General features: G+C 64.5%; 53 protein-coding genes and 1 pseudogene (1 of these 54 only partly in view). 25 read left to right on the forward strand and 29 right to left on the reverse strand.

The features are described from left to right. Positions 1-147: 147 nt before the first annotated feature. The 4 genes from ACI2KK_RS02580 to aspA all read right to left on the reverse strand — a co-directional run bounded on the left by ACI2KK_RS02580 (position 148) and on the right by aspA (position 5,167). Entirely contained in the window at positions 148-1,251 is a 1,104-nt protein-coding gene (locus tag ACI2KK_RS02580) for a polyamine ABC transporter substrate-binding protein (protein ID WP_404667767.1), read from the reverse strand. A 2-nt stretch (positions 1,252-1,253) separates the two neighbouring features. Next, on the reverse strand, positions 1,254-2,294 hold the full coding sequence (locus tag ACI2KK_RS02585; protein ID WP_404667768.1) for a histone deacetylase family protein: 1,041 nt from the start codon (positions 2,292-2,294) through the stop codon (positions 1,254-1,256). A 215-nt stretch (positions 2,295-2,509) separates the two neighbouring features. Beyond that, positions 2,510-3,502: an AraC family transcriptional regulator gene (locus tag ACI2KK_RS02590; protein WP_404667769.1), complete on the reverse strand. Its 993-nt coding sequence runs from the start codon at positions 3,500-3,502 to the stop codon at positions 2,510-2,512. Between the two features lie 240 nt (positions 3,503-3,742). After that, positions 3,743-5,167, reverse strand: coding sequence for an aspartate ammonia-lyase (aspA, locus tag ACI2KK_RS02595; RefSeq protein WP_369988795.1), 1,425 nt, complete (start codon positions 5,165-5,167; stop codon positions 3,743-3,745). A 182-nt stretch (positions 5,168-5,349) separates the two neighbouring features. Here aspA and ACI2KK_RS02600 point away from each other — a divergent pair, with 182 nt between their 5' ends. The 5 genes from ACI2KK_RS02600 (at position 5,350) to ACI2KK_RS02620 (ending at position 8,968) form a co-directional block, all read left to right on the forward strand. Continuing rightward, positions 5,350-6,285, forward strand: a complete 936-nt coding sequence (locus ACI2KK_RS02600) for a LysR substrate-binding domain-containing protein (protein WP_404667770.1) — start codon at positions 5,350-5,352, stop codon at positions 6,283-6,285. Between the two features lie 171 nt (positions 6,286-6,456). Next, positions 6,457-6,948, forward strand: coding sequence for a 5-(carboxyamino)imidazole ribonucleotide mutase (gene purE, locus ACI2KK_RS02605; protein ID WP_016489856.1), 492 nt, complete (start codon positions 6,457-6,459; stop codon positions 6,946-6,948). Between the two features lie 10 nt (positions 6,949-6,958). Continuing rightward, on the forward strand, positions 6,959-8,041 hold the full coding sequence (locus ACI2KK_RS02610) for a 5-(carboxyamino)imidazole ribonucleotide synthase (protein WP_404667771.1): 1,083 nt from the start codon (positions 6,959-6,961) through the stop codon (positions 8,039-8,041). A gap of 97 nt (positions 8,042-8,138) precedes the next feature. Continuing rightward, positions 8,139-8,384, forward strand: coding sequence for a GlsB/YeaQ/YmgE family stress response membrane protein (locus tag ACI2KK_RS02615; protein WP_217886993.1), 246 nt, complete (start codon positions 8,139-8,141; stop codon positions 8,382-8,384). A 50-nt stretch (positions 8,385-8,434) separates the two neighbouring features. After that, on the forward strand, positions 8,435-8,968 hold the full coding sequence (locus tag ACI2KK_RS02620) for a DUF3299 domain-containing protein (protein ID WP_217841007.1): 534 nt from the start codon (positions 8,435-8,437) through the stop codon (positions 8,966-8,968). Between the two features lie 312 nt (positions 8,969-9,280). Here ACI2KK_RS02620 and ACI2KK_RS02625 read toward each other — a convergent pair whose 3' ends face one another. Together ACI2KK_RS02625 and ACI2KK_RS02630 are read right to left on the reverse strand one after the other, a co-directional pair. Further along, positions 9,281-10,177: a D-hexose-6-phosphate mutarotase gene (locus ACI2KK_RS02625; protein ID WP_404667772.1), complete on the reverse strand. Its 897-nt coding sequence runs from the start codon at positions 10,175-10,177 to the stop codon at positions 9,281-9,283. A gap of 70 nt (positions 10,178-10,247) precedes the next feature. Beyond that, entirely contained in the window at positions 10,248-10,646 is a 399-nt protein-coding gene (locus ACI2KK_RS02630; protein WP_003253317.1) for an acyl-CoA thioesterase, read from the reverse strand. A gap of 347 nt (positions 10,647-10,993) precedes the next feature. Between ACI2KK_RS02630 and ACI2KK_RS02635 the strand changes: the two genes are divergently transcribed. Then, positions 10,994-12,283, forward strand: a complete 1,290-nt coding sequence (locus ACI2KK_RS02635) for an MFS transporter (RefSeq protein WP_369988791.1) — start codon at positions 10,994-10,996, stop codon at positions 12,281-12,283. A 253-nt stretch (positions 12,284-12,536) separates the two neighbouring features. Here the strand turns inward: ACI2KK_RS02635 and ACI2KK_RS02640 are convergent, their stop codons facing one another. Continuing rightward, positions 12,537-12,953, reverse strand: coding sequence for a hypothetical protein (locus ACI2KK_RS02640; RefSeq protein WP_404667773.1), 417 nt, complete (start codon positions 12,951-12,953; stop codon positions 12,537-12,539). Between the two features lie 450 nt (positions 12,954-13,403). On the opposite strand from ACI2KK_RS02640, the gene ACI2KK_RS02645 reads away from it, so the two are divergent. The 7 genes from ACI2KK_RS02645 to ACI2KK_RS02675 all read left to right on the forward strand — a co-directional run bounded on the left by ACI2KK_RS02645 (position 13,404) and on the right by ACI2KK_RS02675 (position 22,573). Beyond that, positions 13,404-14,402 (forward strand): phosphate ABC transporter substrate-binding protein PstS, encoded by a 999-nt coding sequence (locus tag ACI2KK_RS02645; RefSeq protein ID WP_217841004.1) that lies wholly within the window; start codon positions 13,404-13,406, stop codon positions 14,400-14,402. A gap of 148 nt (positions 14,403-14,550) precedes the next feature. Next, the gene (locus tag ACI2KK_RS02650; RefSeq protein WP_404667774.1) at positions 14,551-16,839 is read left to right on the forward strand and encodes an ABC transporter permease subunit; all 2,289 of its coding nucleotides are present in this window, start codon (positions 14,551-14,553) and stop codon (positions 16,837-16,839) included. 17 nt (positions 16,840-16,856) lie between these two features. After that, entirely contained in the window at positions 16,857-18,527 is a 1,671-nt protein-coding gene (pstA, locus tag ACI2KK_RS02655) for a phosphate ABC transporter permease PstA (protein ID WP_404667775.1), read from the forward strand. Between the two features lie 104 nt (positions 18,528-18,631). Next, positions 18,632-19,465 carry a phosphate ABC transporter ATP-binding protein PstB gene (pstB, locus tag ACI2KK_RS02660; protein WP_404667776.1) on the forward strand — a complete coding sequence of 278 codons (834 nt, stop codon included), beginning with the start codon at positions 18,632-18,634 and terminating at the stop codon, positions 19,463-19,465. 189 nt (positions 19,466-19,654) lie between these two features. After that, the gene (gene phoU / locus ACI2KK_RS02665) at positions 19,655-20,425 is read left to right on the forward strand and encodes a phosphate signaling complex protein PhoU (protein WP_217841000.1); all 771 of its coding nucleotides are present in this window, start codon (positions 19,655-19,657) and stop codon (positions 20,423-20,425) included. Between the two features lie 162 nt (positions 20,426-20,587). Further along, a complete protein-coding gene (locus ACI2KK_RS02670) occupies positions 20,588-21,496 on the forward strand; it encodes a response regulator (RefSeq protein ID WP_404667777.1) in 909 nt (302 codons plus the stop codon). A gap of 177 nt (positions 21,497-21,673) precedes the next feature. After that, the gene (locus ACI2KK_RS02675; RefSeq protein WP_404667778.1) at positions 21,674-22,573 is read left to right on the forward strand and encodes a peptidoglycan DD-metalloendopeptidase family protein; all 900 of its coding nucleotides are present in this window, start codon (positions 21,674-21,676) and stop codon (positions 22,571-22,573) included. 243 nt (positions 22,574-22,816) lie between these two features. On the opposite strand, the gene ACI2KK_RS02680 is transcribed toward ACI2KK_RS02675, so the two are convergent. From ACI2KK_RS02680 to phoB, 3 genes are all read right to left on the reverse strand, one after another. Continuing rightward, positions 22,817-24,157, reverse strand: a complete 1,341-nt coding sequence (locus tag ACI2KK_RS02680; RefSeq protein WP_404667779.1) for a hemolysin family protein — start codon at positions 24,155-24,157, stop codon at positions 22,817-22,819. Positions 24,158-24,295: 138 nt separating this feature from the next. Continuing rightward, positions 24,296-25,567, reverse strand: a complete 1,272-nt coding sequence (gene phoR, locus ACI2KK_RS02685; protein ID WP_404667925.1) for a phosphate regulon sensor histidine kinase PhoR — start codon at positions 25,565-25,567, stop codon at positions 24,296-24,298. Positions 25,568-25,640: 73 nt separating this feature from the next. Then, the gene (phoB, locus tag ACI2KK_RS02690; RefSeq protein ID WP_003253341.1) at positions 25,641-26,330 is read right to left on the reverse strand and encodes a phosphate regulon transcriptional regulator PhoB; all 690 of its coding nucleotides are present in this window, start codon (positions 26,328-26,330) and stop codon (positions 25,641-25,643) included. A gap of 175 nt (positions 26,331-26,505) precedes the next feature. Here phoB and ACI2KK_RS02695 point away from each other — a divergent pair, with 175 nt between their 5' ends. Beyond that, positions 26,506-26,874: a hypothetical protein gene (locus ACI2KK_RS02695; protein WP_217840995.1), complete on the forward strand. Its 369-nt coding sequence runs from the start codon at positions 26,506-26,508 to the stop codon at positions 26,872-26,874. A gap of 210 nt (positions 26,875-27,084) precedes the next feature. On the opposite strand, the gene ubiA is transcribed toward ACI2KK_RS02695, so the two are convergent. Continuing rightward, complete coding sequence (ubiA, locus tag ACI2KK_RS02700; RefSeq protein ID WP_404667780.1) at positions 27,085-27,975, reverse strand: 4-hydroxybenzoate octaprenyltransferase; 891 nt, start codon at positions 27,973-27,975, stop codon at positions 27,085-27,087. After that, a complete protein-coding gene (locus ACI2KK_RS02705; protein ID WP_404667781.1) occupies positions 27,975-28,532 on the reverse strand; it encodes a chorismate--pyruvate lyase family protein in 558 nt (185 codons plus the stop codon). The genes ubiA and ACI2KK_RS02705 overlap by 1 nt, the downstream gene beginning before the upstream one ends. Positions 28,533-28,773: 241 nt before the next feature. Here ACI2KK_RS02705 and ACI2KK_RS02710 point away from each other — a divergent pair, with 241 nt between their 5' ends. The 4 genes from ACI2KK_RS02710 to ACI2KK_RS02725 all read left to right on the forward strand — a co-directional run bounded on the left by ACI2KK_RS02710 (position 28,774) and on the right by ACI2KK_RS02725 (position 31,123). After that, positions 28,774-28,941 carry a rubredoxin gene (locus ACI2KK_RS02710; RefSeq protein WP_023532601.1) on the forward strand — a complete coding sequence of 56 codons (168 nt, stop codon included), beginning with the start codon at positions 28,774-28,776 and terminating at the stop codon, positions 28,939-28,941. Between the two features lie 33 nt (positions 28,942-28,974). Then, the gene (locus ACI2KK_RS02715; protein WP_404667782.1) at positions 28,975-30,123 is read left to right on the forward strand and encodes an NAD(P)/FAD-dependent oxidoreductase; all 1,149 of its coding nucleotides are present in this window, start codon (positions 28,975-28,977) and stop codon (positions 30,121-30,123) included. 185 nt (positions 30,124-30,308) lie between these two features. Then, positions 30,309-30,605, forward strand: coding sequence for an HU family DNA-binding protein (locus ACI2KK_RS02720; protein ID WP_054884748.1), 297 nt, complete (start codon positions 30,309-30,311; stop codon positions 30,603-30,605). 143 nt (positions 30,606-30,748) lie between these two features. Next, the gene (locus tag ACI2KK_RS02725; RefSeq protein WP_404667783.1) at positions 30,749-31,123 is read left to right on the forward strand and encodes a helicase; all 375 of its coding nucleotides are present in this window, start codon (positions 30,749-30,751) and stop codon (positions 31,121-31,123) included. Between the two features lie 53 nt (positions 31,124-31,176). On the opposite strand, the gene ACI2KK_RS02730 is transcribed toward ACI2KK_RS02725, so the two are convergent. From ACI2KK_RS02730 to exbB, 6 genes are all read right to left on the reverse strand, one after another. Further along, positions 31,177-32,580 carry an aminoacyl-tRNA deacylase and HDOD domain-containing protein gene (locus ACI2KK_RS02730; RefSeq protein ID WP_217840990.1) on the reverse strand — a complete coding sequence of 468 codons (1,404 nt, stop codon included), beginning with the start codon at positions 32,578-32,580 and terminating at the stop codon, positions 31,177-31,179. A 78-nt stretch (positions 32,581-32,658) separates the two neighbouring features. Beyond that, entirely contained in the window at positions 32,659-34,737 is a 2,079-nt protein-coding gene (gene recG, locus ACI2KK_RS02735) for an ATP-dependent DNA helicase RecG (RefSeq protein ID WP_217840989.1), read from the reverse strand. Between the two features lie 3 nt (positions 34,738-34,740). Further along, a complete protein-coding gene (locus ACI2KK_RS02740) occupies positions 34,741-35,667 on the reverse strand; it encodes a hydrogen peroxide-inducible genes activator (protein WP_217840988.1) in 927 nt (308 codons plus the stop codon). A gap of 95 nt (positions 35,668-35,762) precedes the next feature. Next, positions 35,763-36,497: an energy transducer TonB gene (locus ACI2KK_RS02745; RefSeq protein ID WP_369988773.1), complete on the reverse strand. Its 735-nt coding sequence runs from the start codon at positions 36,495-36,497 to the stop codon at positions 35,763-35,765. Next, positions 36,494-36,922, reverse strand: coding sequence for a TonB system transport protein ExbD (gene exbD / locus ACI2KK_RS02750; RefSeq protein ID WP_404667784.1), 429 nt, complete (start codon positions 36,920-36,922; stop codon positions 36,494-36,496). Before exbD ends, ACI2KK_RS02745 begins: the two co-directional genes overlap by 4 nt. 3 nt (positions 36,923-36,925) lie before the next feature. Beyond that, the gene (exbB, locus tag ACI2KK_RS02755; RefSeq protein ID WP_404667785.1) at positions 36,926-37,897 is read right to left on the reverse strand and encodes a tonB-system energizer ExbB; all 972 of its coding nucleotides are present in this window, start codon (positions 37,895-37,897) and stop codon (positions 36,926-36,928) included. Between the two features lie 192 nt (positions 37,898-38,089). Here exbB and ACI2KK_RS02760 point away from each other — a divergent pair, with 192 nt between their 5' ends. Beyond that, the gene (locus ACI2KK_RS02760; protein ID WP_404667786.1) at positions 38,090-38,947 is read left to right on the forward strand and encodes an NAD-dependent epimerase/dehydratase family protein; all 858 of its coding nucleotides are present in this window, start codon (positions 38,090-38,092) and stop codon (positions 38,945-38,947) included. Positions 38,948-39,020: 73 nt separating this feature from the next. On the opposite strand, the gene ACI2KK_RS02765 is transcribed toward ACI2KK_RS02760, so the two are convergent. The 5 genes from ACI2KK_RS02765 to ACI2KK_RS02785 all read right to left on the reverse strand — a co-directional run bounded on the left by ACI2KK_RS02765 (position 39,021) and on the right by ACI2KK_RS02785 (position 43,801). Next, positions 39,021-39,746 (reverse strand): hypothetical protein, encoded by a 726-nt coding sequence (locus ACI2KK_RS02765; RefSeq protein WP_404667787.1) that lies wholly within the window; start codon positions 39,744-39,746, stop codon positions 39,021-39,023. Positions 39,747-39,807: 61 nt separating this feature from the next. Continuing rightward, a complete protein-coding gene (locus tag ACI2KK_RS02770; RefSeq protein ID WP_110991989.1) occupies positions 39,808-40,188 on the reverse strand; it encodes a RidA family protein in 381 nt (126 codons plus the stop codon). A gap of 24 nt (positions 40,189-40,212) precedes the next feature. Further along, entirely contained in the window at positions 40,213-42,321 is a 2,109-nt protein-coding gene (gene spoT / locus ACI2KK_RS02775) for a bifunctional GTP diphosphokinase/guanosine-3',5'-bis pyrophosphate 3'-pyrophosphohydrolase (RefSeq protein WP_217840982.1), read from the reverse strand. A 59-nt stretch (positions 42,322-42,380) separates the two neighbouring features. Beyond that, positions 42,381-42,644: a DNA-directed RNA polymerase subunit omega gene (rpoZ, locus tag ACI2KK_RS02780; RefSeq protein ID WP_008091595.1), complete on the reverse strand. Its 264-nt coding sequence runs from the start codon at positions 42,642-42,644 to the stop codon at positions 42,381-42,383. A 284-nt stretch (positions 42,645-42,928) separates the two neighbouring features. Continuing rightward, positions 42,929-43,801 carry a LysR family transcriptional regulator gene (locus ACI2KK_RS02785; protein ID WP_404667788.1) on the reverse strand — a complete coding sequence of 291 codons (873 nt, stop codon included), beginning with the start codon at positions 43,799-43,801 and terminating at the stop codon, positions 42,929-42,931. A 207-nt stretch (positions 43,802-44,008) separates the two neighbouring features. Between ACI2KK_RS02785 and ACI2KK_RS02790 the strand changes: the two genes are divergently transcribed. The 3 genes from ACI2KK_RS02790 to ACI2KK_RS02800 all read left to right on the forward strand — a co-directional run bounded on the left by ACI2KK_RS02790 (position 44,009) and on the right by ACI2KK_RS02800 (position 47,818). Continuing rightward, on the forward strand, positions 44,009-45,391 hold the full coding sequence (locus ACI2KK_RS02790) for a glutamine synthetase family protein (RefSeq protein ID WP_404667789.1): 1,383 nt from the start codon (positions 44,009-44,011) through the stop codon (positions 45,389-45,391). 4 nt (positions 45,392-45,395) lie between these two features. Next, positions 45,396-46,172: a gamma-glutamyl-gamma-aminobutyrate hydrolase family protein gene (locus ACI2KK_RS02795; protein ID WP_404667790.1), complete on the forward strand. Its 777-nt coding sequence runs from the start codon at positions 45,396-45,398 to the stop codon at positions 46,170-46,172. Positions 46,173-46,279: 107 nt separating this feature from the next. Continuing rightward, entirely contained in the window at positions 46,280-47,818 is a 1,539-nt protein-coding gene (locus ACI2KK_RS02800) for an APC family permease (protein WP_404667791.1), read from the forward strand. A 92-nt stretch (positions 47,819-47,910) separates the two neighbouring features. Here ACI2KK_RS02800 and gmk read toward each other — a convergent pair whose 3' ends face one another. Together gmk and ACI2KK_RS02810 are read right to left on the reverse strand one after the other, a co-directional pair. Next, positions 47,911-48,531: a guanylate kinase gene (gene gmk, locus ACI2KK_RS02805; RefSeq protein WP_404667792.1), complete on the reverse strand. Its 621-nt coding sequence runs from the start codon at positions 48,529-48,531 to the stop codon at positions 47,911-47,913. A gap of 12 nt (positions 48,532-48,543) precedes the next feature. Then, positions 48,544-49,407: a YicC/YloC family endoribonuclease gene (locus ACI2KK_RS02810; RefSeq protein ID WP_217887016.1), complete on the reverse strand. Its 864-nt coding sequence runs from the start codon at positions 49,405-49,407 to the stop codon at positions 48,544-48,546. 225 nt (positions 49,408-49,632) lie between these two features. Between ACI2KK_RS02810 and rph the strand changes: the two genes are divergently transcribed. Together rph and ACI2KK_RS02820 are read left to right on the forward strand one after the other, a co-directional pair. Then, a complete protein-coding gene (gene rph, locus ACI2KK_RS02815; RefSeq protein WP_404667793.1) occupies positions 49,633-50,355 on the forward strand; it encodes a ribonuclease PH in 723 nt (240 codons plus the stop codon). A 26-nt stretch (positions 50,356-50,381) separates the two neighbouring features. Further along, positions 50,382-50,747 carry a DUF4870 domain-containing protein gene (locus ACI2KK_RS02820; RefSeq protein ID WP_217840975.1) on the forward strand — a complete coding sequence of 122 codons (366 nt, stop codon included), beginning with the start codon at positions 50,382-50,384 and terminating at the stop codon, positions 50,745-50,747. A gap of 93 nt (positions 50,748-50,840) precedes the next feature. Here the strand turns inward: ACI2KK_RS02820 and ACI2KK_RS02825 are convergent, their stop codons facing one another. Further along, positions 50,841-51,620 carry an exodeoxyribonuclease III gene (locus ACI2KK_RS02825; protein ID WP_194788736.1) on the reverse strand — a complete coding sequence of 260 codons (780 nt, stop codon included), beginning with the start codon at positions 51,618-51,620 and terminating at the stop codon, positions 50,841-50,843. An 80-nt stretch (positions 51,621-51,700) separates the two neighbouring features. On the opposite strand from ACI2KK_RS02825, the gene pyrE reads away from it, so the two are divergent. Then, positions 51,701-52,342, forward strand: a complete 642-nt coding sequence (pyrE, locus tag ACI2KK_RS02830; RefSeq protein ID WP_217887019.1) for an orotate phosphoribosyltransferase — start codon at positions 51,701-51,703, stop codon at positions 52,340-52,342. 53 nt (positions 52,343-52,395) lie between these two features. On the opposite strand, the gene ACI2KK_RS02835 is transcribed toward pyrE, so the two are convergent. The 3 genes and pseudogenes from ACI2KK_RS02835 to ACI2KK_RS02845 all read right to left on the reverse strand — a co-directional run. Then, positions 52,396-52,602, reverse strand: coding sequence for a hypothetical protein (locus ACI2KK_RS02835; RefSeq protein WP_369988756.1), 207 nt, complete (start codon positions 52,600-52,602; stop codon positions 52,396-52,398). A 152-nt stretch (positions 52,603-52,754) separates the two neighbouring features. Next, on the reverse strand, positions 52,755-53,660 hold the full coding sequence (argB, locus tag ACI2KK_RS02840; protein WP_217840968.1) for an acetylglutamate kinase: 906 nt from the start codon (positions 53,658-53,660) through the stop codon (positions 52,755-52,757). A 30-nt stretch (positions 53,661-53,690) separates the two neighbouring features. Next, positions 53,691-54,624: pseudogene (locus ACI2KK_RS02845) on the reverse strand (phosphomannomutase/phosphoglucomutase); its annotated part runs 440 nt beyond the window's last position; the annotation flags it as partial.

Here is a 54,624-nt window from a genome sequence, read left to right on the forward strand (position 1 = left end):
TAAGCTGTGATCGCTGTGAGCTTGAATTGCTCGGTGTACTTTTCCATCGATCCCCCAAGGGTTGGATTGGTGTCCAACTTTTGGGGGGCAGTCCAATCCTGTGGGAGCGGGCTTGCCGGAGTGCCGGACCACCGCGAAGAAGGCGCCTCAGGTCCCGGACTTGATCTTGGTCCAGGCCCTTGTCCTTGCCCGCTCGGCATCACGCGGCAGTGGCTTGAGGGTGTACAGCTTGGCCATCGCCTCAGGCGTCGGGTACAGGTTGGGGTTGTTGCGGATCGCCGGGCTGACCTTGTCGGTGGCGTCCTTGTTCGGGTTGGGGTAGCCGACGAAGTCGCTGATCGGCGCAATCACTTCAGGGCGCAGCAGGTAGTTGATGAAGGTATGCGCATCCTCGGGGTTGGCGGCGTTTTTCGGGATCGCCAGCATGTCGAACCAGATCGGCGCGCCTTCCTTGGGCAGGCGCATGTCCACCACCACGCCGTTGTTCGCCTCTTTGGCCCGGTTGGCGGCCTGGGAGAAGCTGCCCGAGTAGCCCACCGCCACGCAGATATCGCCGTTGGCGATGTCGGCCATGTACTTGGAGGAGTGGAAGTAGGTCACGTGCGGGCGAATCTTCAGCAGCAGGTCCTGGGCTTTCTGGTAGTCCGCCGGTTTGCCGCTGTTCGGGTCCAGGCCCAGGTACGAAAGCGCCAACGGCAAAATCTCCGACGGCGAGTCGAGCAGGGCCACGCCGCACTGCTTGAGCTTGGCGATGTTCTCTTCCTTGAAGATCAGGTCCCAGCTGTCCACCGGCGCGTTGTCGTCCAGCGCCTCCTTGACCTTGGCCGGGTTGAAGCCGATCAGCACGGTGCCGTACATGTACGGCACGGCAAACTGGTTGCCCGGGTCGTTGGCTTCGATCAGCTTCATCAGCGCCGGGTCCAGGTGCTGCCAGTTGGGCAGCTTGCTGCGGTCCAGCGGCTGGAATACCCCGGCCTCGATCTGCTTGGCGAGGAACACGTTGGACGGCACCACCACGTCGTAGCCGGAGTTGCCGGTCAAAAGCTTGGCCTCCAGCGCCTCGTTGGTGTCGAAGATGTCGTACACCAGCTTGACCCCGCTGTCCTTCTGGAAGTCGGTGAGGGTTTGCGGGGTGATGTAGTCGAACCAGTTGTACACCCGCAGGGTGCGCTGTTCGGCATGGGCGTTGAGGGCACCGGCCAGCAGGCTGGCGGTGACGAGCGGGGCGAGCAGACGCTTGATGCGGACCATGTTCAGGCTCCTGGCTGGGCGCGCTGGAAGCCTTCCAGCACATTGACCGCGTTGATGCCGATTTCTTCCACAGCGTAGCCGCCTTCCATCACGAACAGGGTCGGCTTGCCCAGCTTCGCGATGCGCTTGCCCATTTCCAGGTAGTCGGGGCTGTCGAGCTTGAACTGCGAGATGGGGTCGTCTTTGAAGGTGTCCACGCCCAGGGACACCACCAGCACCTCGGCGTCATAGGCGTCGATGCGCTGGCAGGCTGCTTCCAGTGCGCTGCTCCACGCGGCCCAGTCGCTGCCGGCCGGCAGCGGGTAGTTGATGTTGCAGCCCGCGCCTGCGCCTTCACCGAGTTCATCGGCGTAACCGAGGAAGAACGGGAACTCGTCCTGCGGGTCGCCATGGATCGAGGCGAAGAACACGTCGTTGCGGGTATAGAAGATGTCCTGGGTGCCGTTGCCGTGGTGGTAGTCGACATCGAGGATGGCCACCTTGCGCTTGCCTTGGTCGAGGAAGGCCTGGGCGGCGATGGCGGCGTTGTTCAGGTAGCAGTAGCCGCCCATCACTTCGGCGGCGGCATGGTGTCCGGGTGGGCGGCACAGGGCGAAGGCCGAATGGGCGCCTTGCTGGATGGCGGCCTGGGCGGTGAGTGCCACTTGCGCCGCGCTGTAGGCGGCCTGCCAGGTGCCGGCGGTGATCGGCGCGCCGGCGTCGAAGCTGTAGTAGCCCAGCTCGCCGTGCAGGCCGGTGGGCTTGACCTGGCGCAAGGTGCGCGCCGGCCAGGTGAAGGGCAGCAGGTCGCCGTCGTGGCCCAGTGCGGCCCAGCGCGCCCAGGCGCCTTCGAAGAAGTTCAGGTAGTCGGCGCTGTGGATGCGCTGCAGCGGGGCGCGGCCAAAATCGGTGGGGCCCTGGACTTCGCCGAGGTTGCGCTTTTTCACCTGTTCGAGCACATGGTCGGCGCGCGAGGGCATTTCGAAACACGGCATCAGCTGGCCGTCGATCAGCTCGCAGCGGCCGTGGTGCAGGCGGTGGTCATCGGAATAGATCGTCAGCATTTGTTGTTCTCCGGGTAATCACTGGCGTGGGCCCATTCTGCTGGGCGGCCGGTATACCGGGGGACGTTGCAAACGGCCAAAAGGGGATAAATATGGCCAAGTACATCCTGTTCCGGCCTCTTCGCGGGCAAGCCCGCTCCCACAGGAGTACCTCAGCTTTCAGTGCTGCGCAGAGCCTGTGGGAGCGGGCTTGCCCGCGAAGAGGCCGGAACAGGTCAACCGCGAAAATGGCTCGGCGCCACGCCACTCCAACGCTGGAAGGCATGCCTGAAACTCGCGGTTTCACTGAACCCCAGGGTTTCGGCAATCCGGTAGATCGGCATCTGGTCCTCGGCCAGCAACTGCTTGGCCCGCTCGAAGCGCAGCTCGTCCAGCAGCTGTTGATAACTGCTGCCCAGCGCCTGCAAATGCCGGCGCAGGGTGCGTGACGAGCAGTTCATCTGCCGCGCCAGCCCTTCAAGCCCGGGCGCGGCATCCAGCTGCTGCTGCAGCAACTGGCGAATGCGCCCCAGCCACGCCTGGCGCCCGGTGAACTCCAGGTTCAGGCGCCGGCAGCGTTCGCTCATGGCCTTGTGGGTGATGGGGTCGGCCAGCGGCAGTGGTGTGTCCAGCCAGCGCCGCTCGAAGGCAAAGGCGTTGTCGCCGGCCTCGAAGCCCAGCGGGCACTGGAATGCACCGGCGTAGAGCGTGTGGTAGCCCGGGCGGGCATGTTCGAAGCGCGCTGCCAGCAGCGGCAGCGGGCGGCCGAGCAGGTCGTCGCAGATGACTTTCAGCGACACCAGGCAGAACTCGGCGTTGAAGGCCGCCAGCGCCGGCGCGTCGTAATGCTCGCTGGCGCTCAGCCAGACCCGCTGGCCGTCATCCACCAGGCGCAGTTGGAAGACTGTTCCCAGCAGTGCCGGAAACTGCAGCGCCAGGCGCAGGGCGTCACCCAAAGTGGCACTGGAGAGCAGCGCGTAACCGAGCATGCCGTAGCACGACACATGCATGCGCCGGCCCAGTTCCAGGCCGATGTCCTCGCGCCGGGCCACGGCATTGGCGCACACCTGCAGCTCTTGCTGGGTGGTGATACGGGCATCGCTGTGGCCCAGGTCGGCCGGGCCTATGCCGCTGCCGGCGAGCATCTGCTGCGCGGCCACGCCGTCCTCCTGGAACACCTTGAGGATCAGCGATACCGCGTTGAGGGTGGTGAGGTGGCTGTGCAGCATGCTCGGTGTCCCGTTGGGCTGAGGGGCATTATGGAGCAAGTTGTGTGCCGGGCGGGGGTTAAGGCTTTGTGCCGGGTGTACCGGCCCTATCGCCGGCAAGCCGGCTCCTGCAGGGGGCGCGTGAGTTCCAGGCCCGTGCTGGCAGGCATAAAAAAAGGGCCCGGAGCGTGCGCTCGGGCCCTTGAAAGGCTGAGAGGTGTCTAGTCCCTCGACCTGGTGAGACTGTTTGCAGCGGCCGGGTTACGCCTTCAGCGGAACCAGACGTGGAGCGATCATGTTTTCCGGGCGCAGGATGTCGTTGAGCATCGCTTCGTCCAGCAGCTTCTCCTCGCGCACCAGTTCCAGCACGCCGCGGCCGGTTTCCAGGGCGACGCGGGCGATACGGGTGGCGTTTTCGTAGCCGATGTAAGGGTTCAGGGCGGTGACCAGGCCGATCGAGTGCTCGACCAGTTCACGGCAGCGCTGTTCGTTGGCAGTGATGCCGACGATGCAGTGCTCGCGCAGCATGTCCATGGCGCGTTGCAGCAGGCGGATCGAGTCGAAGATCTTGTAGGCGATCAGCGGCTCCATCACGTTCAGCTGCAGCTGGCCACCTTCGGCGGCGACGGTCAGGGCCAGGTCGTTGCCCATGATGGCGAAGGCCACCTGGTTGACGGCCTCAGGGATAACCGGGTTGACCTTGCCTGGCATGATCGAGCTGCCTGGCTGGCGCGCCGGCAGGTTGATCTCGTTGATGCCGGTGCGCGGGCCGCTGGACAGCAGGCGCAGGTCGTTGCAGATCTTCGACAGCTTGACCGCGGTACGCTTGAGCATGCCGGAGAACAGCACGAAGGCACCCATGTCGGAGGTGGCTTCGATCAGGTCGGCAGCCGGTACCAGCGGCTGGCCGCTGATGGTGGCCAGGCGCTGCACGGCCAGGGCCTGGTAGCCCGGGTCGGCGTTGATGCCGGTACCGATGGCGGTGCCGCCCAGGTTGATTTCGGTCAACAGTTCCGGGGCCAGCGAGCGCAGGCGCTGCAGGTCTTCGGTCATGGTGGTGGCGAAGGCGCGGAATTCCTGGCCCAGGGTCATCGGCACGGCGTCCTGCAGTTGGGTGCGGCCCATCTTCAGTACGTGGTCGAACTCTTTACCTTTGGCAGCGAAGGCCTGGATCAGGCTGTCGAGGCTGGCCAGCAGGGCGTCGTGGCCCAGCAGCAGGCCCAGGCGGATGGCAGTCGGGTAGGCGTCGTTGGTCGACTGCGCCATGTTCACGTCGTTGTTCGGGTGCAGGTACTGGTACTCACCCTTCTGGTGGCCCATGGCCTCCAGCGCGATGTTGGCGATGACTTCGTTGGCGTTCATGTTGGTGGAAGTACCAGCACCGCCTTGAATCATGTCCACCACGAACTGCTCGTGGTAGTCGCCTTTGATCAGGCGCCCGCAGGCTGCGCTGATGGCAGCATGCTTGGCATCGCTCAGGTGCCCCAGCTCACGGTTGGCGTCAGCAGCGGCCTGCTTGACCATCGCCAGGCCCACTACCAGTTTCGGGTAGTGCGACAGCGGAACGCCGGAGAGGTGGAAGTTGTTGGCAGCGCGCAGGGTCTGGATGCCGTAGTAGGCATCGGCAGGGACTTCAAGGGTGCCAAGCAGATCTTTTTCGACGCGGAACGATGCAGCGGAGGACATGATGGATATCATCTCGATTTTGACCCGGCACATGCCGGAATGGCGCCAATCCTAGGCCTGAAGCCAATTTTGCGGCCAATGCTGTTGCACGCTAACCTATGCACAAACGGCATACGGTTTGGTGTGACGCCGATTGACAATCGAGCGTGTTCCATTTTGGTGCACGCGTTGCGGAGTAGTCGATGAACCTCGAAAGCAAATGGCTGGAGGACTTCAGTGCCCTGGCTTCCACGCGCAGTTTTTCGCAGGCTGCGGAGCGTCGTTTCGTCACCCAGCCGGCCTTCAGCCGGCGTATTCGCAGCCTTGAGGCGGCGTTGGGGCTGACCTTGGTCAACCGCTCGCGCACACCGATCGAGCTGACCGAGGCCGGGCAGCTGTTTCTCGTCACAGCGCGTACTGTTGTCGACCAGTTGAGCGAAGTTCTCCGCCATTTGCATCATCTTGAAGGTGGCCAGGGTGAGGTCATCCAGGTGGCGGCAGCGCACTCGCTGGCATCGGGGTTTTTCCCGCGTTGGGTGGCGCAACTGCGCAACGATGGTTTGAACATCGCCACCCGCCTGGTTGCGACTAACGTAGGGGATGCCGTGCACGCCCTGCGCGAGGGTGGCTGCGACCTGATGCTGGCGTTCTATGACCCGGACGCGGCGCTGCAGATGGACGCCGAGATCTTCCCGTCGCTGCACATGGGCACCACCGAGATGCTGCCGGTGTGCGCCGTGGGGCCTGACGGCAAGCCGATGTTCGACCTGGAAGGCGAGGGCAGCGTGCCGCTGCTGGCCTACAGCGCCGGGGCTTTCCTCGGGCGTTCGGTCAACCTGCTGCTGCGCCAGCGCAACCTGCGCTATACCACTGTCTATGAAACTGCCATGGCCGACAGCCTCAAGAGCATGGCGCTGGAAGGCATGGGCATCGCCTGGGTGCCGCGGTTGTCGATGCGCGGCGAGCTGGAGCGTGGTGAGCTGGTGATCTGTGGCGGCAGCCAGTGGCATGTGCCGCTGGAAATTCGCCTGTACCGTTGCGCCCTGGTGCGCAAGGCCAACGTGCGGCTGTTGTGGCGCAAGCTCGAAGGCGGGCCGGCGGCAGTTGACTCCAAAGTCAGCCAAACCCCCGAAAAATAAGGCCGACAGTTGGTCGCCGGGGGTGCCGTGACGGCGTCGCGTTACGCTATACTGCGCGGCCTTTCGACCGGACAGCTCCGGTCCGGATCAGCAAACAAGCCACGCCGGTCGTCCCGCGTGGCTTGTTGTTTTTTGACGCGCCTGCGGGCGCACAAGCGAAGAGGCTCGACGATGAGTGCACTGGTTGGCGTGATCATGGGCTCCAAGTCCGATTGGTCCACCCTTAGCCACACCGCCGATATGCTGGAAAAACTCGGCATTCCCTACGAAGTGAAGGTGGTTTCCGCCCACCGCACCCCGGACCTGCTGTTCCAGTACGCCGAAGAGGCCGAAGGCCGCGGCATCGAGGTGATCATCGCCGGTGCCGGCGGTGCTGCCCACCTGCCAGGCATGTGCGCCGCCAAGACCCACCTGCCGGTGCTGGGCGTGCCGGTGCAGTCGTCGATGCTGTCGGGCGTCGATTCGCTGCTGTCGATCGTGCAGATGCCGGCCGGCGTACCGGTCGCCACCCTGGCCATCGGCCGTGCCGGTGCGATCAACGCCGCGCTGCTGTCGGCGAGCATCCTCGGTGCCAAGTACCCGCAGTATCACGCGGCACTGAAGCAGTTCCGCACCGAGCAGACCGACACCGTGCTGGACAATCCAGACCCGCGCCAGGCTTGAGGCTGACTTTATGAAGATCGGTGTAATCGGTGGTGGCCAGCTGGGCCGCATGCTGGCCCTGGCGGGCACCCCGCTGGGCATGAACTTCGCCTTCCTCGACCCGGCGCCGGACGCCTGCGCAGCGCCCTTGGGCGAGCACCTGCGCGCCGACTACGGCGACCAGGACCACCTGCGCCAGCTGGCCGACGAAGTCGACCTGGTGACCTTCGAGTTCGAAAGCGTGCCGGCCGAGACCGTCGCCTTCCTTTCGCAGTTCGTGCCGGTGTACCCCAGCGCCGAAGCCCTGCGCATCGCCCGCGACCGCCTGTTCGAAAAGAGCATGTTCCGCGACCTGGGCATCCCCACCCCGGCCTTCGCCGACATCCTCTCGCAAGCCGACCTGGACGCCGCGGTGGCCAGCATCGGCCTGCCGGCCGTGCTGAAAACCCGCACCCTGGGCTACGACGGCAAGGGCCAGAAGGTATTGCGCAAGCCTGAAGACGTGGTCGACACCTTCGCCGAACTGGGCAGCGTGCCGTGCCTGCTGGAAGGCTTCGTGCCGTTCACCGGCGAAGTGTCGCTGGTGGCCGTGCGTGCCCGCGATGGCGAAACCCGCTTCTACCCGCTGGTGCACAACACCCACGACAGCGGCATTCTCAAGCTGTCGGTGGCAAGCGACGCGCACCCGCTGCAGGCCCTGGCCGAAGACTACGTCGGCCGTGTGCTCAAGCAACTGGACTACGTTGGCGTGATGGCCTTCGAGTTCTTCGAGGTCGACGGTGGCCTGAAGGCCAACGAAATCGCCCCACGGGTGCACAACTCCGGGCACTGGACCATCGAAGGCGCCGAGTGCAGCCAGTTCGAAAACCACCTGCGCGCCGTTGCCGGCCTGCCGCTGGGCTCGACCGCCAAGGTCGGCGAGAGCGCCATGCTCAACTTCATCGGCGAAGTGCCGGCGGTGGACAAGGTCGTGGCTATCGACGACTGCCACCTGCACCACTACGGCAAGGCGTTCAAGCTTGGGCGCAAGGTTGGCCACGCCACCCTGCGCTGCCAGGATATGGCCACCCTCAAGGCCAAGATCGCCGAAGTAGAGGCGTTGATCGCCGGCTGATCGAACTTCTTTCGGTCTGTAGCCCTCTGAAATGGCAACTCGCCAAAGCGCTGTCTAGGCTTTGGCGTGTTCCATCTTCAATTATCGAGGGATTGCCATGGGCATCATTGGAACCATCTTCATCGGCCTGATCGTCGGCCTGCTGGCGCGTTTCCTGAAACCGGGCGACGACAGCATGGGCTGGATCATGACCATCCTGCTCGGTATTGCAGGCTCTTTGGTCGCCACCTATGGCGGGCAGGCGCTGGGCATTTACCAGGCGGGGCAGGCCGCGGGCTTCTTCGGGGCCCTGGTGGGCGCCATTCTGCTGTTGGTGATCTACGGCTTCATCAAGAAGAACTGAACACAGGCTAGAATGCCCGGCAATTCAATCCTGAGTTGCCGAGCATTTCCATGCGAGCGTTATTTCTCATTCCCCTGCTGCTGGCCAGCACCCTGGCCCATGCCGAGCTGCCCGAAACCGACTGGCTGGAGCTGATGCCCAAGTCGGACCAGAAGGCTCTCGAGCAGATGCCCGAAATCGACCACAACTCCCCGGAAGCCATGGGCACCTTCACCGACAAGGGTGGCCTGAAGCAGAGCAAGGGCCTGCCGGCGGTGATGTATTCGACCAAGACCGTGGCTGCCATGAACGGCAAGCAGATCCGCCTGGGCGGCTACCCGGTGCCGCTGGAAAGCGACGCCAAGGGCAACAGCACGCTGTTCTTCCTGGTGCCCTACCCGGGGGCCTGCATCCACGTGCCGCCGCCGCCGCCGAACCAGCTGGTGCTGGTGCGCTACCCCAAGGGGCTGAAGATCGACGATATCTACACGCCGCTGTGGGTTACCGGGCAGTTGAAGGTGGAGAAGGTCAGCAATGACCTGGCCGATGCGGCCTATGCGCTGGATGCCGGGAAGGTGAGGGTGGTGGAAGACGCCGACCTGTAAGGGCCCTATCGCCGGCAAGCCGGCTCCTACAGGGCTCAGGCCTGCGCTGTACCTGTAGGAGATCACCCAGCCCTTTCGGGCTGCGCTGTCGCGCAGAGAACTAGTCTCGCAGATGTACCGCGCCCACTGTGGGAAGCGGCCTTGTGTCGCGATGGGCTGCGCAGCAGCCCCGGCAATTTTGCATGAGGCCGAGGCCTTGGGCCGCTTTGCGCCCCATCGCGACACAAGGCCGCTTCCCACAGAGACAGTGTTAAATCAATGAGTTGTAGTTTTCTCTATGAGAGCCGGCTTGCCGGCGATGAGGCGATTGGCTCAGAGCGCCTGGCTGCCGATCACCAGCCCCAGCGCATGGCTGGCCCCTGGCTTGAGCTCCACCACGTCATCCCACACATTCGCCGTCTCGATGCACAGCATGCGCTGCCAGCCATCGTCGGCCATGTCCGGCAGCTCCTTGGCCCGCTCAGTCCAAGGGTTCCAGATCACCGCCGAGCGCGAACCGCTGCTGGTCAGGATAATGCGCCGTTGCCACTGCGGGTCGACAATGCTCAAGGTTTGCGGGGTATCGAGGTAGATCCGGTCGGTCTCGCCGGCAAAGCCCAGCGCGCCGTGCTGCTGGCGCTGCTGCCAGTCGGCCAGGGTCTCGATGTAGCTGAGCCCCTCGACCCCTTCAACCTGTGCCTGGCGCACGTCGCTGACGGCAAAGTAGCTGTGCAGGGCCTGGCTGATGGTCACCGGGCTGTCGCCGTGGTTGCGGCTGATGAGGGTCAGCTTCAGGTCGCTTGCCAGCTCTACCTGCAGGGTCAGGACCACGTTGTGGGCCCAGCCCGGCAGTTGGCCCTGCGCCTGGGGCAAGGTGAAGGTGACGCTCAGCCCCTCGCCTTGCTGGTCGGCAGCCAATAGTTGCCAGTCGCGGGTACGGGCCAGGCCATGCGCCGGCGCATCACTGCCGGTGTACATGGCTTGCACCGGCTCAGGGTTGCGTTGCAGGTTGCCGAACCAGGGCCAGCACACCGGTACCCCGGCACGTACCGACTTGCCCTGGCGCAAGATGGCGTCTTCGCTCAGCCACAGCAGCGGCGGCTCGCCCACGCGCTGGTAGCTGAGAATCTGCGCGCCCTGCTGGGCGATCAGCAGCTCGGCGTGGGCGGTGGTCAGGCGCCAGCAGTTCAGCTCGCCGTGTTGTTCGGTTTCGATCCGTGGGATAACCATGCGCTCGTCTCAAAGGTTGCAGTGAGGCGTTGGACCCCATGCCAGGCAACGAGTTTACCGCGCGGCTATCTCAGCGACGAGGTACCGAACGGGTGCGGCCACTGCCGTCGATGGCGACGAACACGAACACCGCCTCGGTGACCTTGCGCCATTCGCTGGACAGCGGGTCGTCGCTCCACACCTCGACCATCATCTGGATCGAGCTGCGGCCGATTTCCAGGGTCTGGGTATAGAACGACAGCTGCGCGCCCACCGCCACCGGCACTAAAAAGGCCATGCGGTCGATGGCCACCGTGGCCACTCGGCCGCCGGCGACGCGGCTGGCCATGGCGGTGCCGGCCAGGTCCATCTGGGCGACCAGCCAGCCGCCGAAGATATCGCCGAAGCCGTTGGTCTCGCGCGGCAGCGCGGTGATCTGCAGGGCCAGGTCGCCCTGCGGGATAGGATCTTCTTGTTCGAGCTCAATCATGCCGTGGGGCCTCTGACCCGTGACGCTTCGTTGGTGGCGCAGTGGAGGACGCCGTGAAAACGCTTCAGCCGGACACTGACGTCGCTTCGGGGGCGGCCAAAGGGAGACTCTGCGAAACAGTCTGACAGTACTGACTTACGTTTTCGCACAACATCCCGTGATAAACGCAACCTTTTTCTACGAACGGCCAGTATATAGACCATCACAGCCAGCGACGACCGTGCATTCGTGAATATCTGTACGGACTTTGTATGCTATCGGCCGCACTTTGCAATTTGTTATCTTCACCGGCTGAACATTCCAGAAGCCGCACGCCAAGCGGCCTGCACTCCAACAAGAGAACGTCGATGACCTCCGTGCCCAGCAGTATCGAGCAGCCGTCCCGGCCGCTGACCCGCAGTGACTACAAGACCCTTTCGCTGTCTGCCCTGGGCGGTGCGCTGGAGTTCTACGACTTCATCATCTTCGTGTTCTTCGCAACCGTAGTGGGCAAGCTGTTCTTCCCCGCCGACATGCCCGAGTGGCTGCGCCTGATGCAGACCTTCGGCATCTTCGCCGCCGGCTACCTGGCGCGGCCGCTGGGCGGCATCGTCATGGCCCACTTCGGCGACCTGCTGGGGCGCAAGAAGATGTTCACCCTGAGCATCTTCATGATGGCCCTGCCGACCCTGGTGATGGGCCTGCTGCCGACTTATGCACAGATCGGCCTGTGGGCGCCGATTCTGCTGCTGCTGATGCGCGTCATCCAGGGCGCGGCCATCGGCGGCGAGGTGCCGGGCGCCTGGGTGTTCGTCTCCGAGCACGTACCGGCGCGCAACACCGGTTACGCCTGCGGCACCCTGACCGCCGGCCTGACCTCGGGCATTTTGCTGGGCTCGATGGTGGCCACGCTGATCAACACGGTCTACACCCCGGAAGAAGTGGCGGACTACGCCTGGCGTATCCCGTTCCTGATGGGCGGGGTGTTCGGCCTGTTCTCGGTGTACCTGCGCCGCTGGCTGCACGAAACTCCGGTGTTCGCCGAAATGCAGCAGCGCAAGGCCCTGGCCGAAGAGCTGCCGCTGCGCGCCGTGCTGCGTGACCACCGCGGTGCGGTGATCCTGTCGATGCTGCTGACCTGGCTGTTGTCGGCCGGCATCGTGGTGGTGATCCTGATGACCCCGGCGTTGCTGCAGAGCCTCTATCACATCAGCCCCACCGATTCGCTCAAGGCCAACAGCCTGGCCATCGTGCTGCTGAGCGTCGGTTGCATCACCGCCGGCAGCCTGGCCGACCGCTTTGGCGCAGGCCGGGTGTTCGTGGTTGGCAGCCTGCTGCTGCTGGCAAGCTCGTGGAGCTTCTACCACAGCCTGCCGACCCGCCCGGACCTGCTGTTCCCGCTGTACGCCGTGACCGGCCTGTGCGTAGGGGTGATCGGCGCGGTGCCTTACGTGATGGTCAAGGCGTTCCCGGCGGTGGTGCGTTTCAGCGGCCTGTCGTTCTCCTACAACCTGGCCTACGCCATCTTCGGCGGCCTGACCCCGATGGTGGTTACCGGGCTGCTCAAAGTCAGCCCGATGGCGCCGGCGTACTACGTGGCGTGCCTGTGTGCGCTGGGGTTGTTGGTGGGGATCTATTTGCTGGCGAAGAAACGCTGACCGGAACGGGGGTTACAGGATTCCCTCCAAAACAGCCTTAGGGACATCCCTTTCAAGGTGGTCGCGTCAGGGCTGGCAGGCGCTTGCCGAGGATTCGCGTGAGGGCCTCCAAGTGCTCGCCACAATCCCTGCAGCGCCTACGAGATCGAGCGCCGCGCGGGCGGCGCTCGATCTCGTAGGCGCTGCAAGGGCAGTGGCGAGCACCTGACAGCCCTGACGCGGAACACCTTGAACGGGATGGGCCTTAGGGGCGCTATTTGCGCTCAAGGAGCAGATAGGCCGTCCATACCGACATGAAGGGCGTGACGAAGAAGAAAACAAAGGTGTTGGGCTCTTGTTTGAATGCGTTTAGCGACCACCAGAATGAGAGCAGGCTGAGAGGGAGATTCGAGATCACCAAAACTCCCAATCTCAGCGCTTCGCTCTGACGCCTGGCAAGTACCCATACCGTGACATTTCCCCCCAAGCAAATCACCAATGGTATGCAGAACAACATTAAAACGAGCACATAGGCAGCGGTGCCTGTTCGATCGTAGCCAAGGCCGAAGATCAGAATGAGGCCTAGTGAAGTCATCGTGGGTGCCGCGAGGATGCGCACCAGCAGCTTCAGCCATGAGACTTTTACTACGCCGGCTGGCAGCGAGGTGGGGGTATTGGTTTCTGAGTCCATGGACACTGGGTGTGAAAATCCGAAAGTTGGCTGCCAAAGGCAGGGTGGCCCAGATCATAGGTTCATTTTTTCTAGGAAGCGTCTAGAAACGCTGTAGGCCTTTTCCTGGCGGCTCCGGTCTGTTGATCAGATCGTAATTTATCGAGTTGGCTGGGCTCGTGTGGGGGGCGGCGGGCTTACCCCGCGTAAGCCGGGCCTGGAAAACTGATGTCATGGCACCGGCGATGCCGGTGATCGCGGGGCAAGCCCGCTCCCACGCAATTGCTCACGCAGCCGTTTCCCCGCGAGGCGGCGCGCCGCTCCTGAAACATCCTGCAAAGGCCATCCCCGACTACCGGTGATGGCCTTTCATCCAATTGTCACATTCGAGTCATATCGTGTTCATGCGGCCTGCTGATACTTGGGCCCGTTCCATCACAACCCCTACGATATTCCTGCTAGGAGCAAGGCATGAAACTGAAGCGTTTGATGGCGGCCCTGACCTTTGCCGCCGCTGGCGTTGCCACCGCCAATGCGGTCGCCGCTGTCGACCCAGCAATCCCGACCTACACCAAGACCACCGGTGTATCGGGTAACCTCTCCAGCGTCGGTTCCGACACCCTCGCGAACCTGATGACCCTGTGGGCCGAGGCCTACAAGAAGGAATATCCGAACGTAAACATCCAGATCCAGGCTGCTGGCTCGTCCACCGCGCCACCCGCCCTGACCGAAGGCACCGCCAACCTGGGCCCGATGAGCCGCAAGATGAAGGACGTCGAGCTGCAGGCCTTCGAGCAGAAGTACGGCTACAAGCCTACCGCCATCCCGGTTGCCGTCGACGCCCTGGCGGTCTTCGTGCACAAGGATAACCCGATCAAAGGCCTGACCATGGCTCAGGTCGACGCGATCTTCTCCTCCACCCGCCTGTGCGGTGGCAAGGCTGAAATCAAAACCTGGGGCGACGTTGGCGTGAAGGGCGACCTGGCCAACAAGCCAATCCAGCTGTTCGGCCGCAACTCGGTATCGGGCACCTATGGCTACTTCAAGGAAGAAGCCCTGTGCAAAGGCGACTTCAAGCCTAACGTCAACGAACAGCCTGGCTCGGCTTCGGTCGTGCAGTCGATCAGCTCTTCGCTGAACGGCATCGGCTACTCGGGTATCGGCTACAAGACCGCTTCGGTCAAGACCGTCGCCCTGGCCAAGAAAGAAGGCGGCGAGTTCATCGAAGACAACGAAGCCAACGCCCTGAACGGTACCTACCCGCTGTCGCGCTTCCTGTACGTCTACGTCAACAAGGCGCCGAACAAGCCTCTGGCCCCGCTGGAAGCCGAGTTCGTCAAGCTGGTGCTGTCGCAAGCTGGCCAGCAAGTTGTCGTGAAGGACGGCTACATCCCGCTGCCTGCCAAAGTGGTCGACAAGACCCTGGCTGACCTGGGCCTGTCCCACGCCGGCAACGTTGCCAAGAAGTAATTAGGCAGTAACCGGAAGGGGCTGGCAGCCAATGCGCCGGCCCCTCTCCACGAATTCGTCAGTCCGAGGCCAGGGTACCTGCGCGTCGGGCTTTGTTGCGTCACTGCACTGTCATGTTTTTGTCATACGGGACCGCTAGGGTGTGCGCATGAATGATCTGGCCAACTCCACCATGACCCAAAATTCTCCTCCGGTGCGCATTGATTTCAATACGCCCGAGTTGCAACGCAAGCGCCGCATGCGCGCCCTCAAGGATCGCCTGACCCGCTGGTATGTACTGGTGGGCGGGCTTGCCGTGCTGGCAGCGATCACGCTGATCTTCTTCTACCTGGCCTACGTGGTGCTGCCGCTGTTCCAGGGCGCCGAGTTGACCAGCAAGAAAGCCCTGGAGCCGACCTGGCTGCAGCAGGATGCCGGCAAGCCGCTGATGATCGCCCTCGAGGAGCAGAACCTCGTGGGCATGCGTGTTTCTGACAAGGGCCAGGCCCTGTTCTTCGATACCAAGACCGGTAACGAACTCAAGCGTGTCGACCTGCCGCTGCCCGCCGGCACCCAGGTCAGCTCGATCGGCAGCGACCAGCCGGGCAGCCCGCTGGTGGTGCTGGGCCTGAGTAACGGCCAGGCGATCGTGTTCCACCACACCTACAAGATCACCTACCCGGACAACAAGAAGACCATCGAAGCGGGTATCGACTACCCCTATGGTCAGGCGCCGTTCACCCTGAGTGACGAAGGCCGCGCGCTGGAGCACGTCAGCGTCAACGTCAATGGCGAAACCCTGCTGCTGGCCGGCTCCACCGGCGCGCAACTGCAGGTGGTCGAGCTGTCGCGCACCGAGAACATGATGACCGGTGAGGTGACCACCGAGCAGAACCGCATCGTCCTGCCGCAAATGACCGAGACGGTGAAGAACATCTTCATCGACCCGCGCCAGCAGTGGCTGTACGTGGTCAACGGTCGCGCCACCGCCGATGTGTTCAGCCTGCGCGAAAAAAGCCTCAACGGCCGCTACAAGCTGCTCGAAGACGGCAACGCCGAAATCACCGCCAGCGGTCAGCTGGTGGGCGGTATCTCGCTGATCTTCGGTGACTCCAAGGGTGGCCTGAGCCAGTGGTTCATGGCCCGTGACCCGGATGGCGAGCAACGCCTCAAGTTGATCCGCAGCTTCCAGCTGGGCAAGGCCCCGGTGGTGCAGATCGACGCCGAAGAGCGCCGCAAGGGCTTCATCGCCCTGGACAGCGAAGGCAAGCTGGGTGTGTTCCACAGCACCGCGCACCGCACCCTGCTGGTAGAGCCGGTCGCCGAAGGCGCAGGCATTCTGGCCCTGTCGCCGCGTGCCAACCGCATCATCGTCGAAGAGGGTGGCAAGCTGCTACCGCTGAGCCTGCGCAACCCGCACCCGGAAATCTCCTTCAGCGCGCTGTGGGGCAAGGTCTGGTACGAGAACTACGACGAGCCTAAATACGTTTGGCAGTCGACCGCCTCGAACACCGACTTCGAACCCAAGCTGAGCCTGTCGCCACTGACCTTCGGTACGCTCAAGGCCGCGTTCTACGCGATGATCCTGGCCGCTCCGCTGGCGATTGCCGCCGCCATCTACACCGCCTACTTCATGGCCCCGGGCATGCGCCGCAAGGTCAAGCCGGTGATCGAGCTGATGGAAGCGATGCCGACGGTGATCCTCGGCTTCTTCGCCGGCCTGTTCCTGGCGCCGTACCTTGAAGGCCACCTGCCGGGCGTGTTCAGCCTGCTGCTGATCCTGCCGGTGGGCATCCTGGTGGCGGGCTTTGCCTGGAGCCGCCTGCCGGAGTCGATCCGCCTGCGTATCCCGGACGGCTGGGAAGCAGCCATCCTGATCCCGGTGATCCTGGCCATCGGCTGGTTCGCCCTGAGCATGAGCCCGTTCCTGGAAAGCTGGTTCTTCGGCGGCGACATGCGCCTGTGGATCACCCACGATCTGGGCATCACCTACGACCAGCGCAACGCCCTGGTAGTGGGTATCGCCATGGGCTTTGCGGTCATCCCGAACATCTACTCCATCGCCGAAGACGCCGTGTTCAGCGTGCCGCGCAGCCTGACCCTGGGCTCGCTGGCACTCGGTGCCACGCCGTGGCAGACCCTGACCCGCGTGGTCATCCTCACCGCCAGCCCGGGTATCTTCTCGGCGCTGATGATCGGCATGGGCCGTGCGGTGGGCGAGACCATGATCGTGCTGATGGCCACCGGCAACACCCCGGTGATGGAACTGAACCTGTTCGAGGGCATGCGCACCCTGGCCGCCAACGTGGCCGTGGAAATGCCTGAATCGGAAGTCGGTGGCAGCCACTATCGTGTGCTGTTCCTCGCCGCCCTCGTGCTGCTGATGTTCACGTTCATCATGAACACCTTGGCCGAGCTGATTCGCCAGCGCCTGCGCAAGAAATACTCGTCGCTTTGATAGAAAGGTAGAGATCCGTGAAAAAGGATTCCCTCAAAGGCTGGTTCAAGAGCGGCGCCCCCGGCGTCTGGATCAGCGGTGGCGCGGTGGCCATGGCGGTCATCATGACCATTGGTCTGCTGTCCGTGATCGCCGTACGCGGTTTGGGCCACTTCTGGCCGGCCGACCTGATCCAGGCCACCTACAAGGTGCCTGGCCAGGCCGACCATGTGATCATCGGTGAAGTGGTACAGAAGGAAGAAGTACCGCGCGAACGCCTGAAGAGCGCCGGCTTGCCGGTGCCTGACCAGGGCCCGGAGTTCATGACCCGCGAGCTGGTCAAGATCGGTAACCGCGACCTCAACGGCAGCGACTTCACCTGGCTGGTCGGCGACTGGCTGGTGGACGAGCAAAAGCCCGCCGAGCTGATCGCCCTGGAGCGCCGCGAGTGGGGCAACTTCTACGGCTTCCTGGTCAGCGTCAAGGAAGAAGGCCGTGTGGTCGCCCAGGGCCCTGAGGCCTGGAACGAGCTGCAAACCCGCCTCAAGCGTGCCAGCGACCTCAACGACCAGCTGGTCAAGCTCGAGAAAAAGGACATCGGTGCCATCAACCATGGCCTGGAGCGCCTGCGCCTGCACAGCCGCAAGCTGGAGCTGGACGGCAAGCTGGACGCCGCCGCCCAGGCCGACATGGACGCCGAGCGCGCCGAGCTGAACAACCGTTACAAGGCCATCGAGGACCGCCTCACCGGCCTGCACCAGGCCTTCGCCCGCGACAGCCTGGTAGCCCGCGACGGCAACGGCCGCGAAGTGGAGATCAACCTCAGCAAAGTGGTCCACGCGATCCAGCCGAACGCCATGTCCGGCATGACCAAGATGGGTACCTACTTCGCCAAGGTGTGGGAATTCCTCAGCGACGACCCGCGTGAAGCCAACACCGAAGGCGGTATTTTCCCGGCCATCTTCGGCACCGTGATGATGACCCTGATCATGGCCGTGATCGTCACCCCGTTCGGCGTGCTGGCGGCGGTGTACCTGCGCGAATACGCACGGCAAGGCCCGGTGACCCGCCTGATCCGCATTGCGGTGAACAACCTGGCGGGCGTTCCGGCGATCGTCTACGGCGTGTTCGGCCTGGGCTTCTTCGTCTACGTGCTGGGTGGCTCCATCGACCGATTGTTCTTCCCCGAGTCGCTGCCGGCACCCACGCTGGGTACCCCGGGCCTGCTGTGGGCATCCTTGACCCTGGCGCTGCTGGCGGTGCCGGTGGTGATCGTGGCCACCGAGGAAGGCCTGGCGCGTATCCCGCGGACCGTGCGTGAAGGCTCCCTGGCCCTGGGCGCGACCAAGGCCGAGACCTTGTGGAAGATCGTCCTGCCGATGGCCAGCCCGGCCATGATGACCGGCATGATTCTCGCCGTGGCCCGCGCCGCCGGCGAAGTGGCCCCGCTGATGCTGGTGGGTGTGGTGAAGCTGGCGCCGTCGCTGCCGCTGGACGGCAACTACCCGTACCTGCACCTGGACCAGAAGATCATGCACCTGGGCTTCCATATCTACGACGTCGGCTTCCAGAGCCCCAACGTCGAGGCCGCGCGGCCGCTGGTGTACGCCACCGCGCTGCTGCTGGTGATGGTGATTGCCACCCTGAACCTCTCGGCGGTGTGGATTCGTAACCACCTGCGCGAGAAGTACAAGGCCCTCGACAGCTGATTTCCAAGCCTTAAGCCACAAGCGGCAAGCTCCCTGCAGATTGCCGCTTTGCTCAAACTTGCAGCTTGCAGCTGATAGCCTGCAGCTACAAAAGGAGTAAGAACATGCAACACGAAGCTCATACCCACGGCATCGACATGGCGGCCCTGGGCCGCGACAAGCAGAGCCTGCGCCTGGCCGAAGAGACCGTGGCCATCGAAGTGCCTGGCCTGTCGCTGTTCTACGGCGATAAGCAAGCGCTGTTCGACGTGCAGATGAACATCCCCAAGCAGCGCGTGACCGCCTTCATCGGCCCGTCCGGCTGCGGCAAGTCCACGCTGCTGCGTACCTTCAACCGCATGAACGACCTGGTTGACGGCTGCCGCGTCGAGGGCGCCATCAACCTGTACGGCAACAACATCTACCGCAAGGGCGAGGACGTGGCCGAGCTGCGTCGCCGGGTGGGCATGGTGTTCCAGAAGCCCAACCCGTTCCCCAAGACCATCTACGAAAACGTGGTCTACGGCCTGCGCATCCAGGGCATCAACAAAAAGCGCACCCTCGACGAAGCCGTCGAGTGGGCCCTGAAGGGCGCGGCTTTGTGGGACGAGGTCAAGGACCGCCTGCACGATTCGGCACTGGGCCTGTCCGGTGGCCAGCAGCAGCGTCTGGTGATCGCCCGTACCATCGCCGTGGAGCCTGAAGTACTGCTGCTCGACGAACCTTGCTCGGCACTGGACCCGATCTCCACGCTGAAGGTCGAAGAGCTGATCTACGAACTGAAATCCAAGTACACCATCGTCATCGTGACCCACAACATGCAACAGGCAGCCCGTGTTTCGGACTACACCGCGTTCATGTACATGGGCAAACTGGTGGAATTCGGTGATACCGACACCCTGTTCACCAACCCGGCGAAGAAGCAGACCGAAGACTACATCACCGGTCGTTACGGCTAACCACTGCTCTTGAGGAGCATTGGGACCTCTGTGGGAGCGGGTTTACCCGCGAACACCGGCAAAGCCGGTGCCACGCACCGCAGTGCCTGCTTCGCGGGTGAACCCGCTCCCACAGGTACAGGTGAGGCCGGAAATCCAGGGAACGATACGAACTACTTGAAGCTTGCAGCTTCTTCGCGGAGCGAAACGATGATCAACAAAGAAAGCCTTACCCATCACATCTCCCAGCAGTTCAACGCCGAGCTCGAAGAGGTGCGCAGCCACCTTCTGGCGATGGGCGGCCTGGTCGAGAAGCAGGTCAACGACGCGGTCACCGCGCTGATCGAGGCCGACTCGGGCCTGGCCCAGCAGGTGCGCGAGGTCGACGAGCAGATCAACCAGATGGAGCGCAACATCGACGAGGAGTGCGTGCGCATCCTCGCCCGTCGCCAGCCGGCGGCCTCCGACCTGCGCCTGATCATCAGCATCTCCAAGTCGGTGATCGACCTGGAGCGCATCGGTGACGAGTCGACCAAGATCGCCCGCCGCGCCATCCAGCTGTGCGAGGAAGGCGAGTCGCCACGCGGTTATGTAGAGGTGCGCCACATCGGCGACCAGGTGCGCAACATGGTGCGTGACGCTCTGGATGCCTTCGCCCGCTTCGACGCCGACCTTGCGCTGTCGGTGGCCCAGTACGACAAGACCATCGACCGCGAGTACAAGACTGCGCTGCGCGAGCTGGTCACCTACATGATGGAAGACCCGCGCTCGATCTCCCGGGTGCTCAGCGTGATCTGGGCGCTGCGTTCGCTGGAGCGCATCGGCGACCACGCGCGCAACATCTCGGAGCTGGTGATCTACCTGGTGCGCGGTACCGACGTGCGCCACATGGGCCTCAAGCGCATGAAGGCCGAAGTTGAAGGTACTGCCTCCAACGAGGGCGAAAGCGCTAATGTTCCGGCTGAACCGGACGATAAATAAGATTGCTCCCGAGCATCACGCCCGGCTTATGCCGGGCGTTTTCGTTTGTGGTCGAGCACCAGCAGGCACCCGCGAACGATCAGAGAAGTCCCGGCGTGACCAGTGGTTTGGCAAATTGCCATCAGTCGGCGGTATGCTAGTCGGGATTCAAGAGGAGTATCGATGAGTAAAGTCAATGTGCTGGTCGTGGACGATGCCCCGTTCATCCGCGATCTGGTAAGGAAGTGCCTGCGTAATGCCTTCCCAGGCATGGTGATCGAAGACGCGGTCAACGGCCGCAAGGCCATGGCCATGCTCGCCAAGGAGCGTTTCGACCTGGTCCTGTGCGACTGGGAGATGCCGGAAATGTCCGGCCTCGAGCTGCTGACCTGGTGCCGCCAGCAGGAAGAAATGAAAGCCATGCAGTTCATCATGGTGACCAGCCGTGGTGACAAGGAGAACGTGATCCAGGCCATCCAGGCCGGCGTCTCCGACTTTGTCGGCAAGCCGTTCACCAACGAGCAGCTGCTGACCAAGGTGAAAAAGTCCCTGACCAAGATCGGCAAGCTCGACAGCCTGATGGCCGGCGCCCAGGCCCGGGCCAACTCGGCCTTTGCCAACGACTCGCTCAGCGCCCTGACCGGCGGTCGCCCGGAGGCCGCCAAGGTGGCTGCGCCTGCTGCTGCCCCGGTTGCCGCAGCCGCCAAGCCGCTGATCAACGCGCCGACGCCCAGAAGCCCTGCCGCCGCCCCGGCTGGCCGTGGCCAGGGCCAACTGCGCCTGGCCAGTGGGCCGCAGGCTTGCGTCATCAAGGCCCTGAGCCTGAAAGAGGCCCTGCTGGTGGTGCGCCGCAGCGCCAACCTGCCGCAGGTGCTCGAAGGCGCGGTGCTGGACCTGGAGCAGGGCGACAACGCCGAGGTGGCGCGCCTGAACGGCTACCTGCATGCCATCGCCGCGTTGGAGCCAAAGCCTGAGAGCGACTGGCTGCAACTGACCTTCAAGTTCGTCGACCAGGATGCGCAGAAGCTCGACTACCTGTCGCGGCTGATCGCCCGCGGCACGACCCAGAAGCACTTCACGCCCGGGGCCTGAGCCTGGCGTAACGGCCCTATCGCCGGCAAGCCGGCTCCTACAGGCGACGCGATCCCTGTAGGAGCCGGCTTGCCGGCGATAGGGCCAGTACAGGCCAACCTCCCGACCAACTGTCATACCCCTCTCAAAACCGGCTGCTAGGCTTCGACAGACGTTATCTGTCAAATGGCCACCATCATGCCCGCCGCCCGCCTGCTGCTGTTCTGTGCGTTGTTCACGGCCTCGGCGTCGAGCCTGGGCATGACCATCTACAAGACCACCGACAACTACGGCGTGGTGTCCTACTCCGACCGCCCCAGCCCCGGCGCCAAGCCTTTCGTGTTCCGCGAGCAGATGCTCGAACGGGTGGATGGCAAGGTGCGCCTGCAGACCGAACCCTTCCCCGGCGGCGTGCGTTTTCTGGCGCGCAACGAGTTGTATGTACCGATGGAGGTCGAGCTGCGCCTGGACGGGCTGGCCAACGCCTTTGGTGGTAACGCACCGCGCATCGTGCGGCGGGTGGTGGCGCCGCGCTCGACCCTGCTGCTCAGCGCCGTGCTGGCCGCCCCGGGCGGGCCGCTGAAGTACAAGAGCAACTTCCAGTACGCCATGGGCGACCCGGTGCTGCGCTCGCAGGCCTACCGCTACCCGTTCCCGTGGAAGGGCGGGCCGTTTCGCATCAGCCAGGGCCCCAACGGGCGCTTCAGTCACTTCGGGCCCAAGGGCCGCTATGCCATCGACATCGCCATGCCCGAAGGCACGCCGATCATCGCCGCCCGCGGCGGGGTGGTGGTGAAGATCGAGAACCTGCAGACCGGCCGCGGCACCAACCCGGCGGGCAACTTCGTGCGCATTCTGCACCCGGACGGCACCATGGGTGTGTATCTGCACCTGATGCGTGGGTCGGTGGTAGTACGCGAAGGGCAGCAGGTGGTGGTGGGCCAGGCACTGGCCAAGTCGGGCAATACCGGCAACAGCAGCGGGCCGCACCTGCATTTTGTGGTGCAGCGCAACGTGGGGCTGGCGCTGGAGTCGATCCCCTACCAGTTCGACCGGCCGATAGGCGGGATGCCGGACTTTACGGCGGGGAACCCTTGAGCAGGTTTGCCTGAACCGGCCTCATCGCCGGCAAGCCGGCTCCTACAGGTTCAGCGCAGTTCTGAACGTTATGCGACCCCTGTAGGAGCGGCCTTGCCGGGGCGCCGGACCGGTCGGAAAGGGCTGCGCAGCAGCCCCAGGATTTCAGCTTCGCCGCACGAATTGCCGGGGCTGCTTCGCAGCCCTTTCGCGACACAAGGCCGCTCCTACAGGGATTGTGCAGGAGCGGCCCTGCGGCCGGGCTCAATCGAGCTTGAGCACCTTGGCCAGCACGATCTTCGGCCCTTTCATCTTCTTGATGATGATGCGCAGGCCTTCGACCTCCATCACTTCCTCTTCCTCGGGCACGCGCTTGAGGCTTTCGTACACCAGCCCGGCGAGGGTTTCGGCTTCGATGTGGTCCAGGTCGATGCCCAGCAGGCGCTCCACCTTGAACAGCGGCGTGTCACCGCGTACCAGCAGCTTGCCCGGCTGGTAGGCGAGGATGCCGCGCTCGGTCTTGCGGTGCTCGTCCTGGATATCGCCCACCAGCACTTCCAGCACGTCTTCCATGGTCAGGTAGCCGATCACCTTGCCGTCGGCCTCTTCCACCAGCACGAAGTGCGCGCCACCTTTGCGGAACTGCTCCAGCAACTGCGACAGCGGCATGTGCCGCGACACACGCTCCAGCGGGCGGGCCAGGTCTTCCAGGTCGATGGTTTCGGGCATCTGGTCCAGCTCGGCCAGCTCCAGCAGCAGGTCCTTGATGTGCAGCAGGCCGGTGAATTCCTCGCGCTCGGCGTCGTACACCGGGTAGCGGCTGAACTTGTGGCGGCGGAACAGGGCCAGGATCTGCTTGAGCGGCGCCTTGGCGTCGATGCTGACCATGTCCTCGCGGGAGTTGGCCCAGTCGACCACTTCCAGCTCGCCCATCTCAACCGCCGAGGCCAGCACGCGCATGCCCTGGTCGCTCGGGTCCTGGCCACGGCTGGAGTGCAGGATCAGCTTGAGCTCCTCGCGGCTGTAGTGGTGCTCGTGGTGCGGGCCAGGCTCACCTTGGCCGGCGATGCGCAGGATGGTGTTGGCGCTGGCATTGAGCAGGTAAATGGCCGGGTACATCGCCCAGTAGAACAGGTACAGCGGCACCGCCGTCCACAGCGACAGCAGCTCGGGCTTGCGGATCGCCCAGGACTTGGGCGCCAGCTCGCCAACCACGATGTGCAGGTAGGAGATGACGAAGAACGCGACGAAGAACGAGATGCCCTTGATCAGTTCGGGCGAATCGACGCCGAAGTAGGCCAGCAAAGGTTCGAGCAGGTGGGCGAAAGCCGGCTCGCCGACCCAGCCCAGGCCCAGCGAGGCCAGGGTGATGCCCAGCTGGCACGCCGACAGGTAGGCGTCGAGCTGGTTGTGCACCTTGCGCAGGATGCTGCCGCGCCAGCCATGCAGCTCGGCGATGGACTCGACGCGGGTGGCGCGCAGCTTGACCATGGCGAACTCGGCGGCAACGAAGAAGCCGTTGAGCAGCACCAGGAACAAGGCGAAGAGAATCATGCCGAAATCGGCGAACAACGAGGTGAGGCTGATACCAGGGGAAGGGTCCATGATGGGGTTTTTACAGGGTCCGTCGGTGAAATTAGGGGAAAAAAAGTGCCAGCGATTGCTGGCACAGGGGATCCAATGTAGCGGCTGGGGCGGCAAAAGCAAAGGGGCGCACTACCATCGCCGGGCAAGCCCGCAGGCTTATCCCTTGTTCGTGGCCAATTGTGCCGGCGCAAAATGACAGGTGAAGGTACTGCCGTGCCCCGGCACGCTGCTGATCTCCAGCTTGCCGCGGTGGCGCATCAGCACGTGCTTGACGATCGCCAGCCCCAAGCCGGTGCCGCCGGTGTTGGAGGCGCGGCTGGAATCGACCCGGTAGAAGCGCTCGGTCAGGCGCGGCAGGTGCTTGGCCTCGATGCCCACCCCCGAATCCTGCACGCTCAAATGCGCGCCCTGTTCGTCGGCCCACCAGCGAATACGGATATTGCCTTCGTCCTGGGTGTACTTGACGGCGTTGAACACCAGGTTGGAAAACGCGCTGCGCAGCTCCGACTCGCTGCCCTTGAGGCGAATGCCGGGCGCCGCTTCCAGGCTGATGCGCTGGTTGCGCGGGCCGGACAGCGCCTGGGCGTCGTTCTTGATGGCCGTCAGCAGGCTGTCGACCAGCACCGGCTGGTTGTCCGAGGGGTAGTCGGTGGCTTCGAGCTTGGCCAGCAGCAGCAGGTCGTTGAGCAGGGTCTGCATGCGCGAGCCCTGGGCGCTCATCTGTTGCAGGGCGCGGCCCCAGCGCGGGTTCACGCCTTCGACATTGTCCAGCAGGGTTTCCAGGTAGCCGGTGATCACCGTCAGCGGCGTGCGCAGCTCGTGGGAGACGTTGGCGACGAAGTCCTTGCGCATCTGTTCGAGCTGGTGAATACGGGTGACATCGCGCACCAGCATCAGGTGCTCGTTGTTGCCGTAGCGGGTGAGTTGCAACTGCACCCGCAGGCGGTCATTGATCGGCGAGGGGATCTCGAGCGGCTCGGCATAGTTTTCCGCCTCGAAGTATTCCTTGAAGCGCGGGTGGCGCACCAGGTTGGTCACCGGCTGGCCGCCGTCCTGCGGGGTCTTGAAGCCCAGCAGGGTTTCCGCGGCGCGGTTCCACCACTCAAGGTTGCCTTCGCTGTCGAGCATGATCACCGCATCGCGCAGGGCGGCGGTGGACTCCTGCACCCGGTCGATCACCGCCTGCAGGCGCCCGCGCACGCGCTGGTCGCGCCGTTGCAGGTGGTAGATGCTGTCGAACACCTCGCCCCACAGGCCGTAGCCGTCGGGCGGGGCTTCGTCGGGCTGGTGGTTGCGCAGCCAGTCGTGCAGGCGCAGCAGCTGCTTGAGCGTCCAGCCCAGGTAGAACGCCAGGCCGATGGCCAGGCTCCAGCCGTAGTAACCGCTGGCCAGGCCGCCGATCAGGCAGACGGTGATCAGCAGCAGCATGTGGCGAATCAGGGTCGCGTGCCAGTTCTGGTTCAATTGACAGTCCTTGTACTACGGGCGCCAGGGGCTTCGATCAGCTCTTGGTCGAGAAGCGATAGCCAGTGCCGCGGACGGTTTGTACCAGATTTTCGTAGGCTTCACCCAGTGCCTTGCGCAGGCGGCGGATATGCACGTCCACCGTGCGCTCCTCCACATACACGTTGCCGCCCCACACCTGGTCGAGCAGCTGGCCACGGGTGTAGGCGCGCTCCTGGTGGGTCATGAAGAACTGCAGCAGGCGGTATTCGGTGGGGCCCATCTCGGCCGGCTTGCCGTCGATGGTGACGCGGTGGCTGATCGGGTCGAGCAGCAGGCCGCCCACTTCGATCGGCGCTTCGCTGTCGCTCGGGCCGGTGCGGCGCAGCACGGCCTTCAGGCGCGCCACCAGCTCGCGCGGCGAGAACGGCTTGGTGATGTAGTCGTCGGCGCCCACTTCGAGCCCCTGGATCTTGTTGTCCTCTTCGCCCTTGGCGGTAAGCATGATGATCGGGATATCCCCGGTCAGCTCATCGCGCTTCAGGCGCCGGGCCAGTTCGATCCCCGAGGTGCCCGGCAGCATCCAGTCGAGCAGGATCAGGTCCGGCTTGCGGTCGACGATGATGGCGTGGGCCTGTTGCGAATTTTCGGCCTCCAGGCAGTCATAGCCGGCCATTTCCAATGCAACGGCGATCATCTCGCGGATAGGCGCTTCGTCGTCGACGATCAGAATGTTTCTGCCAACCATGCTCAATTACCTCTCCCGGGAACGGTGTCTTGGCCCGCATTAGATAACGGAATTATTGCAGCTGTGTGACAGCTCATTGGCTGTTCTGGCGACATTCCATGACTGGGCTAGGCTTCAAGGGGCCGCCGTAACGGCAACCAGAACCCTTTCCACCCCCGAAACAATGGTGAATCCAATGACACGACATACGCTGAGCTGGATGGCCCTTTTCGCTGCACTGGCATTGCCGGGGGTGGCGTCGGCCCATCACGCCATGGAGAAGGACGGCATGTGGGTCGACCATCAAGGCATGACCCTGTACACCTTCGACAAGGACGCCGGCGGCAAGTCCATGTGCAATGGCGAGTGCGCCACCAACTGGCCGCCGCTGATGGTCAGTGACGGCGAAAAGGCCGAAGGCAAGTGGACGCAGATCAAGCGCGACGACGGCAAGATGCAGTGGGCCTATGACGGCAAGCCGCTGTATACCTTCGTCAAGGACAAGAAAGCCGGTGACATGACCGGCGACGGCATGAAAGACGTCTGGCACGTGGCCAAGCCCTGAGAGGGCAGTTCAATAGGTGAGAGGTCCCCTGTGGGAGCGGGTTTACCCGCGAATGCGATGTTGCAGCAGAAATCGCATTCGCGGGTAAACCCGCTCCCACAGCAATTGCATGAGCTTCAGACCAGTGCCGTACCTGTAGGAGCCGGCTTGCCGGCGATGAGGCCGGTTCAGGCAGCACAAGACAGTTGCTCCCACAGGGACCCTGAGCTTTCAGCGCAGCGCGTAATCCAGCACCACCCCCGCGAACACCAGCATCCCCGCCCAATGGTTGTGCAGGAACGCCTTGAAGCACGACTCGCGGTCGAGCTTGCGGGTCGACCAGAACTCCCATGCAAAGCACGCCGCAGCCCCCAGAATGCCTAAGTGGAACCAGCCACCCAGCTCGAAGCGGCTGCCGGCCAGCAGCAGGCAGCCCAGCGACAGCAGTTGCAGGATCAGGATGATCACCCGGTCGGCTTCGCCGAACAGGATGGCGGTAGATTTCACCCCGATCTTCAGGTCGTCGTCACGGTCGACCATGGCGTAGTAGGTGTCGTAGCCCACGGTCCACAGCAGGTTGGCGATGTACAGCAGCCAGGCGCTGGCCGGCAGCTCGCCGCCGGCGGCGGTGAAGGCCATGGGGATACCCCAGGAGTACGCCGCACCCAGCACCACCTGCGGGTAGTAGGTGTAGCGCTTCATGAACGGGTAGCAGGCGGCCAGGGCCACGGCGCCGAACGACAGCCACACCGTGGCGGCATTGGTGCACAGCACCAGCAGGAAACTCACCGCCACCAGCACCGCGAACAGCGCCAGCGCCTCGCGCGGCTTGACCCGGCCGCTGGCCAGCGGCCGGTCGGCGGTGCGCTTGACGTGGCCGTCGACCTTGCGGTCGGCAAAGTCGTTGATGCAGCAGCCGGCGGCGCGCATCAGCACCACGCCCAGGCCGAAGATCAGCACGTTGGCCAGGGTCGGCGAGCCGTTGCCGGCGATCCACACCGCCGTCAGCGTTGGCCACAGCAGCAGGTAGATGCCGATCGGGCGGTCCATGCGGCTCAGCTGGACGAAGTCCCAGGCCCGCGGGTGCAGGCGGTTGAGCGACTTGAGCAGTTGCAGGTACATCAGCGGTTGGCCTCCTTGTCTGCCTGCCACAGTGCCGGCAGGAATACCTCGGCCACCAGCAGGTCGAGCCCGGCGCGTTCGAACCGCGAGCGGCGCCCCCACAGCCCGGTGTGGGCTGCATCGGCGGGCAGCCAGGGTTGTGGATAACTGCACACCTCGATGGGGTGGCGGATGAACGCCTGGTCGCAGAACAGCAGCTCGCCCAGCGAGCGGCTGCCGAGGGTCTCGAGGTCCAGGCCGCCACGCTGCAGCACGCTGCGCCCGGCCACGCTGCGGGCGAACACCCAGGGTTGGCCATGGCCACGCAGGTACACTTCGCGCACCCAGCCCTCGGCGCCGGGCGCCAGGCCCAGGGCCGCGCATTCGTCGTCGCGCAGGGTTTGCCAGCCTTCGAACAGGGGCGTGACGCTGAAGTTGTCGCCGGAAAGACGGGTCAGGCGACGGGTGAGGGAGCCTTCGTCGAACAGCCAGTCGAGGGTGCGCTGGTCGAGGGTGTTCGCCAGTTGTGGATACGCCAGCCACGCGACAGCGGCTGCTTGCGGGGTTTCGTACGACACGTCGGTATGCTTGTGACAGCCAGAGAGGCGGCGAGCTTAGCACGATTGCCCCGGCGGCCAGCATGCCGTACAAAGCCTCAACGAGATTGCGCGGTGCGCCATCTCCTGTAGGAGCCGGCTTGCCGGCGATAGGGCCAGAGGCGGCAACCTCATTGCCTGATCTGACGCAATCGCCGGCAAGCCGGCTCCTACAGGGGGATGGCCACCAGTTGCGACATGACACCTGACCGAGGACCCCCTGATGAAAAAATGGCAATGCATTGTCTGTGGCCTGATCTACGACGAAGCCGATGGCTGGCCGGACGACGGCATCGCCCCCGGCACCCGCTGGGAAGATGTGCCCGAAGACTGGCTGTGCCCGGACTGCGGCGTGGGCAAGAGCGACTTCGAAATGATCGCCATCGGCTGATCGCAACCAGTACCGACTTGAAGGAAGCACGACATGACGTCCCCTGTGGTGATCATCGGCACCGGCCTTGCCGGCTACAACCTGGCCCGCGAGTTTCGCAAGCTCGACAGCGAAACGCCGCTGCTGCTGATTACTGCCGACGACGGCCGCTCGTACTCCAAGCCCATGCTCTCGACCGGCTTTGCCAAACAGAAGGACGCCGACGGCCTGTGCATGGCCGAGCCCGGCGCCATGGCCGAGCAGCTGAATGCCGAAATCCGCACCCACACCCGCATCAGCGGCATCGACCCGGGCCACAAGCGCCTGTGGATCGGCGAGGAGGCGGTCGAGTACCGCGACCTGGTGCTGGCCTGGGGCGCGCAGACCGTGCAGGTGCCCATCGAGGGCGATGCCGGCGACCGGGTGTTCCCGATCAACGACCTTGAGGACTACGCGCGCTTTCGCGCTGCGGCCGAGGGCAAGCGGCGGGTGCTGATCCTCGGCGCCGGCCTGATCGGCTGCGAGTTCGCCAACGACATGACCCTGGGCGGCTTCCATTGCGAGGTAGTGGCGCCCTGCGAGCAGGTGATGCCGACCCTGCTGCACCCGGCGGCGGCCGCCGCCGTGCAGGCCGGCCTGCAGGGCCTGGGCGTGCGTTTTCACCTGGGGCCGGTGCTGACCCGCCTGCAACGGGCAGGCGATGCACTGCAGGCGCACCTGTCCGATGGCAGCGTGATCACCTGCGACCTGGTGGTTTCGGCCATTGGCCTGCGCCCGCGCACCGACCTTGCGGCTGCGGCCGGGCTGCAGATCAACCGCGGGGTGGTGGTCGACCGCCAACTGCGCACCTCCCACGCCAACATTTTTGCCCTGGGCGACTGCGCCGAGGTGCAGGGCATCAACCTGCTGTACGTGATGCCGCTGATGACCTGCGCCCGCGCCCTGGCGCAGACCCTGGCCGGCAACCCGACCACGGTCAGCTACGGGCCGATGCCGGTGACGGTGAAAACCCCGGCTTGCCCGCTGGTGGTATCGCCACCTCCGCAAGGGCTCGAGGGCACCTGGCAGGTGGAGGGCACCGGCGCCGACCTGAAAGTGCTGTGCGTTGGGGCTGACGGCCAGTTGCTGGGCTACGCGCTGACCGGCGCGGCAGTGATGGAGAAACTCGCGCTGAATCGCCAGTTGCCGGCGCTGATGGCGTAAATAGACGGCGTTCTGTCGGATTTATCCTGTTCTTGCCGCGACAATGGCCGCCCAGGTACTGGCGCGGCCCCCTACGGCGTGCCATTCTCACTTGCGTCTACCGCAGCCTAGAGCCTGCGGTGCCTTGAACGCTGCCCCCGGCAGCACGGCATAACAACAAAAAATCCCGTCAAAGAGGCTTCACTATGCGTAAACCAGAACTCGCCGCAGTCATTGCTGAAAAGGCCGATCTGACCAAGGAAAAGGCCAACCAGGTCCTCAACGCGATTCTCGACAGCATCACCGGCGCGCTCGACAAGGACACCGTCACCCTGGTCGGTTTCGGCACCTTCGAAAAACGCCACCGCGGCGCGCGCACCGGCAAGAACCCGCAAACCGGTCAGCCAGTGAAGATCAAGGCCAGCAATACCGTTGCTTTCAAGCCCGGCAAGAACCTGCGTGACAGCGTCAACACCCCGGCCAAGCCAGCCAAGAAGAAGTAACGCGTCAACCTTCTGCGGTTGATCAAACGGGCGCCTGAAGGCGCCCGTTGCGTTTGTGGCGGGAAAATGTGGCGAACTTGCGTAAATAAACCAATAAACGGATAAACTGCGCGCCTCAGTCATTTTTCAATCGAGGCGCGTTGATGAAGTTTCGCTTTCTTCTCTGGGCCATGGGCCTGCTGATGGCCAGGGCCAGCCGCAAGAACCCGGCGTTCCAGCAGCAGCTGCAGGGCAAGGACCTGGTGTTCCAGATGCAGACCCTCGACGGCAAGGTTGCCCGGCACTTCACGGTCAGGGACCTGCGCATCAGCAGCAAAGGCGGCCTGCACCCGCAACCGGCCTTCGCCATCGCGTTCAAGGATGCCGCCTATGGCTTCGCCACCCTGCAGGCGGGCAACAAGCAGCTGGCGTTCATGCAGGGTATTCAGGACAAGAGCATCCAGATCAAGGGCAACCCGGCGCTGGTGATCTGGTTCCAGGGCTTGATGAAGTACCTGAAGCCGAAGAAGAAAGCCTGATACCGCACCTGATCAGGGATGCACCACCGCTGTAGGAGCGGCGGTCCGTCAGGTCAATGCGGCGCCTGGAACTGCGACGCCAGCTCGCGCAGCAGCGCTTCGGCTTCCAGCACCTTGTTCACCACTTCTTCGGCCTTGTCCCGGGTCAACCCCAGGCGCTCGAGCAGCTCGTCCGGGATTTCATCCTGCGGGCCGGAGCCGATGCCCCGCGAACGCAGCAAGCGCACGGCCAGGCACACCAGGTTGGGGAACTGCGAGAACTCGCCGTCGTAATGCGGGTCGTGCTGGAACCGTAGCGCGGCGGACAGCTCGTCCGGCATGTCCCAAAGCTTCATCAGCCAGGCGCCGATCTGCTCGCGGCTGATGCCCAGCAGGTGTTGCTCCACGTAGCTGTGGCACAGGTGCGGGTTGACCTCCAGGTGGCGGCAGATCAGCGAGAAGTGCGGCGGGAACACGTGGGCCAGCAGCAGATAGCCGAAGTTGTGCAGCAGGCCTGCAAGGTAGGTCAGGCCGGCTTCAGGGCGTTCGGCGCGCGGCATGGCGCGGGTCAGGCCCTCGATCACCGCAGCGGTGTAGATCGACTGCTGCCAGTAGGGCGTGGCCTGTTGCGGGTGGTCCTTGGGCAGGCTCAGGGTCTTGCCCAGGGCCAGGCCCAGGGCCAGGTTGATCACCAGGTCAAAGCCCAGCACACGCACGATGGCGTCTTCCACCGAGCGGATCTTGCCGGGGGAGGCGTAGTAGGGCGAGGCGGCCCAGCTGACCACTTGCGCGGCCAGGGCCGGGTCGGTTTCGACCACGCCGGTGATGTCGTCGATGCTGGCGTTGGGGTCGACGCGCAGTTTGATGATCTTCTGCGCGGTGTCGGCCAGCGGCGGGATCTCGATGGTTTCTTCCAGGCGCTTCTGGATGCGCCGGGCGGTGAAGGCTTCCACCGCCAGGGTGATTTCGCGGGAGTCGTCACCCGGCCGGTCGAGGTTGGGGCGGATGTCCCGCACCGGCTGGCCGAACGCGCCGGCGCTGGCCTTGGCGAGCATGCGCTTGAAGTCGTCACGCTGGATCTTCAGCAGTAAGCCCGCTTCACCGGACTGGATCAGCAGGTACTCGGCCTCGAGCAGCTTGCCTTCGTACAGGCACGGCGAGCTGGTCAGTGCCGGGATCGCCGGCAGCGCCTTGAGCTGGTGCTTGTCGAGCATCTGCTTGAGGCGCGGCAAGGGCACGGCCTTGAGTTTGCGCCCGGTCAGCTCTTCGAGGCGGTTCAGGTCCAGCAGCTTGCTGTAGGGGAACAGCACCATCAGGGCGCCGATCTCGTCATCGAGCAGAATCGCCTGCACCCGCGAGGCGGCTGGCAGCTCGGGGTGTTCCGGCACCTCGACGAACGCCACGCCGAGTTTTTCGAGCAACAGCCGGATGACAGACGGTGCGTGTGGGGTTGCAGTGTCGAGGGCAACTTCAGTCATGGTCTGTATCCACTAATTCTTTTGAACGCGAAGTATAACCAGCCTGACCGGCAAGCTGGATCCATAATGGGACGGGCGTCACACCTGGCCATATTGCTGGCCGTGGCGCAGCCAGCGATCGAGCAGCGGGCTGACGTGGTCCGGCCAGCGTGCCAGCAGGGCCTGGGCGGCATCGCGCACGGCCGGCAGCAGGTCGGCGTCGCGCATCAGGTCGGCGACCTTGAACTGCAGCAGGCCGGTCTGGCGGGTCCCGAGCATCTCGCCGGGGCCGCGCAGCTCCAGGTCCTTTTCGGCGATGACGAAGCCGTCGTTGGTTTCCCGCATGATGCCCAGCCGCTCGCGGCCGATCTGCGACAGCGGCGGGTGGTACAGCAACACGCAGTGGCTGGCCGCGCTGCCCCGGCCAACCCGGCCGCGCAGCTGGTGCAGTTGGGCCAGGCCCAGGCGCTCGGGGTTCTCGATGATCATCAGGCTGGCGTTGGGTACGTCCACGCCCACCTCGATCACCGTGGTGGCCACCAGCAACTGCAGGTTGCCGGCCTTGAATTCGGCCATCACCGCGGCTTTTTCGACAGGCTTCATGCGCCCGTGGATCAGCCCCACGCGCAGTTCGCCCAGGGCACTGCCAAGCTCTTCGAAGGTGCTTTCGGCGGCCTGGCAGGTAAGTTCTTCGGATTCCTCGATCAGCGTGCACACCCAGTAGGCCTGGCGCCCCTCGGCGCAGGCGGCGCGTACCCGCTCGACCACCTCGAAGCGGCGGCTGTCGGCCACCAGCACGGTGTTCACCGGGGTGCGCCCGGGGGGCAGTTCGTCGAGGATCGAGGTGTCCAGGTCGGCGTAGGCGCTCATGGCCAGGGTGCGCGGGATGGGCGTGGCGGTCATGATCAGCTGGTGCGGGCACAGTTGGCCCATCACGCCTTTCTTGCGCAGCGCCAGGCGCTGCTGCACGCCGAAGCGGTGCTGCTCGTCGATGATCGCCAGGGCCAGGTGCTTGAACTGCACCTCGTCCTGGAACAGCGCGTGGGTGCCGACCACCATCGGCGTGCCGCCGGCGATCTGCTCCAGCGCGCTGGCGCGGGCCTTGCCCTTGAGCTTGCCGGCCAGCCAGGCGACTTCGATCCCCAGCGGCTCCAGCCAGCGCTTGAAGGTGATGTAGTGCTGTTCGGCGAGGATCTCGGTGGGCGCCATCAGCGCCACCTGGTAGCCGGCCTCCAGCGCCTGCAGCGCGGCCAGGGCGGCGACCACGGTCTTGCCGGCACCCACGTCACCCTGCACCAGGCGCATCATCGGCTCGTGCTGGGCGAGGTCGTAGGCGATCTCGTTGCCGACCCGCTGCTGGGCGCCGGTGGGGCTGAAGCCGAGGTTGGCCAGGTACTGCGCCGGCAGGCGGCTGGCTTTGGGCAGTACCGGTGCACGCAGGGCGCGCTGGCTTTCGCGCAGGCGCTGCTGCGACAGCTGGTGGGTCAGCAGCTCTTCGAAGGCCAGGCGGTGCTGGGCCCAGTGGTGGCCTTCGGCAAGTTCGTCCACATCGGCGTCGGCCGGCGGGTTGTGCAGGTAGCGGATGGCGTCGTCCAGCGGCGCCAATTGATAATCGCGGGCCAGTTCGTCGGGCAGCCAGTCGGGCAGGCTGCGCGGGCCAAGCATGCCCAGGCTCTGCTGGCACAACAGGCGCAGGCGCTGCTGGGTCAGGCCTTCGGTGCTCGGGTAGATGGGCGTGAGGGTCTGTTCCACCGGCGGCGCCGGCTCGTCGCCGTTGAGCGCGCGGTATTCGGGGTGGTAGATCTCAAGCCCCGAGGCGCCGGGGCGGGCCTCGCCGTAGCAGCGCAGGTGAGTGCCGCGCTTGAGGCCTTCCTTTTGCGCATTGCTGAAATGGTAGAAGCGCAGGCTCAGCACGCCGGTACCGTCACCCAGGCGCACGACTAAACTGCGGCGCTTGCCCATGGTCACATCGGCGCCGCTGACCACGCCCTCGATCACCGCATCCTGCCCCGGGCGCAGTTGGCCGATGGGCACCACGCGGGTGCGGTCCTGGTAGCGCAGGGGCAGGTGGAACAGTACGTCCTGCAGGTTCTCCAGCCCGACCTTGGCGAGCTTCTCTGCCATGGCTTCGCCAACGCCCTTGAGCGCGGTGACCGAGACGTTCGACAGCTCAGTCATGGCTCAGGCCGGTTCTTCCGTGGGTGCCTTGGCCACCGAGCACAGGCGGATCGAGTCGGCGAGGATTTCGATCGCCTTGGGCCGCGGGAAGCTGGCGCGCCAGGCGATGGCCACGGTGCGGAACGGCGCTGGTGCAGTGAGCGGGCGCACTTCGATCACGCCCGGGGCGTAATGGTGGCTGTGCACCGCCGACAGCGGCAGGATCGACACGCCCAGGCCCGAGGCGACCATGTGGCGGATGGTTTCCAGCGAGCTGGACTCCACCGTGGTGTGCTTGGCACCTTCGCCGCCCTTGTTCAGCGTCGGGCAGGCTTCGAGCACCTGGTCGCGGAAGCAGTGGCCTTCACCGAGCAACAGCAGGCTCTTGTCGTTGAGCAGGGCGGTGTCGATGGTTTTTTTCGCGGTCCACGGGTGGTCGGCCGGCATCAGCGCGCAGAACGGTTCGTCGTACAGCGGCAGGGTGAGCACATCGGCTTCGTTGAACGGCAGGGCGATGATCACCGCGTCCAGTTCACCGTTGCGCAGTTTTTCGCGCAGCACGTGGGTGAAGTTTTCTTCGATGTACAGCGGCATCTGCGGGGCAACGCGGTGCAGTTGCGGAATGAGGTGCGGGAACAGGTACGGGCCGACGGTATAGATGGCGCCGACCTTGAGCGGGGCGGTGAGCTGGTTCTTGCCGGCCTGGGCCAGTTCGCGGATGCCCTGGGCCTGCTCGAGCACCTTTTGTGCTTGGGCGACGATGCTTTCACCCACCGGCGTCAGACGAACGGCGCTCTTGCTGCGTTCGAAGATCAGCACGCCAAGCTCGTCCTCGAGCTTCTTCACGCCGACCGACAGCGTGGGCTGGCTGACGTGGCAGCGTTCGGCGGCGTGGCCGAAGTGCTGCTCCTGGGCGAGGGTGACGATGTAGCGAAGTTCGGTGAGGGTCATAACGTGCGTCCATGAAGTTGCGGCCCCAGCATAGCGGCTGCAATCGATAGACGCACGTTATCAGACTTGCCGTTTTGTGACAGAAACAAAAAACGTCAACGTCGGTCCAGCGAGTACACGAACGGTGCCACCACTTCGATGGTGCCGTTGTTCAGCAGCTCGGCCGGTGGCTTGGGCACGGTGCCTGCGCGGCGGATCATCTCCAGCGTGGCGCGGTCCAGCGCAGCGCTGCCTGAGCCGCCGGCCAGCGAGTACGAGACCACCTTGCCTTCGGCGTCGACCACGAAGCGCAGGCGGTTGATGCCCTGCAGCCCGCGACGGCGAGCGTCCTCGGGGTACTTCTTGTACTTCGCCAGGTGGCGCAGCAGGTCGCTCTGCCAGCTGGGCAGGGCATTGCTGTTGGAGGCGATGCTCGGTGCCGGCGCCGCAGATTTTTGCGGTGGTGCGTTGCTCGGCGGCGTATCGGCCACGTCCTGGTCGACCGGCGGTTCATCCTTCGGCGGCTCAGGCTTTTTCTCAGGCTTGGGCGGCTGCGGCTTGGCCTTGGGCTTGGGCGGCTTGGGGATGGCGATCTTCGGCTTTGGCGCTTCTACCAGCTTGGGCAGCGGCGGCTCCTCGATCGGCGTCGGCGGTTTTGGCGCGACTTTCGGCGGTGGCGGCGGCGCGGGCTCCGGCAGCGGTGCCAGCTCGACCATCATCGCTGCCGGCGGCAGCTCGATGGCCTGGGGCACCGACCAGTTGAGCGTCAGCACCACGGCGACCACGTGCACGCCCAGCACGATGGCCAGGGCAGTGCCGTAGCGCGCCATGTTAGAGCGCGTTTTCGTCATTTCTTGGCTGCCGTCTCTAGCCCGACCAGGCCGACCTTGAGGTAACCGGCGGCGCGCATGGTGTTCATCACTTCCATCAGGTCGCCGTAGTCGACGCCCTTGTCAGCCTGGAAGAAGATGGTGGTTTCCTTGTCACCCTTGGACTTGGCGTCGAGCATGGCGCCAAGTTGGTCGGGCTGGGCCACTTCATCGTCGCCGACGTACAGCTTCTTGTCGGCCTTGACGCTGACGAACACTGGTTTTTCCGGCCTCGGCGCAGGTTTTGCGGTGGAGGCGGGCAGGTCGACCTTGATGTCGACCGTGGCCAGCGGCGCTGCGACCATGAAGATGATCAGCAGCACCAGCATCACGTCGATGAAGGGCGTGACGTTGATTTCGTGGTTTTCGGCGAGGTCGTCGCCACCTTCGTTGAGATGCAGGCCCATGGCTTACCCCACTTTCACCATGTGCGGGGCAGCGCGCTCGCCACCTTGATGGTCCAGGTCACGGCTGACCAGCAGCAGCACCTGGGCGGAAGCGTCGGAGACCTGCGCCTTGTAGCCGGCGATGGAGCGGGCGAAGACGTTGTAGATGACCACGGCAGGGATCGCCGCGACCAGGCCCAGGGCGGTGGCCAGCAGGGCTTCGGCGATGCCTGGGGCGACTACGGCCAGGTTGGTGGTCTGGGTTTTGGCGATGCCGATGAAGCTGTTCATGATGCCCCACACGGTACCGAACAAACCGACGAAAGGCGCGGTGGAACCGATGGTGGCGAGTACGCCGGTGCCGCTGCTCATGTTGCGGCCGCTGGCGTGGACCAGGCGCTCCAGGCGGAAGCTCACACGCTCCTTGATGCCTTCCTTCTCGCGGGCGTTGGCCGACAGGCGCATTTCTTCGAGGGCGTCGTGCACCAGGGTGTGGGCCAGGGTGCCTTCCTTGTTGGAGACCTCGCTGGCCTCCTTGAGGGTGATCGACTTCTTCAGGGCGGCGATTTCACCACGCAGGCGACGCTTGGCGCCCATCAGCTCGAAGCCTTTGGCGATCCAGATGGTCCAGGTGATGATCGAGGCGATAGCCAGGCCGATCATCACGGCTTTGACGACGATGTCGGCGTTCTTGTACATGCCCCATGGGGACAGGTCGTGGGCCATGCCGAGCGAGGTGTCTTCGACCAGCGCCTGCACGTCTTCGCCAGCCGGGGCCTGGGCGTCTGCGGCGGCTTCGACCGGCGTGGTAGCCGGGGTCTGGCCTTCAGCAGCCGGGGCTGCCGGAGCGGTGGCGGCGGCCGGGGTGGCAGCGGCGTTGGCGGCTGGCTCATCGGCCATGGCCAGGGGGGCCAGCACCAGGCTGAACATCAGCGCGGCGATGGCGCGCCAGGCGCGCGACGGGGTTGGCGAAGCGGAAGGTTGAATGCGTGTCATGCTGGCCGGACCTGATGAAGAAGAATGGGTTGAGTTCTCCAGGGCCTCGAAGCAGGCCGAGAACAGACAAGACCGCCATTATTGCAAGTAATTCTTGTTAACAAAAGTAATGTGATTGCTTTTTTTGACCTTGGTATAGCCGTTGATCGCCTGGAACCTATAGCCTGCCCCTACAGAATGAGGAGAATTTGCATGTCAGGCGTTTCTGCTTTGATCGTGGGTTGTGGGGATGTCGGCGGGCGTCTGGCCCGCCAGTTGCTGGGCCTGGGCTGGCACGTGAGCGGCTTGCGGCGCTCGGTGCAGCACCTGCCTGAGGGTGTGCAGCCGGTTGCCGCCGACCTTGCCGACCGGCGCATCCCAGCCGACTGGCCCGAGCGGGCGCCCGACTACCTGGTGTACTGCGTTGCTGCCAGCCAGCACGATGAGGCCGGTTACCAGGCCGCCTACGTCGACGGCCTGCGGCATGTGCTGGGTTGGCTCGAGCGCAGCGGCCAGCGCCCGCGCAGGCTTTTGTTCGTCTCCAGCAGCAGCGTGTTCGCGCAGAAGGATGGCGAGTGGATCGACGAAACCGCTGCCACCACGCCTGAAGGCTATTCCGGCAAGCTGATGCTCGAAGCCGAGCAGTTGGCGCTGCACAGCGGTATCCCGGCCAGCATCGTGCGCCTGACCGGCATCTATGGCCCGGGGCGCGAGTGGCTGTTGAGCCAGGTGCGCCAGGGTTACCGGGTGGCAGAAGAGCCGCCGCTGTACGGCAACCGTATTCACGCCGAGGATGCCGCCAGCCTGCTGGCGTACCTGCTGCAGGCCGATGCGCGTGGCGTGGCGCTGGATGACTGCTATATCGGCGTTGACGATGACCCGGCGCCGCTGGCCGACGTGGTGGCCTGGCTGCGCGAGTACCTGGGGGTTACCGAGTGGTCGGACGAGCAGCGGGTGCGGCGTACCGGCAGCAAGCGCTGCAGCAATGCCCGGGCGCGGGCGTTGGGCTGGGTACCGGTGTATCCGAGTTACAAAGAGGGGTATGCGGCGATATTGCAGGGCCGCGGATAACGGTGCGGCCCTATCGCGGGGCAAGCCCGCTCCCACTGTCTGGTGTGGGAGCGGGCTTGCCCCGCGATGAGCTTCAATCCTTCTCCAGCACCCACTGTTGGGCGCCGGCCGCCAGCTGCGGAATTTCATCCGGCTGCGCGGTATTCACCGCTTTGAAAATGGTCAGCTTGTCGCCATCACGCTTGAAGATGAACGGCGCGCCGCGCTGGTCGCGCTCCAGCCACAGGCTGTCGTTGCCGCCGCCCATGCTGGCGCAGTCGCCTGCCAGGCACAGGGCGAAGCGGTCCGGGCCAGGCAGGCCGGTGACGCTGCCGGTGTCGCTGAAGCGTACCGTGGCACCTTTGCCCTGGCCTTCGCTGATCTTCCAGTCGCCGCCCAGGTAGGCCTGATACAGCGCCTTCTCGAAACTGCTGCCCAGCGGCGCGGCGCCGGCGGCCTTGGCGCGGGCGAAGGTCTGCTGATGGCCGGACGGGTCGCTGGCCTGCAGCTCGTCGCCGTCGAGCGTGAGTTGCTCGCTCTGGCCGCCGTCGAAGTCCACCTGCCAGTTGTTCTGGTTGGCGCTCAGGCGCCCGTCGGCGGCTTCAAAGCCGTTGCTGAAGCTGGCTTGTTGGTTCTTGACGTCGACTTTCCACTCGAACACCGGGCCGTGATCGGCCAGGGCCTGGCGCAGGCTGGTGCCTTTGGCGGCGGCGTCGATGGCCTCCTGGTTGATCCAGGTGCCGTTGAAATCTTCGGGTTTGTGGCTGGCGCAGCCGCCCAAAAGCAGGGCTGCCAGCGCGAGGGGCAAGGCGTGGCGCATGGGGGGGAAACCTTGGGGCAGGGAGGGGGTGGTGACGGGCGCAGGGCCCGTCACCGGGGCATCACTCGAGGACCAGGATGGCGTCCATCTCGACCTGGGCGCCCTTGGGCAGCGCGGCCACGCCAATGGCGGCGCGGGCCGGGTACGGCTGCTCGAAGTAGCGGCCCATCACTTCGTTGACCTTGGCGAAGTGGCTCAGGTCGGTGAGGAAGATGTTCAGCTTGACGATGTCCTTGAACGAACCACCGGCCGCCTCGGCTACCGATTTGAGGTTCTCGAACACCTGCACGGTCTGGGCTTCGAAGCCTTCGACCAGCTCCATGGTTTTCGGGTCCAGCGGGATCTGCCCCGACATGTACACGGTGTTGCCGGCCTTGATCGCTTGCGAGTAGGTGCCGATAGCGGCAGGGGCCTTGTCGCTGGTGATGACGGTCTTGCTCATGAGTGACTCCTTGCGGTGGGCGGACTACGCACGCATGCGGGTGATGCGGACCACGCCGGTCAAGGTGCGCAGCTTCTTGATCACGCGGGCCAGGTGCACGCGGTCGTGCACGCTGACCACCAGTTGGACCACGCTGATACGGCCGTCGCGTTCGTCCATGCTGATTTTTTCGATGTTGCCGTCGGCGGCGTTGACGCTGCTGGCCAGCAGCGCGATCAGGCCGCGCTGGTGCTCAAGCTCGACGCGCAGTTCGACGTTGAACTCGCCGGTGACATCTTTAGCCCAGGAAAGCTGCAGGCACTTTTCAGGGTTGTGGCGGATTTCACTGATGTTGCGGCAGTCTTCCAGGTGCACGACCATGCCCTTGCCCGCCGACAGGTGGCCGACGATCGGGTCGCCCGGGATCGGCGTGCAGCACTTGGCATAGCTCATGACCAGGCCTTCGGTGCCGCGGATCGCCAGCGGGCCTTCCGGCGCCGGCAACTGCTCGCCTTCGGCGGACAGCAGGCGGCGGGCGACCACATAAGCCATGCGGTTGCCCAGGCCGATGTCCTCGAGCAGGTCTTCGATCAGTTCCAGGCGGTACTCGGCGAGGATCGGCTGAATGCGCTCCTGGGGGATTTTTTCCAGGCTGCTGTCGAAGCCGGTGAGCACCTTGTTCAGCAGGCGTTCGCCCAGGCTGATGGACTCGGAGCGGCGCTGCTGCTTGAGGGCGTGGCGGATGTGCGTGCGTGCCTTGCCGGTGACCACGAAGTTGAGCCAGGCCGGGTTGGGGCGGGCGCCCGGGGCGCTGACGATCTCCACCGTCGAGCCGCTTTGCAGCGGTTCGGACAGCGGCGCCAGGCGGCGGTTGATGCGGCAGGCGATGCAGCTGTTGCCCACATCGGTGTGCACCGCGTAGGCGAAGTCGACCGCGGTGGAGCCTTTGGGCAGCTCCATGATCCGGCCTTTGGGGGTGAAGACGTAGACCTCGTCGGGGAACAGGTCGATCTTCACGCTCTCGATGAATTCCAGCGAGTTGCCGGCACGCTGCTGCAGTTCGAGGATGCCCTTGACCCACTGGCGGGCGCGGGCGTGGCTGCCCTTGGGCTGCTCTTCTTCGTTGGACTTGTACAGCCAGTGCGCGGCGATGCCGTTGTTGGCCAGCTCTTCCATCTCGCGGGTGCGGATCTGGATTTCGATCGGCACGCCGTGCATGCCGAACAGCGTGGTGTGCAACGACTGGTAACCGTTGGCCTTGGGGATCGCGATGTAATCCTTGAAGCGGCCCGGCAGCGGCTTGTACAGGTTGTGCACGGCGCCCAGCACGCGGTAGCAGGTGTCGACCTTGTCGACCACGATGCGGAAGGCGTACACGTCCATGATCTCGGTGAAGGCGCGGCGCTTGCCGCGCATCTTCTTGTAGATGCCATAGAGGTGCTTTTGCCGGCCGCTGACTTCACCCTCGATGCCGTCGGCGGCCAGGCAGTTGGCCAGCGAGGTCTCGATCTTGGCCACCAGCTCCTTGCGGTTGCCGCGGGCGGCCTTGACTGCCCGGTGGATCAGCGAAGAGCGCATCGGGTGCATGGCCTTGAAGCCCAGGTCCTCGAATTCCACGCGCACGTTGTGCATGCCCAGCCGGTTGGCGATGGGGGCGTAGATCTCGAGGGTTTCCTTGGCGATGCGCCGGCGTTTTTCGCCGGACAGCACTTCCAGGGTGCGCATGTTGTGCAGGCGGTCGGCCAGCTTGACCAGGATCACGCGGATGTCGCGGGCCATGGCCATGGCCATTTTCTGGAAGTTTTCCGCTTGCGCCTCGGCCTTGGTCTCGAAGTTCATCTGGGTCAGCTTGCTGACCCCGTCCACCAGCTCGGCGACGGTTTCGCCGAACTGCTGGCTCAAGGCTTCCTTGGCGATGCCGGTGTCTTCGATCACGTCGTGCAGCATGGCCGCCATCAGGCTCTGATGGTCCATGTGCATGTCGGCAAGGATGCTGGCGACCGCCAGCGGGTGCGTCACGTAGGGTTCGCCGCTGCGCCGGCGTTGGCCGTCGTGGGCTTGTTCTGCGTAGAAGTAGGCGCGACGGACCAGGTTGACCTGTTCCGGGCCCAGATAGGTCGACAGCCGTTCGGCGAGGGCTTCTATACCAGCCATGGGTTCACCTCTTGCAGAAGAAGAGGGCCTTGCGCCGCGCGACGTCGACCGGGCATGAATCAGACCGCCTCGTTGTTCTCGTCCTCGAATGCGGCGAACACCGGATCTTCGGTGACGATCTCTTCGGCGGCGATGAATTCAGGGGTGACGATACCTTCGGCGATTTCGCGCAGGGCAACGACGGTTGGCTTGTCGTTTTCCCATGCAACGCGCGGCTCTTTGCCGCCGGTCGCCAGCTGGCGAGCGCGCTTGGTCGAGAGCATGACCAGCTCGAAGCGGTTATCCACGTGTTCCAGGCAGTCTTCAACAGTTACGCGGGCCATGGTCTTCCTCAGTAGCAAATGCGGTGGGCGTGCAGCCCTATATGGGCAGGCGGACTCGATAGTTTAAAAAATCACCAGCCAATAGGGAAGGACTGTTTTGCCCAGTGGCGGCCTTTGCACTGGTGCCGGCCTCTTCGCGGGCAAGCCCGCTCCCACAAGGTTTGCATCATTCCCGTAAGCAACGCCCCTCCTGTGGGAGCGGGCTTGCCCGCGAAAGGGCCGTAACAGACACCTTCACGCTTGGGCTTGAACATACCGCTTCCAATACGGGGAGCACAACCACCTCACAGCATCGCGTCACGCAACCGCGGCGTCAGCTCCTCGAACAAGGTCTGCACCGAACGCAACGCCCGGCAATCGGGCCGGGTCAGCAGCCACAGCTGGGTGTCGCAGCCCGGCAGCGGCCCGCTCAACGCCTCGACCCCCGGCAGGGCATGCACCATGTAGTCCGGCAGCGCCGCCACGCCCAGGCCGGTGGTCACCAGCTGGGCGATGGTCGACATGCCGCTGCACTGGTAGCGCGGGGTCAGCCCGGGGTGCTGCTGGTTGCGCCAGACCACCGTGGCGTGGTCCTGCATGGAGTCGTCGGGGGCGATCCACGGCACGCTGTTGGCTGCGGCGTCCAGCCGTTCGCGCAGCTCCGGGCGGCCGCAGATCACGTAGCTGGTGGAGCCCAGGCAGCGGCCCACCAGGTGCTCAGGCGGCGTGTTGGTCAGGCGCAGGGCGATGTCGGCGTCACGCCGGCTGAGGTTGGCGAAGGTGTTGGAGGTGCCCATCTCCAGCGACAGCGCCGGGTAGTTGGGCATGAACTCGGCCAGCGCCGGCAGCAGCAGGCTGTGCAGCACGGCTTCGGTGCAGGTCAGGCGCACGGTGCCGCTGACCACCTGCTCGCCGCAGGTCAGGGCGATGCGCGCGGCGTCCAGCGCCTGCTCGGCGCGCTCGGCCTGCTCGGCCAGGGCCTGGGCGGTGTCGGTGGGCAGGTAGCCCTTGCGGCTCTTGACGAACAGCGCGGTGCCCAGCGCCGATTCCAGCCGACGGATCGAGCGAAACACCGTGGAAACGTCCACCTTGAGCAGTTCGGCAGCCTTTGCCAGTGACCGGCCGCGTTCCAGGGCCAGGACCAGAGACAGGTCCGCATGGTTGATCTGATATTGCATTGGTGCACGCTCTGCTTGCCGAATTGCCAATGTCTGTTGCGTTGGGGCCATTTTATAGTGAAACGGCCCGGGGGAATCAATGCACTCCGTCGCAAGCCTTGCCCCCCACGATGGGCCAGTGAAAAGAACAACAGCAGCACCATCGTCGCCTTCCGAGGCGTCATCCGCAGCTCCACATCGCCGCTCCGAATCAAAGGATGTACAGCCATGACGTCGGTCTCCCCGTGCGCCCGTTCTTCCCGCGAAATGAACGAATTCCTCGAAGCCCACCCGGACACCCAGTACGTTGACCTGCTGATCTCCGACATGAACGGGGTGGTACGTGGCAAGCGCATCGAGCGCGCCAGCCTGCACAAGGTGTACGAGAAGGGCATCAACCTGCCGGCCTCGCTGTTCGCCCTGGACATCAACGGCTCCACCGTTGAAAGCACCGGGCTTGGCCTGGACATCGGCGATGCTGACCGCATCTGCTACCCGATCCCCGGCAGCCTGGCCGACGAGCCGTGGCAGAAGCGCCCCACCGCGCAGCTGCTGATGACCATGCACGAGCTTGAAGGCGAGCCGTTCTTCGCCGACCCGCGCGAGGTGCTGCGCCAGGTGGTGAGCAAGTTCGACGCCCTGGGCCTGGATATCTGCGCCGCGTTCGAGCTTGAGTTCTACCTGATCGACCAGGACAACCTCAACGGCCGCCCGCAGCCGCCGCGCTCGCCGATTTCGGGCAAGCGCCCGCAGTCCACTCAGGTGTACCTGATCGACGACCTCGACGAGTACGCCGACTGCCTGCAGGACATGCTCGAAGCGGCCAAGGAGCAGGGCCTGCCGGCCGACGCCATCGTCAAGGAAAGCGCCCCGGCGCAGTTCGAAGTGAACCTGCATCACGTCGCCGACCCGCTCAAGGCCTGCGACTACGCGATCCTGCTCAAGCGCCTGATCAAGAACGTCGCCTACGACCATGAAATGGACACCACCTTCATGGCCAAGCCCTACCCGGGCCAGGCCGGCAACGGCCTGCACGTGCACATCTCGCTGCTGGACAAGAAAACCGGCAAGAACATCTTCGCAAGCGATGACCCGCTTGAAAGCGACACCCTGCGCCATGCCATCGGCGGCGTGCTGGAGACCATGCCGGCGTCGATGGCCTTCCTGTGCCCGAACATCAACTCGTACCGGCGCTTCGGTGCACAGTTCTACGTGCCCAACGCGCCGAGCTGGGGCCTGGACAACCGCACCGTGGCCCTGCGTGTGCCCACCGACAGCAGCGACAACGTGCGCATCGAGCACCGCGTGGCCGGCGCCGACGCCAACCCCTACCTGATGCTCGCGGCAATCCTCGCCGGCATCCACCACGGCCTGACCAACCAGGTCGAGCCGGGTGCACCGATCGAAGGCAACTCCTACGAGCAGCTGGATCAGAGCCTGCCGAACAACCTGCGCGATGCCCTGCGCGCGCTGGATGACAGCGAAGTGCTCAACCAATACATCAGCCCGGACTACATCGATATCTTCGTGGCCTGCAAGGAAAGCGAGCTGGCCGAGTTCGAAGTGTCGATCTCCGACCTCGAGTACAACTGGTACCTGCACACGGTGTAAGCCCATGAGCGCAATTGCGGTCCCCTTGATCGGTGTCAGCGCCTGCCGCCAGCAGGTGGGGAAGAACTCGTCGCACACGGTGGGCGACAAGTATGTCGAGGCCGCAGGCTTTGCCGGGCTGCCGCTGATTCTGCCGGCCCGTGACGGCGGCAGTGACACCCAGGCGTTGCTGGCGCAACTCGATGGCATCCTGTTCACCGGCTCGCCTTCCAATGTCGAGCCGCATCATTACAATGGCGCCCCCAGCGCCGAAGGCACCCGCCACGACCTGGCCCGCGACCGCCTGACCCTGCCATTGCTGCAGGCGGCGATTGCGGCGGGCGTGCCGGTGCTGTGCATTTGCCGTGGCTTCCAGGAGCTCAACGTGGCCCTGGGCGGCAGCCTGCACCAGCGGGTGCACGAGCTGCCCGGCTACCTCGACCACCGCGAACCGCAGGATGCACCGCTTGAGGTGCAGTACAGCCCGCGCCACCCGGTCAGTGTCGCGCCGGGCGGGCTGTTCGAGCAGTTGGGCCTGGCTGCGCAGTTCGAGGTCAACTCGCTGCACAGCCAGGGTATCGACCGCCTGGCCCCGGGCCTGCGGGTCGAGGCACGGGCCCCGGATGGCCTGATCGAAGCGGTATCGATGCCGGATGCGCCTGGCCTGGTGCTTGGCGTGCAATGGCACCCGGAATGGCGTTTCGCCGAAAACCCGGTCTCGCTGCGCCTGTTCGAGGCGTTTCGCGAGGCCTGCATTGCCCATGCTGCACGGGAAGGTGAACGTCGCCAGAAACTGACGTAAGCCGAAGGTCTGGGATGACCGTGCCCCACCGCGAGCTTTCAATGAGTGAAAGCGGGCCCTCTACGGCGGGCCTGTAAGAACAATTCCAATAGTTACGGCACAAACTCATGAACGATTACACAGACGCCGGCCGCCCACCCGATGCGGCCGACTCGGGCACCACTTCGCGCAGCAAGGGCTTGGCCAAGGGCCGCCTGGGCCTGCTGGCCAGCGTGGTGCTGGGCATTTCCACCATCGCCCCGGTCTACACCCTGACCGGCGCCCTCGGCCCGACCGTGCGCGAGGTCGGCGCCCACCTGCCGGCGGTGTTCATCGTCGGATTTCTGCCAATGCTGCTGGTGGCCCTGGGTTACCGCGAGCTGAACTCGGCGGAGCCTGACAGCGGCACCTCGTTCACCTGGTCGGCGCGGGCCTTCGGCCCGATGATCGGCTGGATCGGCGGCTGGGGGCTGGTGGTCGCCACCACCATCGTGCTGTCCAACCTGGCCGGTGTGGCGGTGGATTTCTTCTACCTGTTCCTCGCCCAGATTACCGGTGAGCAGCAGCTGGCGGCCCTGGCCGACAACCTGCTGGTGAACATCAGCACCTGTTGCGTGTTCATCGCCCTGGCGGTGTGGATCTGCTGTCGCGGCATGGCCACCACCATGACCGTGCAGTACGGGTTGGTGGCGTTACAGTTGCTGGTGCTGGTCGGCTTTGCCTTTGCTGCCTTCAGCGAAACCACGGCGCCGCCGCCGCTGGCGTTCGACCTGGCCTGGTTCAACCCGTTCGGCGTCGAGTCGTTCTCGGCGTTCGCCGCTGGCCTGTCGCTGTCGATCTTCATCTTCTGGGGCTGGGATGTGTGCCTGACCGTCAGCGAAGAGTCGGTCGGCAGTGAAGAGGTGCCGGGCAAGGCCGCTACCTGGACCGTGCTGCTGATTCTCGGCCTGTACCTGGTCACCGCCATCGCCACCCTGCAGTTCGCCGGTATCAGCGACGAGGGCCTGGGCCTGAATAACCCGCGCATTCAGGAGAACGTCTTCGCCCACCTGGCTGGCCCGGTGATGGGGCCGCTGGCGATCCTGATGTCCATCGCCGTGCTGGCCAGCACCGCGGCGTCGCTGCAGTCGACCTTCGTTTCGCCGGCGCGCACGCTGCTTGCCATGGGTTACTACGGCGCGGTGCCGCAGCGCTTTGCCGAGGTTTGCCCGCGCTCGCAGACCCCGCGTTACGCGACCATCTGCGCAGGCGTTGCTGCCGCGCTGTTCTACGTGACCATGCGCACCCTGAGCGAGAACGTGCTGGCTGACACCATCACCGCCCTGGGCATGATGATCTGCTTCTACTATTCGCTGACTGCGTTCGCCTGCGTGTGGTACTTCCGCCACAGCCTGTTCACCAGCCTGCGCCACTTGTTCATGCGCGGCCTGTGCCCGCTGGTGGGTGGGGTGATCTTGTCGGTGATCTTCGTGCGCACCGCCATCGACAGCGCCTCGCCAGACTTCGGCAGTGGTTCGCATGTAGGGGGGCTGGGGTTGGTGTTCGTGATCGCGGCGATCATCTCGGCGCTCGGCATCGTGCTGATGATGCTCTCGCGGCTGCGCCTGCCGGCGTACTTCCTGGGGGCGACGCTGCGTCAGCAGGCGACCATTCAGTTGCAGGAATAAAGCAATCGCCGGCAAGCCGGCTCCTACAGGGGGGCGTCACTTTCAGGGCTGACGCGATCCCTGTAGGAGCCGGCTTGCCGGCGATGCTCGTTTCAGCCAATCAGCTGTTTCAGCAGCTCACCATGGCGCTGCTGCTGCTTGTTCAGCAGCAACCGGTTCGAGGCGAACACGGCTTTCATCTCTTCCAGCGCCACGGCGAAGTCGTCATTGATGATGACGTACTCGTACTCGTCGTAATGCACCATCTCGCTGACCGCTTCCTTCATGCGCCCGGCGATGATCTCTTCGCTGTCCTGGCCGCGGCCGTCCAGGCGCTGGCGCAGGGCCTGCTGGCTCGGCGGCAGGATGAAGATCGAACGCGCCTCGGGCATCAGCTTGCGCACCTGCTGGGCGCCTTGCCAGTCGATCTCCAGGATCAGGTCGTTGCCCTGGTCCAGCACTTGCTGCAGCGCGCTGCGCGAGGTGCCGTAGAAGTTGCCGAACACCTCGGCGTGCTCGAGGAAGTCGTCCTGGGCGATCAGCGCCTTGAAGTCTTCATGGCTGACGAAGTGGTAGTTCACCCCGTGCTCTTCGCCCGGGCGCATGTTGCGCGTGGTGTGCGATACCGAGACGCTGACCTTCGGGTCGTCCTTGATCAGGGCGGTGACCAGGCTGGTCTTGCCGGCGCCGGAGGGGGCCGAAACGATGTAGAGGGTGCCGCTGCTGTGGTTCATGGTGGGGTGGCCTTACTCGATGTTCTGTACTTGTTCACGCATTTGCTCGATCAGTACCTTCAGGTTGACCGCCGCTTGCGTGCTGCGCGGGTCGAAGGCCTTGGAGCCCAGGGTGTTGGCTTCGCGGTTGAGTTCCTGCATCAAAAAATCCAGGCGCCGGCCCGCAGCGCCGCCGGACTTGAGCACCCGGCGCACTTCGTTGACGTGGGTGCTGAGGCGGTCGAGTTCTTCGGCAACGTCGCTTTTCTGGGCCAGCAGCACCATCTCCTGCTCCAGGCGCTGCGGGTCCAGCTCGGCCTTCATGTCGGCAAAGCGGTCGAGGATCTTCTGGCGCTGCACTGCCAGCATCTGTGGCACCAGTGCGCGCAGGGTGGTGACCTCGCCGGCCATGCTGTCCAGGCGCTCGTTGATCAACCGCGCCAGCTCCGCGCCCTCGCGCTGCCGGCCAGCCTTGAGCTCGGCCAGGGCCTCGTCGAACAGGGCGACGGCTTCGGCGTTGAGCGCTTGCGGGTCGCTGGCGTCGGCCACCAGCACGCCGGGCCAGGCCAGCACTTCAAGGGGGTTGAGCGGCGCCGGCTGCTTGATCAGGCTGGCCACGGTCTCGGCGGCGGCCACCAGCTGCGCGGCGCGCTCGCGGTCGACCTGCAACGGCTTGCCGGTGCTGTCCTCGGACAGGCGCAGGGTGCATTCCACCTTGCCTCGCGACAGGCCCTGGCGCAGGCCCTCGCGCACCGCGCCTTCGAGGTCGCGCAGGGCCTCGGGCAGGCGCAGGTGGGGTTCGAGGTAGCGATGGTTGACCGAGCGCAGCTCCCAGACCAGGGTGCCTTGGCTGCCGGCGCGCTCGGCGCGGGCGAAGGCGGTCATGCTGTGCACCATGGGGAGTACCTCGCGTATTCGGTTGGACGGGGAGCCTTTCGGCTGCAAGGCGCAGGATTGTAGCGCAGTGCGGCCCGGGCGCCCAATCCAGCCATGCTACAGGCGCAGATGTGGCACTTGAGAAAAGTCGACAGGCTGCGCCGGGCACGACGATAGGCATGTCCTCGCCGGGCCACGGGCTCTATAATGCTCGGCAGATTCAAAATCCCGGTACAGGTATCCCAGATGAAACGTCCAAGTGGTCGCGCCGCCGATCAGCTCCGCTCGATCCGCATTACCCGCAACTACACCAAGCACGCCGAGGGGTCGGTACTGGTCGAGTTCGGTGACACCAAGGTCATCTGCACGGTCAGCGTCGAAAATGGTGTTCCCCGCTTCCTCAAAGGCCAGGGCCAAGGCTGGCTGACCGCCGAATACGGCATGCTGCCGCGCTCCACCGGCGAGCGTAACCAGCGCGAAGCCAGCCGTGGCAAACAGGGTGGCCGCACCCTGGAAATCCAGCGCCTGATCGGCCGCTCGCTGCGCGCCGCGCTGGATATGAGCAAGCTCGGCGACATCACCCTGTACGTCGACTGCGACGTGATCCAGGCCGATGGCGGCACCCGTACCGCGTCCATCACCGGTGCCATGGTCGCCCTGTGCGACGCCCTGGCGGTGATCAAGAAGCGCGGCGGCCTGAAAGGCGGCAACCCAATCAAGCACATGATCGCAGCCGTCTCGGTGGGCATGTACCAGGGCGAAGCGGTACTCGACCTCGACTACCTCGAGGACTCCGCTGCCGAAACCGACCTGAACGTGGTCATGACCAATGCCGGTGGTTTCATCGAAGTGCAGGGTACTGCCGAAGGCGCGCCGTTCCAGCCTGAAGACTTCAACGCCATGCTGGCGCTGGCGCAGAAGGGCATGAACGAAATCTTCGAACTGCAGCAGGCCGCACTGGCCGACTGATCGCCCATGCCAGGGAGGTGCAGGACATGAACGAGCTCGACCCGGTCAACCTGCCCAGCGCCGATGTACGGCAATGGGCGATGTTCTGTCACCTCAGCGCGCTGCTCGGGCTGTTGATTCCGCTGGGCCACCTGCTCGGGCCGCTGGTGCTGTGGCACCTCAAGCGCGAGCAGGACGCCTTCATCGACGCCCAGGGCAAGGAGGCGCTGAACTTTCAGATCAGCGTGACTCTGGCGAGCTTTGCCTGCTTCGTGCTGATGTTCGTGTTCATCGGCATCGTGCTGTTCGCCATGCTGATGGTGGCGGTGCTGATCCTGATCATCCTGGCGGCGGTCAGGGCCAACGAAGGCAAGGCGTATCGCTATCCGTTGATCTGGCGGCCGATCAAGTAAGCAATTGGGGCCCCATCGCCGGCAAGCCGGCTCCTACAGGGAACGCATACTCCTGTAGGAGCCGGCTTGCCGGCGATGGGGCCCCAACTGTATTCAGATGGTCAGCGTCCAGTCGTAATCGACGATCAGCGGCGCGTGGCGCGAGAAGCGCGGCTGGCGCGGCAGGCGGGCGTTGCGCACGAAGCGGCGCAGGCCTGGAGTGAGGATCTGGTAGTCGAACCGGTAGCCCAGGTTGAGCATCTCGGCCTGCTCGTTGTCTGGCCACCAGCTGTACTGGTCGCCTTCGCGGCTGACTTCACGCAGCGCATCGACGTAGCCCATTTCGCCGGTGATGGCGTCCATCCAGGCACGTTCCGGCGGCAGGAAACCCACCGACTGCTGGCTGTCGCGCCAATTCTTGATGTCGAGCTTCTGCTGCGCCACGTAGAACGAGCCGCAGTAGATGTATTCGCGACGCTTGCGACGCTGCTTGTCCAGGTACTTGGCGAAGTCGTCCATCAACTTGAATTTCTGGTTCAAGTCTTCGTCGCCGTTCATGCCCGAGGGCAGCAGCAAGGTAGCAATACTGACTTTGTCGAAATCTGCCTGCAGGTAACGCCCGTAGCGGTCGGCCGTCTCGAAGCCCAGGCCGGTGATGACTGCCTTGGGCTGCATGCGCGAGTACAGTGCCACGCCACCTTGGGTGGGCACCTCCGCGTCGCAGGCGTAAAGGAAATAGCCATCGAGCTGGAAAGCTGGGTCGTCGAGTTCAAAGGCCGAGGCGCGGGTATCCTGAAGGCAGATGACGTCGGCATTCTGGGCTTGTAGCCAGCTGAGCAAACCACGCTCGGCCGCAGCCTGAATGCCATTAACGTTCACACTGATGATCCGCATAAATGGCCCCAAAAATCTCGTGCGTGTATGATACCCGAGCTCAACACATTTAGCTAAATCCGTGGTGTCCGGGACCTTTCATGCAGCCGTATCAGCGCGACTTCATCCGTTTTGCCATCGATCGCGGCGTTCTGCGCTTCGGTGAGTTCACCCTGAAATCGGGGCGTACCAGCCCGTACTTCTTCAATGCCGGCCTGTTCAACACGGCATCGGCCCTGGCCCAGCTGGGGCGTTGCTACGCGGCGGCCATCGTCGACAGCAAGATCCCGTTCGACGTGCTGTTCGGCCCAGCCTACAAGGGCATCCCGCTGGCCGCGGCCACTGCCGTGCAGCTGGCCGAGCAGCACCAGCTCGACGTGCCGTGGTGCTTCAACCGCAAAGAGGCCAAGGACCACGGCGAGGGCGGCAGCCTGGTCGGCGCACCGCTGGCCGGTGACGTGCTGATCATCGACGACGTGATCACCGCCGGTACCGCCATTCGCGAAGTGATGCAGATCATCAACGCCCAGCAGGCCAAGGCCGCCGGCGTGCTGATTGCGCTGAACCGCGAAGAGCGCGGCAATGGCGAGCTGTCGGCCATCCAGGAAGTCGAGCGCGACTTCAACATCCCGGTGGTCAGCATCGTCTCGCTCACGCAAGTGCTGGAGTTCCTGGCGGACGACCCGCAGCTCAAGCAGCATCTGCCGGCGGTCGAGGCGTATCGCGCGCAGTACGGCATCTGAGCGGCCGCATGGCGCAACAAGAAGGCGACCCTCGGGTCGCCTTTTTTATGGCCTCAACGGCCGTTCGGGTAGGGGTCGTCCACCGCGTCACCCACGCCGGTGACGATCTTCCAGCCCCGTTTGGGGTGTGTGGCGGGTTTGAAGTCGGGGCAGGGCGGCATGGAGCTCTTGCCCTGGTTGGAATACTTGCGGCCGCAGTCCGCACAGGCGTAGCTGCCTGCGGAGACATCGCTGCCGTATGGGACCAGTTCCTTTTGCATTGCGTTTGCTCCTGTGTGAGGAGCCTTCATGCTAATCAGTCAAAAGAGAATGATGTTGTAGGACCGCTCCGCACAGAGTGTAGGAAGTTTCTGTGCAGCCAAAAAGCAGAAAGGCGACCCTCATGGTCGCCTTCCGGTTACCCGCCGCAGGCTCAGGAGCGCTTGCGGTTGGTGATCAGGGTGCCCACGCCGCTGTCGGTGAAGATCTCCAGCAGCACGGCGTTCGGCACGCGGCCATCGATGATGTGCGAGCTGTTCACGCCACCCTGCACTGCATCCAGCGCGCACTTGATCTTCGGCAGCATGCCGCCGTAGATGGTGCCGTCGGCGATCAGCGCGTTGACTTGCTCGGTGGTCAGGCCGGTCAGTACCTGACCCTGCTTGTCCATCAGGCCGGCGATGTTGGTCAGCAGCATCAGCTTTTCGGCTTTCAGCGCCTCGGCCACCTTGCCGGCCACCAGGTCGGCGTTGATGTTGTACGACTCACCGTTGGCGCCCACGCCGATTGGCGCGATCACCGGGATGAAGTCGCCCTTCACCAGCATATTGAGCAGGTCGGTGTTGACGCTGACCACCTCGCCAACGTGGCCGATGTCGATGATTTCCGGCTGGGTCATCTCTGGGGTCTGGCGGCTGACGGTGAGCTTTTTCGCGCGGATCAGCTCGGCGTCCTTGCCGGTCAGGCCGATGGCGCTGCCGCCGTGGCGGTTGATCAGGTTGACGATATCCTTGTTCACCTGGCCGCCCAGCACCATCTCCACCACGTCCATGGTCGCCGAGTCGGTGACGCGCATGCCGTCGATGAAGTGGCTTTCGATCGACAGGCGCTTGAGCAGGTCGCCGATCTGCGGGCCGCCGCCGTGCACGACCACCGGGTTGATGCCCACGGCCTTCATCAGCACGATGTCACGGGCGAAGCCGGTCTTGAGCTCTTCGCTCTCCATCGCGTTGCCGCCGTACTTGATCACCAGGGTCTTGCCGACGAAACGGCGGATGTAGGGCAGTGCTTCGGACAAAACCTCGGCTACATGGGAAGCGGCATCGCGATCGAGGGTCATGCAGGGCTCCAGGTAAGGAACGGATAGTCGTCAGAACGGCAGTTGCAGGCCGGGTTGGACCCGCAGCAGCTGCGCGCGGAATACAGCCTTGATACGGTCGAGCTCGGCAGCGCTGTCGGCTTCGAAGCGCAGCACCAGCACCGGTGTGGTGTTGGAGGCGCGGACCAAGCCCCAGCCGTGCGGGTAGTCCACCCGCACACCGTCGATGGTGGTGAGGTTGGCCTGGCCCCAGTCGGCGTCGCGTTGCAGAGCATCAATGATGCTGAATTTACCCTCGTCGGTCACATCAATGTTGATTTCCGGCGTGGAAATATCATTGGGGAAGTCGGCGAACAGGCTTTCGGCATCCTGGTCGGCCTTGCTGAGGATCTCCAACAGGCGCGCGGCGCTGTAGATACCGTCATCGAAACCGTACCAGCGCTCCTTGATGAAGATGTGACCGCTCATCTCGCCGGCCAGCAGGGAGCCGGTCTGTTTCATCTTCTTCTTGATCAACGAATGGCCGGTCTTCCACATTAGCGCACGGCCGCCGTGCTGTTCGATCAGCGGGGTGAGGCGGCGGGTGCATTTGACGTCGAAGATGATCTCGGCGCCCGGGTTGCGCTGCAGCACGTCCTGGGCAAACAGCATCAGCAGGCGGTCGGGGTAGACGATGTTGCCGGTGTTGGTCACCACGCCCACGCGGTCGCCGTCGCCGTCGAAGGCCAGGCCGATGTCGGCGCCGATCTCCTTCACCTTGGCGATCAGGTCTTCAAGGTTTTCAGGCTTGCCCGGGTCCGGGTGGTGGTTGGGGAAGTTGCCGTCGACCTCGCAGAACAGCGGGGTCACCTCGCAGCCCAGGGCTTCGATCAGTTGCGGGGCGATCACGCCGGCGGCGCCGTTGCCGCAGTCCACCACCACTTTCAGCGGCTTGGCCAGCTTCACGTCGCCGGTGATCTGCTGGAAGTAGCGCTCGAGGATTTCG

The sequence above is a fragment of the Pseudomonas sp. NPDC089406 genome, from assembly GCF_044900265.1.
Classification (GTDB): domain Bacteria; phylum Pseudomonadota; class Gammaproteobacteria; order Pseudomonadales; family Pseudomonadaceae; genus Aquipseudomonas; species Aquipseudomonas fakonensis.

Coding starts and splice junctions, on each gene's coding strand:
- ubiA (WP_404667780.1), bottom strand. CDS start 27,975: ATGTACCTGCAACTGCTCAAGTCGCTCAACCGCCTGCACCCGCGGGCC.
- aspA (WP_369988795.1), bottom strand. CDS start 5,167: ATGTCCTCCGCTGCATCGTTCCGCGTCGAAAAAGATCTGCTTGGCACC.
- ACI2KK_RS02765 (WP_404667787.1), bottom strand. CDS start 39,746: ATGCGCCACGCCTTGCCCCTCGCGCTGGCAGCCCTGCTTTTGGGCGGC.
- ACI2KK_RS02730 (WP_217840990.1), bottom strand. CDS start 32,580: ATGACTGAAGTTGCCCTCGACACTGCAACCCCACACGCACCGTCTGTC.
- ACI2KK_RS02635 (WP_369988791.1), top strand. CDS start 10,994: ATGACCTCCGTGCCCAGCAGTATCGAGCAGCCGTCCCGGCCGCTGACC.
- argB (WP_217840968.1), bottom strand. CDS start 53,660: ATGACCCTCGATCGCGATGCCGCTTCCCATGTAGCCGAGGTTTTGTCC.
- ACI2KK_RS02625 (WP_404667772.1), bottom strand. CDS start 10,177: ATGGTTATCCCACGGATCGAAACCGAACAACACGGCGAGCTGAACTGC.
- ACI2KK_RS02810 (WP_217887016.1), bottom strand. CDS start 49,407: ATGGTGCACAGCATGACCGCCTTCGCCCGCGCCGAGCGCGCCGGCAGC.
- gmk (WP_404667792.1), bottom strand. CDS start 48,531: ATGAACCACAGCAGCGGCACCCTCTACATCGTTTCGGCCCCCTCCGGC.
- exbD (WP_404667784.1), bottom strand. CDS start 36,922: ATGGGCCTGCATCTCAACGAAGGTGGCGACGACCTCGCCGAAAACCAC.
- ACI2KK_RS02600 (WP_404667770.1), top strand. CDS start 5,350: ATGAACCTCGAAAGCAAATGGCTGGAGGACTTCAGTGCCCTGGCTTCC.
- ACI2KK_RS02795 (WP_404667790.1), top strand. CDS start 45,396: ATGAGCGCAATTGCGGTCCCCTTGATCGGTGTCAGCGCCTGCCGCCAG.
- purE (WP_016489856.1), top strand. CDS start 6,457: ATGAGTGCACTGGTTGGCGTGATCATGGGCTCCAAGTCCGATTGGTCC.
- ACI2KK_RS02675 (WP_404667778.1), top strand. CDS start 21,674: ATGCCCGCCGCCCGCCTGCTGCTGTTCTGTGCGTTGTTCACGGCCTCG.
- ACI2KK_RS02670 (WP_404667777.1), top strand. CDS start 20,588: ATGAGTAAAGTCAATGTGCTGGTCGTGGACGATGCCCCGTTCATCCGC.
- pstB (WP_404667776.1), top strand. CDS start 18,632: ATGCAACACGAAGCTCATACCCACGGCATCGACATGGCGGCCCTGGGC.
- ACI2KK_RS02770 (WP_110991989.1), bottom strand. CDS start 40,188: ATGAGCAAGACCGTCATCACCAGCGACAAGGCCCCTGCCGCTATCGGC.
- ACI2KK_RS02645 (WP_217841004.1), top strand. CDS start 13,404: ATGAAACTGAAGCGTTTGATGGCGGCCCTGACCTTTGCCGCCGCTGGC.
- phoU (WP_217841000.1), top strand. CDS start 19,655: ATGATCAACAAAGAAAGCCTTACCCATCACATCTCCCAGCAGTTCAAC.
- ACI2KK_RS02785 (WP_404667788.1), bottom strand. CDS start 43,801: ATGCAATATCAGATCAACCATGCGGACCTGTCTCTGGTCCTGGCCCTG.
- phoR (WP_404667925.1), bottom strand. CDS start 25,567: ATGCTGCTGCTGATCACCGTCTGCCTGATCGGCGGCCTGGCCAGCGGT.
- recG (WP_217840989.1), bottom strand. CDS start 34,737: ATGACTGAGCTGTCGAACGTCTCGGTCACCGCGCTCAAGGGCGTTGGC.
- ACI2KK_RS02800 (WP_404667791.1), top strand. CDS start 46,280: ATGAACGATTACACAGACGCCGGCCGCCCACCCGATGCGGCCGACTCG.
- ACI2KK_RS02590 (WP_404667769.1), bottom strand. CDS start 3,502: ATGCTGCACAGCCACCTCACCACCCTCAACGCGGTATCGCTGATCCTC.
- ACI2KK_RS02745 (WP_369988773.1), bottom strand. CDS start 36,497: ATGACGAAAACGCGCTCTAACATGGCGCGCTACGGCACTGCCCTGGCC.
- phoB (WP_003253341.1), bottom strand. CDS start 26,330: ATGGTTGGCAGAAACATTCTGATCGTCGACGACGAAGCGCCTATCCGC.
- ACI2KK_RS02580 (WP_404667767.1), bottom strand. CDS start 1,251: ATGGTCCGCATCAAGCGTCTGCTCGCCCCGCTCGTCACCGCCAGCCTG.
- ACI2KK_RS02615 (WP_217886993.1), top strand. CDS start 8,139: ATGGGCATCATTGGAACCATCTTCATCGGCCTGATCGTCGGCCTGCTG.
- ACI2KK_RS02725 (WP_404667783.1), top strand. CDS start 30,749: ATGAAGTTTCGCTTTCTTCTCTGGGCCATGGGCCTGCTGATGGCCAGG.
- ACI2KK_RS02710 (WP_023532601.1), top strand. CDS start 28,774: ATGAAAAAATGGCAATGCATTGTCTGTGGCCTGATCTACGACGAAGCC.
- ACI2KK_RS02585 (WP_404667768.1), bottom strand. CDS start 2,294: ATGCTGACGATCTATTCCGATGACCACCGCCTGCACCACGGCCGCTGC.
- ACI2KK_RS02620 (WP_217841007.1), top strand. CDS start 8,435: ATGCGAGCGTTATTTCTCATTCCCCTGCTGCTGGCCAGCACCCTGGCC.
- exbB (WP_404667785.1), bottom strand. CDS start 37,897: ATGACACGCATTCAACCTTCCGCTTCGCCAACCCCGTCGCGCGCCTGG.
- ACI2KK_RS02790 (WP_404667789.1), top strand. CDS start 44,009: ATGACGTCGGTCTCCCCGTGCGCCCGTTCTTCCCGCGAAATGAACGAA.
- ACI2KK_RS02740 (WP_217840988.1), bottom strand. CDS start 35,667: ATGACCCTCACCGAACTTCGCTACATCGTCACCCTCGCCCAGGAGCAG.
- ACI2KK_RS02610 (WP_404667771.1), top strand. CDS start 6,959: ATGAAGATCGGTGTAATCGGTGGTGGCCAGCTGGGCCGCATGCTGGCC.
- ACI2KK_RS02820 (WP_217840975.1), top strand. CDS start 50,382: ATGAACGAGCTCGACCCGGTCAACCTGCCCAGCGCCGATGTACGGCAA.
- rpoZ (WP_008091595.1), bottom strand. CDS start 42,644: ATGGCCCGCGTAACTGTTGAAGACTGCCTGGAACACGTGGATAACCGC.
- ACI2KK_RS02715 (WP_404667782.1), top strand. CDS start 28,975: ATGACGTCCCCTGTGGTGATCATCGGCACCGGCCTTGCCGGCTACAAC.
- ACI2KK_RS02835 (WP_369988756.1), bottom strand. CDS start 52,602: ATGCAAAAGGAACTGGTCCCATACGGCAGCGATGTCTCCGCAGGCAGC.
- rph (WP_404667793.1), top strand. CDS start 49,633: ATGAAACGTCCAAGTGGTCGCGCCGCCGATCAGCTCCGCTCGATCCGC.
- ACI2KK_RS02630 (WP_003253317.1), bottom strand. CDS start 10,646: ATGATTGAGCTCGAACAAGAAGATCCTATCCCGCAGGGCGACCTGGCC.
- ACI2KK_RS02680 (WP_404667779.1), bottom strand. CDS start 24,157: ATGGACCCTTCCCCTGGTATCAGCCTCACCTCGTTGTTCGCCGATTTC.
- ACI2KK_RS02650 (WP_404667774.1), top strand. CDS start 14,551: ATGAATGATCTGGCCAACTCCACCATGACCCAAAATTCTCCTCCGGTG.
- ACI2KK_RS02695 (WP_217840995.1), top strand. CDS start 26,506: ATGACACGACATACGCTGAGCTGGATGGCCCTTTTCGCTGCACTGGCA.
- pyrE (WP_217887019.1), top strand. CDS start 51,701: ATGCAGCCGTATCAGCGCGACTTCATCCGTTTTGCCATCGATCGCGGC.
- spoT (WP_217840982.1), bottom strand. CDS start 42,321: ATGGCTGGTATAGAAGCCCTCGCCGAACGGCTGTCGACCTATCTGGGC.
- ACI2KK_RS02825 (WP_194788736.1), bottom strand. CDS start 51,620: ATGCGGATCATCAGTGTGAACGTTAATGGCATTCAGGCTGCGGCCGAG.
- ACI2KK_RS02720 (WP_054884748.1), top strand. CDS start 30,309: ATGCGTAAACCAGAACTCGCCGCAGTCATTGCTGAAAAGGCCGATCTG.
- ACI2KK_RS02760 (WP_404667786.1), top strand. CDS start 38,090: ATGTCAGGCGTTTCTGCTTTGATCGTGGGTTGTGGGGATGTCGGCGGG.
- ACI2KK_RS02640 (WP_404667773.1), bottom strand. CDS start 12,953: ATGGACTCAGAAACCAATACCCCCACCTCGCTGCCAGCCGGCGTAGTA.